The organism is Microbacterium testaceum StLB037 (genome assembly GCF_008763945.1).
GTDB classification, from domain to species: domain Bacteria; phylum Actinomycetota; class Actinomycetes; order Actinomycetales; family Microbacteriaceae; genus Microbacterium; species Microbacterium testaceum_G.
The window spans coordinates 52,254-109,924 of sequence record NZ_VTQH01000001.1; the positions used below are offsets into that span (position 1 = coordinate 52,254).

Sequence of the window (57,671 nt, forward strand, 5' to 3'; positions counted from 1 at the left end):
GGCGACAGGCCGTTCGCGACGGTGAGCCGCGGGGAGTGGTCGGTCAGCGCGAGGTACTCGTGACCGAGGCCGCGTGCCGCATCCACCATCGCCTCGATGGGCGTCAGGCCGTCCGACCACTCGCTGTGGCTGTGCAGGTCGCCCTTGAGCTGCGCGCGCAGCTCCGCGCCGCCCGTGGGCGCCGACTCGGCGCGCAGCTTCGCCAGGCGTTCGGGCACCTCGCCCGCGAGCGCCTGCTGGATGACCGCGAAGGTCGACTCGCCGATCCCCGCGCGGCGACGCAGGGCGGGGTCGCGCAGCTGCGCGTCGCTCAGCCCCTCGATCGCGGCGGCGGCCGTGCGGAACGCCTTCGACTTGTAGCGCGACGACCTCTCCCGCTCGAGCAGGTACGCGATCTCGGTGAGGGCGTCGAGCGGGTCCACGGCTACTCCGCCAACGCTCTCGAGGCCTCGACCCACTCGTCGAGCTTCGCGGCGGCGCGGCCGTCGTCGATCGCGGCCGCGGCATCGGTCATCGCCTCCGACAACCGCTCGAGGATCGGACGCTGCACCTCGGAGGCATCCTGGAACAGTCGGAACGACACCAGGCCCGCCGCCGTGTTCAGCAGCACGATGTCGCGCACCGCACCCCGGTCTCCGGCGAGCACCCGCCGCACGACGCCGGCGTTGTGATCGGGAGCCCCGCCCAGCAGGTCGTCCGTGTCCGCCAGAGGGATGCCGAGATCCCGCGGATCCAGATCGTGCTCGTGGACGTCGCCGCGGCTGATCTCCCACACCCGGCTGTGGCCGGTCGTGGTCAGTTCGTCGAGGCCGTCGTCGCCGCGGAAGACGAGCGCCGTCGCACCGCGCGTGCGGAAGACGCCGGTGATCAGCGGCACGCGATCCAGGTGGGCGACGCCCACCGCGTTGGCCTCGGCGCGCGCGGGGTTGCACAGCGGGCCGAGGAAGTTGAAGACCGTGGGAACGCCGAGCTCGGAGCGGGTGGCCGCCGCGTGGCGGAACCCCGGGTGGAAGGCCGAGGCGAACGCGAAGGTGATGCCCGTGCGATCGAGGATCTCGGCGACCTTCTCGGGCGAGAGCGTCAGCCCGATGCCCAGCGACGACAGCACGTCCGACGAGCCCGACGCCGAGCTGGCGGCGCGGTTGCCGTGCTTGACGACGGGAACTCCGGATGCCGCGGCCACGACGGCCGCCATCGTCGAGATGTTCACGGTGCCGTAGCGGTCACCGCCCGTGCCCACGATGTCGAGGACCTCGGCGCGCACCGGGAGCGGCACGGCGGCTTCGAGGATGGCATCGCGGAAGCCGACGATCTCTTCGACCGTCTCACCCTTGGCCCTCAGCGCCATGAGGAAACCGCCCAGCTGAGAGGGCGTCGCCTCGCCCGCCATGACCTTGCGCATGGCCCAGGTCGACTCCGACACGCTCAGGTCGGTGCCGGCCAGAAGCGCCGAGAGCAGGTCCGGCCAGGTGAAACGTTCCGCCATGCCTCGATCCTTCCACACGCGTGTCGTGGATCCTTCGAACGGGTGCCGCTGGCGGGGCGTGGTCGTCCGCACCGGCGAAACCGACGCCGTACCGGGGATTACTTGCAGATTCTGAGGCTTCCCTAAGTCTCGATGATGGAATATCGCAGGCTTGTGATGGGAATATCGGCCCCTCGGATCGCGCATAATGGAACGGTGACGACCTCAGCGACGTATTCCCAGGCTGTGCGTGCCGTGAAGCGGCCCGACCCGGTCGCCGTGGGCACCATCGTGTGGCTGGGCAGCGAGGTCATGTTCTTCGCCGGCCTGTTCGCGATCTACTTCACCCTCCGCAGCACGTCGGCCTCCCTGTGGGCCGAAGAGACGCAGCTGCTCAACGTCCCCTTCGCGACCGTCAACACGATCATCCTCGTGCTGTCCTCGGTCACCTGCCAGATGGGCGTCTTCGCCGCCGAGCGGTACCAGCCGTACCGCACGGGCAAGGCCACCGGCTTCCTGAAGTGGGGAATGGTGGAGTGGTTCTACCTCACCTTCATCCTCGGCGCGGTCTTCGTGTCGGGTCAGGTGTGGGAGTACGCGACCCTGGTTGCCGAAGGCATGCCCATCAGCGCCAACCCCTACGCCTCGGCCTTCTACATCACCACCGGCTTCCACGCCCTGCACGTGACGGGTGGCCTGATCGCCTTCCTGCTCGTGATCGGTCGCGCGTACGCCGTGAAGAACTTCGGTCGGAAAGAGATGACCACCTCGATCGTCGTGTCGTACTACTGGCACTTCGTCGACGTCGTCTGGATCGCCCTGTTCTTCGTCATCTACTTCCTCAAGTAAGAGAGCAGTACTCCACATGGCACGCGAGAAGAAGACTCGTCGGGCGTCCGGGCGTCGTAGCCCCCTGGCCGCCGCCGCGCTCATCGGCATCGGACTCCTCCTGACCGGAGGCGTCTACGCCGGCGCAACGGCCGCGATGGCCGCCACCTCCAGCACCCCCACGAGCGAGGCGAACTCCGCGTCGGCGGTCGAGGAAGGGCAGAAGCTCTTCCAGGCGAACTGCGCCACGTGCCACGGTCTCGACCTCCAGGGCAGCCAGCAGGGCCCGTCGCTCTTCGGCGTCGGCGAGCTCTCGGTGCACTTCCAGGTCTCCACCGGTCGCATGCCCCTGCAGGCGCAGGGTCCGCAGGCTCCGGTCAAGCCGCCGCAGTTCACGGACGAGCAGGTCAACGCCATCGCGGCGTACGTGCAGTCCGCCGCCCCCGGCCCGAGCTACCCCAGCGAAGAGATCGTCGACGGCCAGGGCGACCTGTCGCACGGTGCGGAGCTCTTCCGCATCAACTGCGCCATGTGCCACAACGTCGCCGGCGCGGGCGGCGCGCTCACCGAGGGCAAGTGGGCCCCCGACCTCCACACGGTCTCGTCGGTCAACATCTACGCGGCCATGGTCACCGGCCCGCAGAACATGCCGGTGTTCAACGACCTGAACCTGACCCCCGAAGACAAGCGCGACGTCATCTCGTACCTGATGTACCTGCAGAAGAACGACTCCCCCGGTGGTTACGCCCTGGGCTCGCTCGGACCGGTGTCCGAGGGTCTGTTCATCTGGATCTTCGGTATCGGAGCGCTCATCGCCCTGACCGTGTGGATCACGGCGAAGTCCAACTGACCGTCGTCTTCGACATTACGTAAACGCACGAGGAGCACCATGGCACACGAGGACGACGCACTCGAGCACGAGAGGGCTTCCTGGAAGCCCACCTCGGGGCTCGCCGTCGCGGTTCCCGACGCCGTACAGAACCCCGGCCTTCCCGGCCACCGTCAGCGCATGACCGACCAGGACCCGCAGGCGATGAAGCGTGCGGTTCGCACGGTCTACACCCTGTTCTACTTCTCGGTCGCGGCGAGCATCTGGGCGAGCATCGCCTACATGATCTTCCCGATCGAGTCGGGCGCGCTGATCGACATCCGCTACAACAATCTGTTCATCGGACTGGGCATCGCCTTCGCGCTGCTCGCGATCGGCATCGGCACCATCCACTGGGGCAAGTCGGTCATGTCCGACAAGGAGTACATCGAGGACCGTCACGCCACCCGTGGTCGCGACGAGGTCCGCGAGGGTGCCGTCAACGTCTTCGCCGAGGCCGACAAGGACTCCGGGTTCGGACGACGCGAGATCATCCGCAACTCGATGTTCGCCGCCCTGGCCGCCTCGGTCATCCCGGGCATCACGCTCTTCCGCGGTCTCGCTCCTCAGGACCAGGACCCGGTCAAGCTCCTCAGCCACACCATGTGGAAAGAGGGCATGCGCCTGACGCACGACCCCTCCGGTCGTCCGATTCGGGCCGCCGACGTCACCCTCGGCTCGGCGTTCCACGTCATTCCCGAGGAGCTCGCGGGCCTCGGTCACGACGAGGGCTACCTCGAAGAGAAGGCCAAGGCGATCGTCCTGCTCATGCGCATGCAGCCCGAGCAGCTGAACCCCGAGACCAACAACCTGGACTGGTCGTACGACGGCATCATCGCGTACTCGAAGGTCTGCACCCACGTCGGTTGCCCCGTCGCGCTCTACGAGCAGCAGACCCACCACCTCCTGTGCCCCTGCCACCAGTCGCAGTTCGACGTCGCCAACGGCGCGGCCGTCATCTTCGGCCCGGCCGCCCGTCCCCTGCCGCAGCTCCCCATCACCGTCGACGCCGAGGGTTACCTCGTCGCGCAGAGTGACTTCCACGAGCCCGTCGGCCCCAGCTTCTGGGAGCGCTCATGAGCATCGGTACCCATCCCACCGAGAACGTCACCACCGAACCCGCGGTTCACGCGGGTCCCCCCGCCACCAGCGGGCGCGACGGCAAGCCGCTCGGCGGACGCTTCGTCGGTTCCGTCGCGAACTACATGGACGAGCGCACGAGCATGTCGGGCATCGTCAAGGAGCTCGGCCGCAAGGTCTTCCCCGACCACTGGTCGTTCATGCTCGGCGAGATCGCGCTGTGGAGCTTCGTCGTCGTGCTGCTCTCCGGCACATTCCTGACGTTCTTCTTCCAGGCCTCCATGGTCGAGACGCACTACAACGGTGCGTACGAGCCGATGCGCGGCATCGCGATGTCGGCCGCCATGGAGTCGGCGCTGCACATCTCCTTCGACCTGCGCGGTGGCCTCCTCGTCCGTCAGATCCACCACTGGGCCGCGCTCGTGTTCGTCGCCGGTATCGGCGTCCACATGTTGCGCGTGTTCTTCACGGGTGCTTTCCGCAAGCCCCGCGAGCTCAACTGGGTGGTCGGCTTCATCCTCTTCATCCTCGCGATGGCCGAGGGCTTCACGGGCTACTCCCTCCCCGACGACCTGCTCTCGGGTAACGGTCTGCGCATCATCGACGGCATGATCAAGGGCCTGCCGATCATCGGCACCTGGACCTCGTTCCTGCTCTTCGGCGGCGAGTTCCCGGGTACCGCGATCGTCGGACGCCTCTACACGCTGCACATCCTGTTGCTGCCGGCGATCCTCGTCGCGCTCCTCGCAGTGCACCTCATGCTGATGATCATCAACAAGCACACGCAGTTCGCCGGGCCCGCCCGCACGAACAGCAACGTCGTGGGCTACCCGATGCTCCCGGTCTACGCCTCCAAGATGGGCGGCTTCTTCTTCATCACGTTCGGTGTGATCGTGCTGATCGCCGCGCTGGTGACGATCAACCCGATCTGGAACTACGGTCCCTACGACCCGTCCCCGGTCTCGGCGGGAACGCAGCCCGACTGGTACATCGGTTTCGCCGACGGCATGCTCCGCCTCATCCCGCCGCACCTCGAGTTCGTGCTCTGGGGCCACACCTGGTCGTGGAACATCATCATCCCCGTGGGCGTCCTGGGTCTGTTCATCGTCCTGGTGCTCGTGTACCCCTTCATCGAGGCGTGGGTGACCGGCGACAAGCGCGAGCACCACATCGCCCAGCGTCCGCGCAACGCCGCCACGCGCACCGCGATCGGTGCAGCCGGCGTGACGTTCTACGCCGTCATGTGGGCCGCAGCGTCGTCCGACATCGTGGCCACGCACTTCCACCTCACGATGGAAGGTGTCATCCACGTCCTGCAGGCCCTGCTGATCCTGGGCCCGATCCTGGCGTACTTCGTCACCAAGCGCATCTGCATCGCGCTGCAGAAGAAGGACCGCGAGATCGCGCTGCACGGCTACGAGTCGGGTCGCATCGTGCGCCTTCCCGGCGGCGAGTACATCGAGGTCCACCAGCCCGTCGATGAGTACGAGCGCTGGAAGCTGGTCGACAACGAGACGTACGAGCCCCTGGTCGTGCGTCCCAACGCCAACGGCGAGATCCCCTGGTACGAGAACGTCCGCGGGGCGGTGTCGCGCTGGTTCTTCGAGGACCGCCTGGCTCCGCTCACGCAGGCCGAGCTCGATGCCGCGGTGGCTCACCAGCACCACGAGCTCGACCACATCGACCACGAGGAGGCCGACGAGATCGCCGGCGCCAACGCCCGTGCCGATGAGGACGGACGCCCCCGCAACGAGGTCGGCGGCCGCGTCGAGGTCGAATTCCCCACCCCGAAGAGCCTGCGCCCCGAGGGCGACAAGAGCGAGTAATCGTTGTGAGACGAGACCCCGGTGCTTCGGCACCGGGGTCTCGTGCATGTGTGGGCACCTTCGCGTCCTGACGCGGAACGTGGTCCGTGCCCGTCCGCGGCGATGCGTCAGCTGACCCTGACGAGGGAGGGCGGGCTGTGGCAGAGATGCGTGGGGGCTTGGCATCCGTCCCCCTCCCCCTGTCCTCCGCTGCCCCCTAGCGTGAGAGCATGACAGACGCCCACGACTACTTCTCCCGCCGCCTCGCATTCGAGACCGATCCGAGCGACGTCTACGCCGACCAGCGCGGCGGCCGAAGCTTCGTGCTCGTCGACGTACGGGGCGATGACGCATGGGCGCAGGGACGCATCACAGGTGCGATCCACATGCCCTACCGGCAGATCCCCGACAGGGCGCCCCGCGAGATCCCGGCCGGCACTCCCGTCGTCGTGTACTGCTGGAGCCCCGGTTGCAACGCCGGGCAGAAGGGCGCCCTCGCCTTCGCCGACCTGGGGTACGAGGTTCGCGAGATGATCGGCGGGTACGAGTACTGGGTGCGCGAGGGACAGCCCCACGAGAACGACGAGGGGCCCTGCGAGCGGGTCTTCGATCCGACCGTCATGGTCGTGCGCCCCTGATTCTGGAGCGCGGCCGGTGATGCCGTTAGGCTTCCGGGATGCAGCACCCGCCTCTCGAACCGTTCGCCTCCGGATTCGTGGACCGACCCGACGGGGCACGTTTGTACTGGGAGACCTCGGGTAACCCCCGAGGGCGGCCGGCGCTCTACCTGCATGGCGGCCCGGGCGGTGGTCTGGGAAAGGGCGGGTACCGGCGTCGCTTCGACCCCGATCTGCATCTCATCGTCGGTATCGATCAGCGCGGCTGCGGTCGGAGCACACCGTGGGCAGCCGATGATCTGCGCACCCTGCGGCATCAGACCATGACGAACCTTCTGGCGGATCTCGAAGCGGTCCGTGAAGAGCTGGGCGTCAGCCGCTGGCTCCTGCACGGGGTGTCCTGGGGGTCCACCCTCGCGCTGGCCTACGCCCTCGAGTATCCCGATCGGGTTCTCGAAATCGTCAACTTCGCCGTCACGACCGGTGCGCGCTGGGAGATCGACTGGATCACCGACGGCATCGCCCCGGTGTTCCCGGAGGCATACGAGCGCCTGCGCTCCCTCCTGCGTCCCGATGAACGCACGATCGAGGGGTATGCACGGCTGCTGACGGACGTGGATCCGGTGGTGCGGCAGAGAGCCGGCGATCACTGGGACGAGTGGGAGGCCACCCACATGTCCCTGGGGCCCCTCGCCACCCCCGGACCCCTGCACGCGGACGCGCACCACAGGCTCAACTTCGCCACCCTGGTCACGCACTACTGGGCGCGGGACTGCTTCCTCCCCGGCGTCGAGGCAGTGCTCCCCCGCGCGCACGAACTCGACGGCATCCCCGGCGTTCTCATTCACGGGCGTCGAGACATCAGCGGGCCGTCGCTCACCGCATGGAGGCTGCACCGCGCCTGGCCGGGGTCACGGCTCGAGATCGTCGAAGAGGATGGCCACGGCGGGCCGCGCAGCGCACAGCTCGCTCAGGATGCCATGGACGACTTCGCGCGCGCCGATCTCCGGTCCCATTACCGCGCTACGGACTGACCAGCCCGCGGTCGCGAGAAGGACCGATCAGGCCGTTTCGACGTCCTCGGCGAACCACCGGGCTGCGGAGCCGAAGAACACCGGGTCGTTGCCCGCGGGCACCTCGTCGTCGACGATATCGCAGACGACGACGGTGACGTTGTCACGTGTCCCCGCCTCGAGCGCGAGGGCCACGGCCGCCGCAGCTGCGGACCGCGGATCGTCCGCTTCAGCGATCAGATGGGCGACGTCAGCCTCGGGCACGTAGTCGGTCAAGCCGTCGCTGCAGAGCACCCAGCGGTCACCCGCCAGCGGCGGGCGCTCGGCGACCGAGACGACGTCGCCCTCCGAGCCCCCGAGGGAGGCCGTGATGATGTTGCGTCGCGGATGGGCCTGCGCGGCCTCCGGCGGAATGATGCCGTGATCGACGAGCGCCTGGACGTACGAGTCGTCGCGCGTTTCACGCGTGAACTCGTCACCGCGCAGAAGATACGCGCGAGAGTCGCCCGTGTGGGCGAGCAGCAGCTCACCGCTGATGCTGAGGAAGATCCCCGTGAAGGTCGTCGCCATGCCCTGCAGCGCGGGATCGCGCTCCACGTGAGCCCGGATGTCCCAGTTCGCTTCGCGGATGCGCACGAGGAGGCCGTCGGCATCCATTCCGCTCCCCCGCGTCGCGACGAGGCGGTGGATGAGGGCGGCGGATGCGAGATCGCCGGAGGGGCCTCCCCCGACGCCATCGGCGACCGCCGCACCCCAGGACGCCGCGAAGGCGGCGTCCTGGTTGGTGGGACGGTGGGAGCCGGCGTCGGAGACGGCGGCTGCGTTCAGCCGGATGGGCACGGGATCAGCGCGCGAAGTACCCGCGGTAGTACTCGTAGACCCAGCCGACGATGGCGACGACGAAGATCGCGAAGCCGACGGGCACGAGCCAGCTGCCGACCGCGAGGCCGATCACCGCGATCGCCGCCGAAGCTGCGAGCACGATGGGCCACCACGACCACGGGCTGAACTCGCCCATCTCGGGGTCGCCGTCGTCGATGTCCGCCGTCAGGGTGTCTTCGGGCAGGTCACCGCGCTGAGCCTTGAGCACGCGAGAGATGTAGAACGCGATCATCGACGACATGAGGCCGAGGAAGACCAGCGCAACGCTGCCGACCCACTCGACGCCCCCGTGCTGGAGCAGGCTCCAGACGGTGTAGACGGCGCCGATCAGGAAGGCGAAGACGGCGAGCAGCCACCAGAGTCCGACATTGGTACGCATGCTTACTTGACCTCTCCGGCCGCGGAGTCGACCACGGGCGCCTCAGGGGCGTCCTTCGCCGGGCCCACACCGACCGGGATGCCGGCCTCGGGGTGGTTCAGGTCGAAGGCGGGACGCTCGCTGCGGATACGCGGGATCGAGGTGAAGTTGTGACGCGGCGGCGGGCACGAGGTGGCCCACTCGAGCGACGCGCCGTAACCCCACGGGTCGTCGACCGTGACACGCGGTGCCTTGCGGGCGGTGATCCAGACGTTCAGCAGGAACGGGATCATCGAGGCGCCGAGGATCATCGAGCCCACCGTGGAGAGCTGGTTCTCCCAGGTCCATCCGTCGGCGGCCGCGTAGTCGGCGTAGCGGCGGACCATGCCGTCGACGCCCAGCCAGTGCTGGATGAGGAACGTCATGTGGAAGCCGATGAACAGCATCCAGAAGTGCACCATGCCGAGACGCTCGTTGAGCATCTTGCCGGTCCACTTGGGCCACCAGAAGTAGAAGCCGGCGAACATCGCGAACACCACGGTTCCGAACACGACGTAGTGGAAGTGCGCCACGACGAAGTACGAGTCGGACAGGTGGAAGTCGAGCGGGGGCGACGCCAGGATCACGCCGGTCAGACCACCGAAGACGAACGACACGAGGAAGCCGAGCGCGAAGACCATGGGCGTCTCGAACGTGACCGACCCTCGCCAGAGGGTTCCGATCCAGTTGAAGATCTTCACACCGGTCGGCACGGCGATCAGCATCGTCATGAGGGCGAAGAACGGAAGCAGCACGCCACCTGTGACGTACATGTGGTGCGCCCACACCGCGACCGAGAGGGCCGCGATCGCGATGGTCGCGTAGACGAGCGTCTTGTAGCCGAAGATCGGCTTGCGGCTGAACACCGGGAAGATCTCGGACACGATGCCGAAGAACGGCAGCGCGATGATGTAGACCTCGGGGTGACCGAAGAACCAGAAGAGGTGCTGCCAGAGGAGCACGCCGCCGTTCTCGGGGCTGTAGATGTGGGCGCCGAGCACGCGGTCGGCGGCGGCGGCGAAGATCGCCGCGGCGAGCACGGGGAACGCGAGCAGGATCAGGATGCTCGTGATGAGGGTGTTCCACGAGAAGATCGGCATGCGCCACATCGTCATACCGGGCGCACGCATGGTGAGCACCGTGGTGATGAAGTTGACCGCACCGAGGATCGTGCCGAAGCCGCTGATGCCGAGGCCCAGCATCCAGAGGTTGCCGCCCACGCCCGGCGAGAAGCTGGCGTTGGCGAGCGGCTGGTACGCGAACCATCCAAAGCCGGCCGCACCCTGCGGGGTGAGGAAGCCGGAGACGGCGATGGTGGAGCCGAAGAGGAAGAGCCAGAACGCGAAGGCGTTCAGACGCGGGAACGCGACGTCGGGCGCACCGATCTGCAGCGGCAGCAGCGCGTTCGCGAAGCCCGCGAACAGCGGCGTCGCGAACATGAGCAGCATGATCGTGCCGTGCATCGTGAACAGCTGGTTGTACTGCTCTTTGGTCGGGATGATCTGCATGCCCGGCTCGAACAGCTCGGCGCGGATGATGAGCGCCATGACGCCGCCGAGCATGAAGAACATGACGGAGGCGATCAGGTACATGTACCCGATGGTCTTGTGGTCGGTGGAGGTGATCCACTTGACGACCAGGTTGCCTTTCTGCTCCACACGCGAGGTGCTCAGCAGTGCGGCTTGACGCGGCGGGAGAGTCGTCGGGCGCGAAGAGCCCGTCCCCTGGAGCGGAAGCGTCGTGGCCATGATCACTCGTTCCCTTCGGCGGTGCCGGTCGTCGTGAGATTCTGCAGACGCGAGAGGTCGCTGATGTCGCCCACGTTGCCGGCCTGACGCAGCGAGCTGAGGTAGTTCTCGTACTCGGCGTCGCTGACGACCTTCACGTTGAAGAGCATGGCGGAGTGGTACTCACCGCACAGCTCGGCGCACTTGCCCTCGTACGTACCCTCACGGGTGGGCGTGAACGACCACTCGTTGTCACGACCGATGTACATGTCTTTCTTGTAGAGGAAGTCGATGATCCAGAACGAGTGGATGACGTCGCGCGAGCGGAGGTCGATCTTCACCGTCTTGTTCACCGGCAGGTACAGCGTCGGGACGTCTTCGAGATCGTAACCGTCGGACGTGGCCTTGGCCTGCACACCCATGGAGTACACGGCGTCGGAGTTGTCCTCCTGCGTGCCGTTGTACTGGAAGTCCCACGCCCACTGCTTGCCGTAGGCCGTGATCGAGACGTCGGGGTTCTCGTACTGCGTCTCGAGCGTGTTCTGGTCGCGCGCGGTGAAGGCGAAGAATCCCACGACGAGGATCAGCGGGACGATCGTGTAGAAGATCTCGACCGGCATGTTGTAGCGCAACTGCACCGGGAGACCGGACTGGCCCTTGCGACGGCGGTAGGCGATGACCGACCAGAGCATGAGGCCCCACGTGACGACACCCACCGCGAGCAGGACGATCCACGAGTTGACCCAGAGCCCCGCGACCATGTCGGTGTGGTTCGTGGCAGCCGGGCCGTCATCGACGAAGCCGGGCAGGAAGCCGTGGAGCTGGGTCGTGGTGCAGCCCGAGAGGAGCGCGACGGAGGCGATCCCGAGAGGGAGCGCTGCCCAGCGAAGGCGACGTTTGGAGGGCACAATGCACCTTTCCGGGTCGTGGATGTTGCTCTGACAGTCTAGAGCAACCTCTCACCGTTCTCAGGCCATTCGTCCAGTGCCGAGACATCGAGAACCCCCGGTTTCCACGGTGTGATCCGGGATTCCGGGGGCTCTGGATTCGGCGCCGGGAAACGGCGTCGGGGGGTCAGTGGAAGCTGTCTCCACACGCGCAGGAACCCTGCGCGTTCGGGTTGTCGATCGTGAAGCCCTGCTCCGAGATCGTGTCCTTGAAGTCGATGTTCGCGCCATCGAGGTACGGCACGCTCATGTCGTCGACGATGACCTCGACGCCGTCGAAGTCGACGACCTTGTCGCCGTCGAGGTAGCGCTCGTCGAAGTAGAGCTGGTAGATGAGGCCGGAGCAGCCGCCGGGCTGGACGGCGACGCGCAGGCGCAGGTCGTCGCGACCCTCCTGCGACAGCAGGCTCTTCACCTTGTCGGAGGCGGCCGCGGTCAGGCCGACGCCGTGCTCGCGGGTCTCGGCGGAGGACGACAGTGTGGTGTCGGTCATGGCGATGCCCTTCGGGTTGTTCGGTCGCGGGGACGAGTCGAGTCTACGCCCGTCCCGCCCCCGCGGCCCCGATCAGTTCGTGCGCGCGTTGAGGCGGGCCAGCAGCAGCGCCTCCGAGACCAGCGCGTTGCGGAAGGTCTCGAGGTGCAGGGACTCGTTCGGGCTGTGCGCGCGGGCGTGCGGGTCTTCGACACCGGTCACGAGGATCTGCGCCGCGGGGAACTCCCGGACGAGGTCGGAGATGAACGGGATCGAGCCGCCGATGCCGACGTCGACCGAGTCGACGCCGTACCCGTCCGCGAACGCGGCCCGCGCCTCCGCCACCGCCCAGCCGCTCGTGTCCACGAGGAACGAGTCGCCGCAGTCGATGTCGGAGAACTCCAGCTGCGCACCGAAGGGGGCGTGCGCGCGCAGGTGCGCCTCGACCGCGGCGAAGGCCTCCTTGGCATCCTGCCCGGGTGCGACCCGCGCGCTGATGACGACGCTCGTCTGCGGGGAGAGGGTGTTGGATGCCGCCTCGACCGGGGTGGCATCCCATCCGGTGATCGTGATGGACGGCTTGTTCCAGATGCGGCTGAGGATCGAGTCGCGCCCGATCGGCGTCACGCCCTCGAGGAGACCGGACTCGGCGCGGAGCGTGGACTCGTCGTACGCGGGGGTCTCGGCGTCGCGAACGGCGAGGCCCTCGACCGCGACGGCGCCGTCGTCGTCCCACAGGGTCGCGAGCAGCTTGACCGTGGCGAGCATGGCATCCGGCACCGCTCCGCCCATCATCCCGGAGTGGGAGGCGTGCTCGAGGGTGCGGACGGTGAGGGTGAAGCGCGCGTTGCCGCGGAGCGAGACGGTGAGCCCCGGGGTGCGCTCGTCCCAGTTTCCGGAGTCCGCGACCACGATGACGTCGGAGCGGAGCACCTCGGCGTTGTCGGCGAGGAACTGACCGAACGAGCGCGAGCCGTATTCCTCCTCCCCCTCGATGAAGACGGCGATGCCGAGGTCGAGGTCGTCGCCGAGCACCTCCGACACCGCACGGATGGCACCGACGTGGGCCATGACGCCGGCCTTGTCGTCGGCGGCCCCTCGTCCGTAGAGACGCCCGTTGCGGACGGTGGGCTCGAACGGCGGCGAATCCCACAGCGCGTCGTCTCCGGGAGGCTGCACGTCGTGGTGCGCGTACAGCAGCACGGTCGGGCGACCGTTACGAGCGGCGCGCGTGGCGAGCACGGCGGGCTGGCCGAACTCGTCGGTTCCGGGGATCGCGGCGCGCTTGACCTCGACCGAGTCGAAGACGCCGGTGCCCTCGAGGAGGGCGGCGACGGCGTCGGCGCTCTTCACGAGGGCCGACTGATCGAAGGCCGGCCACGCGATCGAGGGGATGCGCACGAGGGAGCCGAGATCGGCGAGGGCGGAGGGGATGCCGGCGTCCGCTGCTTTTTGCACAGCGTCCTGCCGGGACAGGTCGAGGGTCATGCGGGTAATCTTAAATCTCCCGATCAGCGAAGCACCGAGGATTCCCGTGGCCAAGTCCCCCGCCCCCGCCCCCAACGACACACCCGTCGAGCCGACGGAGCTCGGTTCGGGCAAGGGTCGCGCGACCCCGTCGCGCGCCGAGCAGGAGGCCGCTCGCAAGCGCCCGCTGGTGCCCGACACCAAAGAGGCCAAGGCCCGGGCCCGCGCCGAGCTCGCCGCGCAGCGCGAGAAGGCGCGCATCGGCATGGCTGCCGGTGAAGAGAAGTACCTCCCCGTGCGCGACCGCGGCCCGCAGCGGCGCTTCGCCCGCGATTTCGTCGACGCCGGTTGGCACCTCGGCGAGGGCGTCATGCCGTTCATGATCCTCGTCATCGTGGCGACGCTGATCCCGGTGTCGTTCTTCCAGTACTGGTCGTTCGTGGCGCTGTGGATCTTCATCCTCTTCGTCGTCGGCGACATGATCATCACCTCGATCCGCATCAAGCGCGCCGCGAAAGAGAAGTTCGGCGAGAGCCGGGTCGAGAAGGGCCTCGGCTGGTACGCCGCCATGCGCACGGTGCAGATGCGCTTCATGCGCCTGCCCAAGGCTCAGGTCAAGCGCGGGCAGTACCCCGTCTGACCCGGACTTTCCTCCGTGAAGCGGCGTGCCCTCGGGCGCGCCGCTTCTGCGTTCCCGCGACGAATCGCGGGACGTCCGCTCAGCGGGCGCGCGCGAGACCGCGGTTGATCTGCCGGGCCCACAGCGGGCCGCGGTAGAGGAAACCGGTGTATCCCTGCACGAGGGTGGCTCCGGCGGCGAGGCGCTCGCGCACGTCGTCGGCGGTCTCCACTCCCCCGGCCGAGATCACGACGAACCCCTCGGGCACGGCCGCGCGCACGAGCCGGAGCACCTCCGCGGCGCGCCCCTTGAGCGGGGCCCCCGACAGCCCACCGGCACCCATGGCCTCGACCTTCGCCTCGTCCGTCGCCAGGTTCGAGCGGGAGATCGTCGTGTTCGTGGCGATGATGCCCGCGAGTCCCGCGTCGACGGCGAGACGAGCAATGTCCCGCACCTCGGAGTCGTCGAGATCGGGGGCGATCTTCACGAGCAGGGGCGTGTCGCCCGCGGCATCCCGAACCTCGGTCAGAAGCGGGCGGAGCGTCTCGACCGCCTGCAGGCCGCGGAGCCCTGGGGTGTTGGGCGAGGAGACGTTGACGACGAGGTAGTCGGCGAGCGGGGCCAGCAGGCGCGCGCTGCGGACGTAATCCGTCGTGGCGTCCTCGACGGCGACCACGCGGCTCTTGCCGATGTTGACCCCGATGACGGGGCGGCGCCGCGAGCGACGCAGACGGCGCAGTTTCGCAGCCGCCGCGGCGGCCCCGTCGTTGTTGAAGCCCATGCGGTTGATGACCGCGCGGTCGGCGACGAGACGGAACAGGCGCGGCTTCGGGTTGCCCGGCTGCGCAAGCGCGGTGACCGTCCCCACCTCGACGTGGCCGAAGCCGAGGGCCCCCAGGCCGCTGACCATCGTGACGTTCTTGTCGAAGCCCGCGGCCACACCGAAGGGCGAGTCGAACGACAGGCCCAGGGCGTGCACGCGCTGAGCGGGCGCGGGCGCCGTGAAACGACGGACGAGGGATGCCACCGGCTCGACGCCCGCGACACGGATCACGAGTGCGCCGAGGTGGTGCGCGAACTCGGGATCGAAGCGGGTGAGGACCGTGCGGAAGAGAAGGGGATACATCCCCGCCAGATTACTGGACCGGGTGGTCCTCGCCGATCGGCCCCGCCCCGCGGGTGGCGTGGTCAGCGCGCAGCTGCGCGATCGCGGCATCGAAGTCGTCGAGCGAGTCGAACGCCTGGTAGACGCTGGCGAAGCGCAGGTAGGCGACCTCGTCGAGCTCGCGGAGCGGACCCAGAATGGACAACCCGATCTCATTCGCCTCGATCTGCGACGACCCCGTCTGGCGGATGTTCTCTTCGACCTGCTGCGCGAGCACCGCGAGGTCGGCATCCGTCACCGGTCGACCCTGGCACGCCTTGCGCACGCCCGACATGACCTTCTCGCGGCTGAACGGCTCGACGACACCGGAACGCTTGATGACGTTCAGGCTCGCGGTCTCGACGGTCGAGAATCGTCCGCCGCACTTCGGGCACTGACGGCGCCGACGGATGCTGAGGCCGTCGTCGCTCGTACGCGAGTCGATGACGCGGGAGTCCGGGTTGCGGCAGAAGGGGCAGTGCATGACGCCGCCAGACTACGCGTCGAAGCGCGCGGTCACGGCCTCGCCGTGCGCGGGCAGCGCCTCGGCGTCGGCGAGGGTCACGATGGCGTCGCGTACCCGGGCGAGTGCCTCGCGGTCGTACTCGACCACCTGCTGGGGACGCAGGAACGTCGCCGCCGACAGACCGGCGCCGTACCGAGCCTGTCCCCCGGTGGGCAGGACGTGGTTGCTGCCCGCGAGGTAGTCGCCGAGGCTGACCGGGGTGTAGGGGCCGACGAAGACGGCACCGGCGTTGACGAAGTCCTCGGGGCGCGGGTCGGAGAGGTGCAGCTCGAGGTGCTCTGGAGCGTAGGCGTTGCTGAACGCCGTCGCCTGGGCCAGGTCGTCAACCAGCACGACGGCCGACTGCGGGCCGTGGAAGGCCGCGGTCACGCGCTCGCTGTGGCGGGTTGCGGCGACGCGTTCGGGCAGGGCCGCGCGCACCGCGTCGGCCAGCGCGGCCGAGGCCGTGACCAGCACGGCGGACGCCTGCTCGTCGTGCTCGGCCTGACTGACCAGGTCGGCGGCGACGAGAGCGGGCACGGCGCTGTCGTCGGCGACGACGAGGATCTCGGTGGCCCCGGCCTCGGAGTCGGTTCCCACGCGCCCCGCGACGGCGCGCTTGGCGGAGGCGACGAAGTTGTTGCCGGGCCCCGTCACGACGTCGACCGGATCGAGGCCGATCTCGGACACCCCGTAGGCGAAGGCGCCGATGGCACCCGCGCCACCCATGGCGTAGACCTCGGTGACGCCCAGCAGCTTCGCGGCCGCGAGGATCACGGGGTGCACCCGACCGCCGAAAGCCGCCTGCGGCGGTGAGGCGAGGGCGACCTCGCGCACGCCCGCGACCTGCGCGGGGACAACATTCATGACCACGCTCGACGGGTAGACGGCCTTGCCACCGGGAACGTACAGCCCCACCCGACGCACCGGCTGCCAGCGCTGGGTGACGCGGGCGCCCTCACCGAGCTCGGTGACGACGGGCGCGGGGACCTGGGCCGCGGACGCCGTGCGCACGCGCACGATCGCCTCGTCGAGGGCGGCACGGATGCCGGGATCCAGATCGCGCAGAGCCTCGTCGAGGTGGTCCGCGGGCACGCGCAGGGCGTGGTCGCTCACCCGGTCGAAACGGGCGGCTTGCTCGCGGAGTGCTTCTTCGCCGCGACGGGCGACGTCGTCGACCAACCGGGCTGCGGTGGCGAGGGCCTCGTCGCGCGCGGCGTCGGCTCGCGGGACGACGGCGAGGAGCTCGGCCAGCGAGAGCACGCGGCCGCGGAGATCGATCGTGCGGAGCATGCTGTCCAGGCTACCGGCGCCTGCGAGCCGCCTCGCGCGGGGCGGACGGCTCGCAGGCTCTGCTCAGCCGCGGGTGACGCCGGAGACGTCGTGCAGGTAGCCGATGCGGCCGTCGTCGTGGCGGACGACGAACGTCTCGCCGCGGTCCTCGATCACGAGCGCCCACGCGGTGGGCCCGATGCGGAAGATCGGGGTGCCGTAGTCGTCGACGATCTCGCGCTCCTCGGGCGCGAGGGCCCAGAACGCCTGCGCGTGCGGGTGCTCGTCGCGCTTGTGCTCGTCGCGCGCATGCTCGTCGTACCCCGTACGGCGCTCGGCAGCCGGCTCGGCGTCGGCCGGAGCCGCCCAGCGCGAGTGATCGTCACGCGCATCGGCCTCGCCGCGCTCGTCGTGGTCGTCGCGCAACGGCGCGAACACGTCGGTGTCGTTGTCGTCGGCGTGCGCGGGCAGGACGCTCGTCGCCGGAGCCGGGTCGTGTGCGAGGTCGGTGGAGCCTGTGTAGCTGCCGGGAACGGGGGCATCCGCGTCCGCGTCGGCGCCGGGGTGGGCCGGCGCCGCGGACACCGGCGCCTTGGTGGTGCGCGGCGTGCGCGGACGCGCCACGACCGGGCGGATGGGACGCGCGTTGCGGTGCGCGGGCACCTCTTCGCGACCGCGGAAATCGGCCGAGAAGGGCGGGATGAAGGGCCCGAACACCGTCAGCACGACCCCCGCCAGAAGCAGGACGGCCTCGACCCAGATGACCCACGAGCGGGTCCAGATCGCGGTCGCGTCGAACACGGCGACGGTGTCCCACACCCACGACACCCACACGAGGGCCGAGACCGTGAACGCCACGGAGGCGAACTGGTCGATCCCCAGGGAGCCCACGCGGCGGATGCCCTGCGGCGAGAGGCGTCGGAGCACGAGCAGACCGACCGCGACGGTCGGCAGCGCGATGGCGGGGATCCACCACAGGCCGGAGAGCCAGACGTTGGCGCCGCCGAGGAGCACGCCGGAGGGCGAGTCGAGGATGTTCGTGCGGAAGAACGAAACGATGAAGGCGACGACCCAGATGCCGAGCAACGCGACCTCGCGGACCGAGAACGGCCCGACCCCGTAGTTCGGGCGGTCGGCGTGTCCGTCGACTTGCGGGCGACTGCCGGTGTGGGCGTTGGCGTGCGCCGCCGCGGGGACGGACGCCCCGCGGGAGCCGGCCTCGAGGGCGCCGGTGTCGTGGCGCCCCGCGTCGTCCGAATCGGCGACGGAGGCGGCCGAACCGTGTCGCCGGGCGCCGGTGGGCTCGTAGGGAGCGCGCTCGGCGGCGCGGGGGCCGTCGAGGCGGTCGGGGTCGGTGGGCGTGAAGCCGTCGTGGGGGGTCGGGTCGGTCACGGTGGTCCTTTCGGAGGGCGGCAAGCGCCCGGTCATCCTAACCAGGGGGTCTCCAGCATCCGCTGGGGTTGCAACGCGCCGCGAAGGCGCGCCGGTCGCGCGCGCTCGCACGCGCACGGCGGTCACGCGTGAGGAACGCGCGCCGGTCAGCCGAGGCAGTTCGGGCCGAGGAGGCCCTTGAGCTCGCCGAACAGGTCGGCGGTGACCCGGACGGGCATCGGCACCTCGAACACCTTGGCGGTTCCGCCTTTGTGCAGCTTGAGGACGACCTCGGTCGACCCGGAATGCCGGCGCAGCATCTGCGCGAGCTCGCCCACGAGGGCCTCGTTGGCGCGCTGCTCCGGAACGACGAGGGTCAGCCCGCCCGCGTCGTCGAGTCCTTCGAGGTCGGGGGCGAAGGCGCTCTGCGCGTGCAGGTTCAGGCCGTCGTCGCGGCGCGACACCCTGCCGCGCACCACGAGGATCGAGTCTCCCTGCAGGATCGGCGCGAACTCCGCGTAGGTCTTGCCCATGAACATCACGGTCACCTCGCCGTTGAAGTCCTCGACGGTGACCATGCCGTAAGGGTTGCCGCTCTGCTTCGCGACACGGTGCTGGACGCTGGTGAGCAGGCCGGCCACCGTGACCTGGTCGCCGTCCTGGACGTCTTCCGAGGCGAGCAGATCGTGGATCGACGTCGACGCGTGCTTCGCGAGAGGCACCTCGAGACCGGCCAGCGGGTGATCGGAGACGTAGAGACCGAGCATCTCGCGCTCGAACGCGAGCTTGTCCTTCTTCGTCCACTCGGGTCGCTCGGGGACCTTCTCGACCTGCTGCGGCTCGTCCCACAGCGAGTCGAAGTCGAACCCCACCTCGCCGTTCGCCTCGCGACGCTTGTCGAGCACGGCGCCTTCACAGGCGTCCTCGTGGATCTCGACGAGGGCGCGGCGCGTGGAGCCGAGGGAGTCGAAGGCCCCGGCCTTGATGAGGGATTCCACGGTGCGCTTGTTGGCCACGTGCATCGGCACCTTCGACAGGAAGTCGTGGAACGAGGTGTACTTGGCATCCTGTCTCGCCGAGACGATCCCGTCGACGACGTTCGTTCCGACGTTGCGGACCGCGCCGAGGCCGAAGCGGATGTCTTCGCCGACGGCGGCGAAGAAGCGGATCGACTCGTTGACGTCGGGCGGGAGCACCTTGATGCCCATGCGACGACATTCGTTGAGGTACACCGCCATCTTGTCTTTCGAGTCGCCGACGCTCGTGAGCAGGGCCGCCATGTACTCGGCGGGGTAATGCGCCTTGAGGTACGCGGTCCAGTACGACACGAGACCGTAAGCGGCGGTGTGCGCCTTGTTGAAGGCATAGTCGGCGAACGACTCGAGCACCTTCCACAGCGTCTGCTGCGCGACCTCGCCGTATCCGCGCTCGGTCATGCCGCCGAAGAAGATCTCTTTCTGCTTGTCGAGCTCGCTCTTCTTCTTCTTACCCATCGCTCGCCGCAGCAGGTCGGCCTGACCGAGGGTGTACCCGGCGACGCGCTGGGCGACCGCCATCACCTGCTCCTGGTAGACGATCAGGCCGTACGTGGTGTCGAGGATGTCGGCAAGCGGTTCTTCGAGCTCGGGGTGGATCGGCTCGATCTCCTGCTGCTTGTTCTTGCGCAGCGCGTAATTGATGTGCGAGTTCACGCCCATGGGGCCCGGGCGGTACAGCGCGAGCACCGCCGAGATGTCCTCGAAGTTGTCGGGACGCATGAGGCGCAGCAGCGACCGCATCGGCCCACCGTCGAGCTGGAACACACCCAGGGTGTCGCCGCGGGCGAGCAGCTCGTACGACGCGGGGTCGTCGAGAGCGAGGTCTTCGAGCACGAGGGGGTGGCCGCGGTTGGCCTCGATGTTGTCGAGGGCGTCGTTGATGATGGTGAGGTTGCGCAGCCCCAGGAAGTCCATCTTGATCAGGCCGAGCGACTCGCACGCGGGGTAGTCGAACTGCGTGACGATCTGGCCGTCCTGCTCGCGCCGCATGATCGGGATGATGTCGATGAGAGGCTCGCTCGACATGATCACCCCGGCCGCGTGCACGCCCCACTGGCGCTTGAGGTTCTCGAGCCCCAGGGCGGTGTCGAACACCGTCTTGGCCTCGGCGTCGGTCTCGATGAGGGTGCGGAACTCGCTCGCCTCTTTGTACCGGGGGTGCTCGGGGTTGAACATGCCGTCGAGCGGCATGTCTTTGCCCATCACGGCCGGGGGCATGGCCTTGGTGAGGCGGTCTCCCATGCTGAAGGGGAAGCCCAGCACGCGTCCGGCGTCTTTCAGGGCCTGCTTGGCCTTGATCGTGCCGTAAGTCACGATCTGGGCGACGCGCTCGTCGCCGTACTTCTCGGTCACGTACTGGATGACCTCGCCGCGACGGCGGTCGTCGAAGTCGACGTCGAAGTCGGGCATGGAGACGCGGTCGGGGTTGAGGAAGCGCTCGAAGATCAGACCGTGCTGCAGCGGGTCGAGGTCGGTGATCTTCATCGCGTACGCGACCATCGACCCGGCACCCGACCCACGACCGGGGCCGACGCGGATGCCGTTCTTCTTGGCCCAGTTGATGAAGTCGGCCACGACGAGGAAGTAGCCGGGGAACCCCATCTGCAGGATCACGTCGGTCTCGTACTCGGCCTGCTTGCGCACGGCATCCGGGATGCCGCCGGGGTAGCGGTCATGCAGGCCGTTCTCGACCTCTTTGATCATCCAGCTGCCCTCGGTCTCGCCGTCGGGCACCGGGAAGCGCGGCATGTAGTTGGCCGAGGTGTCGAACGCGACGTCGCAGCGCTCGGCGATCAGCAGCGTGTTGTCGCACGCCTCGGGGTGGTCGCGGAACACCTGGCGCATCTCGGCGGGTGACTTGACGTAGTAGCCGTCACCGTCGAACTTGAAGCGCTTCGGGTCGTCGAGCGTCGAGCCGGACTGCACGCACAGCAGCGCCGCGTGGCTGGTGGCGTCGTGCTGGTGCGTGTAGTGGAGGTCGTTCGTGCCGACGAGAGGGATGCCGAGGTCTTTCGACAGCTTCAGCAGGTCGCCCATGACGCGTCGTTCGATCGACAGGCCGTGGTCCATGATCTCGGCGAAGTAGTTGTCTTTGCCGAAGATGTCCTGGAACTCGGCGGCCGCCGCCCGGGCGGCCTCGTACTGGCCGAGGCGCAAGCGCGTCTGCACCTCTCCCGAGGGGCACCCCGTCGTGGCGATCAAGCCCTTGCTGTACGTCTGCAGCAGCTCGCGGTCCATGCGGGGCTTGAAGTAGTACCCCTCCATGCTCGCCTTCGACGACAGGCGGAAGAGGTTGTGCATGCCCTGGGTCGTTTCGGACAGCAGGGTCATGTGCGTGTAGGCGCCCGAACCCGAGACGTCGTCGCTCTGCTGTTCGGGCGTGCCCCAGCGCACACGCGTCTTGTCGGCGCGGTGTGTTCCGGGTGTGACGTAGGCCTCGATGCCGATGATCGGCTTGATGCCCGCGTCTTTGGCCGTCTTGTAGAACTCGAACGCGGCGAAAGTGTTGCCGTGGTCGGTGACCGCGATGGCCGGCATGCCCTGTTTCACGGCCTCTTGGACCATCGGACCGATGCGGGCCGCGCCGTCGAGCATCGAGTACTCGCTGTGCACGTGAAGGTGAACGAAGGAGTCTGCTGCCACGCGTCGAGTCTACGTTCGGCCTCCGACATCGACCCCTCGATGTTCGCGGCGGACTCCCGGCTCACCCGCGTTCGCCGGGCGCGTCGGCGTCGACCGTGGCTGCCACCACGGCGTGTCGCCCGAGCCCGGGATCGACTGCGCCGGAGCCGCGCGCGCGACACCGTCTGCGGCGGGGTCAGACGCCGTCGGACAGCAGCTCGAGCGCGTGCGCCAGATCGGCGGGATAGGGCGAGGCGAACTCGACCCACTCCCCCGTGCCGGGATGCGTGAAGGCCAGCCGGTGCGCATGCAGCCACTGACGGGTGAGCCCGAGCCGCGCCGACAGGGTGGGGTCGGCGCCGTACAGGGGGTCACCGGCGCAGGGGTGGCGGTGGGCGGCCATGTGCACGCGGATCTGGTGCGTGCGCCCGGTCTCGAGGTGGATCTCGAGCAGCGACGCGCGGGGGAACGCCTCGAGCGTCTCGTAGTGGGTCACGGAGTCTTTGCCGTCGGGCGTCACGGCGAATTTCCACGAGTGATGCGGATGCCGACCGATCGGCGCGTCGATGGTTCCGGAGAGCGGGTCGGGGTGGCCCTGGACGACCGCGTGGTAGATCTTGTCGACCTCGCGCTCCTTGAAGGCGCTCTTGAGCAGCGTGTACGCCCGCTCGGTCTTGGCCACCACCATGAGCCCGCTCGTGCCGGCATCGAGCCGGTGCACGACGCCGCGCCGTTCGGCGGGGCCGCTCGTGGCGATGCGGAACCCGGCCGCCGCGAGGGCGCCGAGCACGGTCGGGCCCTCCCACCCCACGGAGGGGTGGGCGGCGACGCCCGCGGGCTTGTCAACCACGACGATGTCGTCGTCGTCGTGCACGATGCCGAGGTCCGGCACCTCGACCGGCACGATCTCGGGATCGCGCTTGGGCTCCCACTCGACGCTCAACCAGGTGCCGGCGCGCAGGCGGTCGGAGCGCCCGGCCACCCGGCCGTCGACGCTCACGCCGCCGGCGTCGGCCACCTCGGCCGCGAATGTGCGCGAGAAGCCGAGCATCTTCGCCAGGCCCTGGTCGATGCGTGTTCCGTCGAGCCCGTCGGGGACGGGCAAGCTGCGCGACTCCATGTCAGCGGGCACCCGGGTCGGCGGGCGTCTCGACGTCACCGTCGGCGGCCTCCGCGGCAGCGCGCGAGGCCTTCGTCTCACGCGTTCCGTCGAGCTTGAGGCCGACGAGCACGAGCACCGCCACCGAGATCATCATCGTGACGATGAACATGTCGGCCACGTTGTAGATCGCGGGCATCATCCAGGGCGTCGAGATGAAGTCGACGACGTGGCCCACGGGGAAGCCGGGCTCGCGGATCAGTCGGTCGGTGAGGTTGCCGAGCACACCGCCGAGGAGGAGTCCCAGCACGATGGCCCACGCGCGGGAACGCACGCGACGCACACCGAGATACACGATCACGCACGCGACCACCGCGAGAGCGATGGTGAACACCCACGTGACGCCCTCGCCGAGCGAGAACGCCGCACCGGGGTTGCGGACGAGGTAGAACTGCAGGAAGTCGCCGAGGACCGGGACGACGCGCTCCGAGGGGAGGTTCGCGATCGCGGCGTTCTTCGCCAACTGGTCGGCGGCCAGCACCAGCACCGCGAGGATCGCGATGGTGATGCCGGCCGCCGCCGTACGCAGAGGAGGTCGACTGCGCAAAGAGTCGGCCTACAGACCGATCGCCGACACCGGCGTCGAGCCCGAGGACGTCGCGGTGGTGTCGAGGTCGCGGAGCTGACCCTCGATGTAGGAACGCAGCTGCGAACGGTAGTCGCGCTCGAAGTTGCGCAGCTCGGTGATGCGGCCCTCGAGCGTCGTACGCTCCTTCTCGAGACGGGCGCGCTCTTCGCGGCCCTTCTGCTCGGCCTCGGCGACGATGGATGCCGCCTGAGCCTGCGCCTCGCCGATGAGCTGGTCGCGCTGGGCCTTACCCTCGGCGACGTGCTCGTCGTGCAGGCGCTGGGCCAGCTCGATGATCCCGGCGCTCTGGGCGGCGGGCTCGGCGTCGTTCGACGGGGCGGAGGCGACGGGGGCCGGGGCGGGCGCCTCGGCGACGACCGGCTCCTCGGCCTTGGGGGCCTCGGCGGGCTTCTCGGCGGCGGCCGGAGCGGCCTCTCCGGACTCGTAGGCCGCGAGCTTCGTCTTCAGCTCTTCGTTCTCGGCGATCGTCTTGCGCCACTCGACGACGATCTCGTCGAGGAAGTCGTCGACCTCGTCGGGGTCGAAGCCCTCCTTGAAGCGCACGTGCTGGAACTGCTTGGTGACGACGTCATCGGGGGTCAGTGCCATGGTGTTTCCTCTTTCGAGAGCTCTGAGGTCGGAACTAATGGGGGTGTCGCACCGGGGCGTACCGCTTCGGAACAGCATAGCCGCCGCCCTTCACCGGTGTCGAAGATCACGGGTGTAGAAGCGGCGGCGGGAATCACACGGCCGCGAGGGACCGGGTGACGCTGAGCAGCATGAAGCAGACGAACATTACGATCGCGAAACCGAAGTCGATCGCGATCCCCCCGATGCGAAGGGGCGGGATGAAGCGACGGATCAGCTTGATGGGCGGGTCCGTCACGGTGTACACGATCTCTGCCAGAACCAGGGTGACGCCGCGCGGGCGCCACTCCCGGTTGAACATCGGGATGTACTCGAGCACGAGGCGCGCGAGCAGCAGCACGATGAAGATGAACAGGACCGCGCTGAGGATGGAGCCGACGAGGCTCAGAACGGCCACTGTTACTGGGACGCGAAGGGCGCAGCCTCGGGATCGGCCTGCGCGATCGCACCGTCGCCGGAGACGGCGATGTTCTCGGGCGAGAGCAGGAAGACCTTGCTCGTCACCCGCTCGATGCGGCCGTACAGCCCGAGCGAGAGTCCGCTCGCGAAGTCGATCAGGCGGCGCGCGTCGGCGTCGCTCATCTGCGACAGGTTGATGATGACCGGGATCCCCTCGCGGAAGTTCTCGGCGATCGTCTGCGCGTCGCGGTACTGCTTGGGGTGCACCGTGAGGATCTCGCTCACGGGTCCGGCCGTGGGCTGTCGCACCACGGCGGGACGGTGCAGGGGGGTCACCGGCGCGGCCTTCTCGAGGGGAGCGGCAGCCGCGGGCTGCTTGCGCGCGATGGGCTGCGGCGCGGTCTCCTCATAGGTCTCTTCCTCGTCGGCGAGGCCCAGGTACACCATCGTCTTCTTGAGGGGGTTCGACATCGCATCCTCCGTTCGCTCGTCTGGTTTGAGGCTAGTCGCGCGGGGGCCGCGGGCCCGTGATTGCAGAGCCGATCCGCAGGTGTGTCGCGCCCATTGCGATGGCTTCGGGGAAATCTCCGGTCATCCCCGCCGAGATCCACCGCGCGTCGGCGACGACCGAGCGCACCGCGTCGGCGCTTCGACGCAGTCGCTCGAACGCCCGAGCCGGTTCCTCGTCGAGCGGAGCGACGGCCATGACGCCGCGCAGGCGCAGCGTCGACAGGCCCGCGACGTGCTGAGCCAGCTCCTCCACAGCTGCGGGGGCGACTCCCCCGCGCCCCGGATCATCGGTGAGGTTCACCTGCACGAGCACGTCGAGCAGATCGCCCTCGGCGCCGGCCGCGTGCAGCGCGTCGGCGATGCGCGACCGGTCGACGGAGTGCACGGCATCCGCCCCCGCCCGCACCGCGCGCGCTTTGTTCGTCTGGGCTTGGCCGATGAAGTGCCAGGTGAGATCCGGGATGCCGTCGAGCTCGGCGCGCTTGGCGGTGAGCTCCTGCTGCCGGTTCTCGCCGACGTGCCGCACGCCCAGGGCGTACAGATCGGAGACGAGGGATGCCGGATGGAACTTCGTCACCACGATGCGCGTGATCTCGCCGGGATCGCGGTCGGCGGCGACGGCCGCGTCGCGGATGCGCTCGTCGACGGCGGCGAGGCGGTCGGCCAGGGCGGTGTCCATGCTGCTCCTTCGACGACGAGAGCGGGCCCGGTGGAGACCGGACCCGCTCGTCGTACCGTTCGCTCTTACTTCAGGAAGTCGGGCACGTCGAGGTCGTCGTCGGCGTAGCCGCCGTCGTACGAGGTCTCGGGCACACGCGCGGTGACCGGCGCGGGCTCGGGGCGACGCTCGGGGGCGCGCTCGGTCGCGGCCTTCTGCTCCTCGGCCGCGTCGAGGTCGCGGGCGACGTCATCGGCGGGGATGACGGGGACCACGGGCGCCGAGACCGGGCGCTGGGCGCCGACCGCATCGATGCGCAGCGAGGGCTCGCCCCCGTCGAAGCCCGCGGCGATGACGGTGACGCGCACCTCGTCGCCGAGGGTGTCGTCGATGACCGTACCGAAGATGATGTTGGCCTCGGGGTGCGCCGCCTCTTTCACCAGCTGCGCGGCGTCGTTGATCTCGAAGATGCCGAGGTTCGATCCACCCTGGATCGACAGCAGCACGCCGTGCGCACCCTCGATCGACGCCTCGAGCAGGGGCGATTCGACCGCGAGCTCGGCGGCCTTGATGGCGCGGTCGGCACCCCGAGAGGAGCCGATACCCATGAGGGCCGAGCCTGCACCTTGCATGACCGACTTGACGTCGGCGAAGTCGAGGTTGATGAGGCCGGGGGTCGTGATGAGGTCGGTAATGCCCTGGACACCCGCGAGCAGCACCTGGTCGGCGGTCGCGAAGGCCTCGATCATCGAAATGCCGCGGTCGCTGATCTCGAGCAGGCGGTCGTTGGGGACGACGATGAGGGTGTCGACCTCTTCCTTCAGGCGCTGCACCCCGCCCTCGGCCTGGCTCTGGCGACGGCGGCCTTCGAACGAGAACGGCTTGGTGACGACACCGATGGTCAGAGCACCGATCGACTTGGCGATCTTGGCGACCACCGGGGCACCGCCGGTGCCCGTGCCGCCGCCCTCGCCCGCGGTGACGAAGACCATGTCGGCACCGCGCAGGGCCTCTTCGATCTCTTCCGCGTGGTCCTCGGCGGCGCGTCGACCGACCTCGGGGTCGGCGCCGGCACCGAGACCGCGGGTCAGCTCACGACCGACGTCGAGCTTGACGTCGGCGTCGCTCATCAGCAGCGCCTGCGCGTCGGTGTTGATCGCGATGAACTCCACGCCGCGCAGGCCGAGCTCGATCATGCGGTTGACGGCGTTGACGCCGCCCCCGCCCACACCGACGACCTTGATCACGGCGAGGTAGTTCTGGTTGTGGCTCATGCCGGCCTCCGTTTGTCCCCGAACCCGAAACTCTAAACCTCATGTTGAGGGTTAAAGAATTGCCCGGTATGCAATTCCTTAGCTCGAAGGTATGCGGCCGATCCGACCCCGCCCGCCCGACACGCGGCGTGTTGGATTATCGCCTGGAAGATCAGCGGACGACGCCCGCCTCGGGCGAGGTCACGTCGTACTCCTTAGCCCGATCCGGCGGGCTCTTCTGCATGAGGCGGTCGAGGACGACGGCCTTCTCGGCCGAGCGGTCGGCGCTGCCCCACACGACCTTCGACCCCGACGCGCCCAGGGTGAGGGTCACGTCGTCGGGCGTCGAGGCCGAAACCGCCGTGATCTGCGAGCGGACGGCATCCGGCAGGGAGCGCACCACGCGGCCCGCGGCACGGAACGCGGCCGAGTCGGTGCCGCCCGTGATGTCGAGCACCGGTTGACCGGCCGGCGCGTCGGGCGTCGTCGACAGCGCGACACCCGCGGCATCCACCACCGTGAAACCGGCCGCGGACTGCATCGCCCCGATCGGGGTGCGCTCGACGATGCGCACCACGAGATCGTGGGGCGGACGGGCCTCGAGCGTGTACGACTCCACGAGCGGGAAGCGCACCAGCGCCGCCTTCACGGCGCTGTCGTCGACCATCGCCAGGGGAACGCCCACCTGGTCGCCCAGGGCCGCCGACACCGCGGCCGGATCCAGCTGCGAGGTGCCGACCACGTCGATCTTCTCCACCGCGAAAAGGGGGCTGTACGCCACGCCCGCCGTTCCCAGGGCCATCACGAGGAACGCCGAGATCACCCCGATCCAGATGTTCCGCCGGCGCCGTTGGCGCACGGTGAAGCGTCGCACCTCGGCCGACAGCGCCCGACGCCGGGCCCGCGAAGCGCGCCACACGTCGCGCAGCCCCGCTCCCCCGGCATCCGGGACCTCCGACGTCCACCCGACGTCGGAAGAGCGCGCGAGGGGCGTGACCCCCGCGGTGTCGTCGTCGGACTCCGGATGCCGCGGCGCCGAGGCCCGCGACGAGCCGGCGGGGCGGGCGGACTCCGGCGTCGACGGCAGGGGCGAGGGCCGCTTCACGCTCAGACCGCCGCGGCCTCGGTGCGGGACAGTGCCTCGAGCACCTGCGGGATGATCTGGTAGACGTTGCCGCATCCCAGGGTGATGACGTAGTCGCCGGGGCGGGCGATCCGGGCCGTGTAGTCGGCCGCTGCCTGCCAGTCGGGCACGTAGTGCACGTGCGCGGGGTCGGCGAAGGCGCCGCTGACCAGCTCGCCGGTCACTCCGGGCACGGGGTCTTCGCGCGCGCCGTACACGTCGAGCATGACGGTGTGATCGGCGTGGGTCTCGAGCACCTCGGCGAACTCGCGGTACATCTCCTGCGTGCGCGAATAGGTGTGCGGCTGCTGGATCGCGATGATGCGCCCCTCGCCGACGACCGTGCGCGCGGCGGACAGAGCCGCGGCGACCTCGGTGGGGTGGTGCGCGTAGTCGTCGTAGACGCTGACGCCCTGCTGCACCCCGTGCAGCTCGAAACGGCGAACCGTGCCGCCGAAGCCCTCGACGGCGCGGGCGGCGTCGGCGAGCGAGTGTCCGAGCACGCGGAGCACGGCGACCGCGCCCGCGGCGTTGACCGCGTTGTGGGCACCGGGCACGCGCAGCTGCACCTCGACGCTCTCGCCCGCGGCGGTGAGGGTGAAGGCGACGGGACCATCGGTGCGGATGCCGCTGAGTCGCACGTCGGCGGCCGCGTCTTCGCCGAAGGTCACGACGTTCGCGTGCGTGATGCGCTCGCGCACCGAGCGGGCTCCGGCGTCGTCGGATGAGATGACCACGGCTTCGCTCGCGGCATCCGCGAATCGGGCGAAGGCCGCGTCGAAGGCGTCGCGCGAGCCGTAGTGGTCGAGGTGGTCGGGGTCGACGTTGGTGATCAGGGCGACCGCCGTGTCGTACAGCTCGAAGGTGCCGTCGGACTCGTCGGCCTCGATGACGACGAGGTCGTCGGAGCCGGTGCCGCTCGAGGCGCCGAGGTCGGCGATGACTCCGCCGTTGACGAAAGTGGGGTCGACGTCGAGGGCGCGCAGGGCCGTGACGATCATGCCGGTCGAGGTGGTCTTGCCGTGCGCTCCGGCCACCGACACCAGGCGGCGCCCGCCGATGAGCCAGTGCAGCGCCTGCGAGCGGTGGATGACGTGCAGCCCGCGCTCCTTCGCCGTGACGAACTCGGGGTTCTCGGGCCAGATCGCGCCGGTGTGGACGACTGTGTCGGCGTCTCCGAGATGGGCCGCGTCGTGGCCCACGTGCACGGTCGCGCCGCGTGCGGCGAGGTCGCGCAGGGCGGCACTGTCGGAGCGGTCGGAGCCGGAGACCCGAATACCGCGGTCGAGGAACATGCGGGCGAGCCCGGACATGCCCGATCCCCCCACGCCGATGAAGTGCGCGGAGGAGATGGTCTCGGGGATGGGGAGGCTCAGGTCGGGTCTGATCATGGCGTAGCGAGTTTACGTCGCCGATCCTGCGCGTCCGCCTCGGCGCGCTGGGCGGGGCGGGGTGTGGGGCCACCGCCGGTCACCGGGACAGGGGCATGTCACCGCAACAGGCCGAAATGCCGGCGATCGGCCTGTTCTCGTGGCATCCCCTGTTCTCGGCGCACGCCGGGCGGCAGCGCTCCGGCGCGACGTCGCCTCGGCACACCCGTCACCGGGACAGGGGCATGTCACCGCAACAGGCCGCAATTCCGACGATCGGCCTGTTCTCGTGGCATCCCCTGTTCTCGGCGCACGCCGGGCGGCAGCGGTCCGGCGCGACGTCGCCTCGGCACACCCGTCACCGGGACAGGGGCATGTCACCGCAACAGGCCGAAATTTCGACGATCGGCCTGTTCTCGTGGCATCCCCTGTTCTCGGCGCACGCCGGGAGACGGCGCGAAGCCGCCGCGTCAGCGCGCGAGGGCCGCGTCGACGAGGGCGATCACGTTCTCGGTCCCGGTCCGGATGCCGGTGCGCGCCGCCGCGTCGCGCATCGCGGTCCGCCGCGGCTCGTCGGCGAGCAGGGGCACGATGTCGGTGCGGACGCGCTCGGGCGTGAGGTCGGCGTCGGCGATGAGCAGGGCCGCGCCCGCGCGCACGGCGGCGGCGGCGTTGAGGCTCTGCTCGCCGTTGCCGACCGCGTAGGGGACGTAGACGGCGGGGATGCCGAGGGCGTTGATCTCGCTGACGGTCGCCGCCCCCGAGCGCGAGACGACGAAGTCGGCGAGGGCGAAGGCGAGGTCCATGCGGTCGACGTAGCGGACCACGGCGTACCCCTCGACGCCCGGGTCGGGCAGGTCGGAGTTCTGCCCGGTCACGTGCAGCAGCTGCCACCCGGCGTCGAGCACGTCGCGCCACGCTCCGCCGAACGCGGTGTTCAGGCGCAGGGCGCCGAGCGATCCGCCGAAGACCAGGAGGGTGGGGCGCGCGGCATCGAGACCGAAATGGGCCGCCGCCTCGGCGCGCAGGGCCGGGGCGTCGAGCTCGACGATCTCGCGGCGCAGCGGCATCCCGACCTCTCGGGCTCCGCGCAGCGGCGTCCCCTCGAAGGCCACGCCGACCCCCGCAGCCGCTCGCGCACCGAGGACGTTGGCCAACCCCGGCTTCGCGTTGGCCTCGTGCACGACGAACGGCACGCGTTCGCGCCGCGCCGCGACGTAGGCCGGGGCCGCCGCGTACCCGCCGAACCCGACCACGACGTCGACCCCGCGCGAGCGGATGAGGCGACGCACGTGGGCGACCGCGCGCAGGAAGCGCACGGGGAACGCCGCGGCCGCGCCGTTCGGGCGGCGCGGGAAGGGGACCTTCGCGACCGTCAGCAGCTCGTAGCCGCGCAGCGGCACGAGGCGCGACTCCAGGCCCTCCCGCGTTCCGAGCACGAGGACGTCGGCCGAGGCGTCGCGGGCGCGCAGGCCGTCGGCGACGGCGAGCAGGGGGTTCACGTGCCCGGCGGTGCCACCGCCGGCGAGGAGGTAAGTCGTCACCGTTCGACCCTAACCAGGTCGGGCGGGGCCGCGAGGCAGGCGGAGGTTCTCAGCCGCGCGGACGTCGAGCGGATGCCGCAGCCCGGCGGACCGGGCGCGAGGGCGCCTCGGCGGCGGCACGGCGGTCGGGCAGAGTCCGCGCGCACGACAGCAGCACGCCGCAGCCGATCAGGACGGACAGCAGCGAGGTGCCGCCCTGCGACATGAAGGGCAGCGGCACGCCCAGCACCGGGAACACGCGCAGCACAACGGCGACGTTGACCATCGCCTGTCCGACGATCCAGATCGTGATCCCGCCCGCGACGATCCGCACGAACGGGTCGTCGGTGCGCCGGATGATGTGGAAGGCGCCGACGGCGAAGAGGCCGAAGAGCAGGAGGACGACGACGCAGCCGATGAGGCCGAGCTCCTCGCCCACGATCGCGAAGATGTAATCGTTCGCCGCGGCCGGCAGCCAGTCGTACTTCTCGGCGGAGTTGCCCAGGCCCACCCCGAAGATCCCGCCCGCGGCGAGGCCCCAGATGCCGTGCAGCGGCTGGTAGCAGTCGCCGAGGTAGTTCGCGAGGCAGTCCTGATCGAGGAAGCTCATGATGCGGCGCATGCGATCGGCGCTCGTGATGGCGAACAGCGCGACCGCTCCCAGCGCGCCGATCGCCGGCAGCACGAAGATGCGCAGCTTGACGCCCGAGAAGAACAGCGCTCCCAGCAGCACGAGCACGAGGATCATCGTGGTGCCGAGGTCTTTACCGCCCATGACGGTTCCCATGACCAGCGCCGACACCGGCACGATCGGGATGAACACGTGCCGCCAGTCCCCCAGCAGGGTCTGCTTGCGATAGAGGACGTACCCGAGCCACAGGGCGAGGGCGAGTTTGAGGAACTCCGCGGGCTGCGCCTGGATACCGGCGAGGTTGATCCAGTTGCGGTTGCCGTTCGCCGAGATGCCCAGGGGCGTGAACACCAGCAACTGGAACAGGGTCGCGGCGATCAGCGCCGGCCACGCCATGCGCTTCCAGAAACGCAAGGGCGCTCGGCTCAGGACGAACATGAGAGGGATGCCGACGACGGCGAAGATCCCCTGCTTGAGCACGTGGTCGAAGGGGCTCTGAGCGCCGTCGAGGGCCGAGGTCGCCGAAAGCACCATGACCAGCCCGAAACCGGTCAGCAGGAGCGCGGCCGAAGTGATCAGCAGGAACTCGCTCGGCACGGGGCGGAAGGCCTTCCCGAGCGAGACGCGGGCCGCGAGGCCGGCGCGAGCGGGCTCGTCGGGGCTCTGCCGCGGAGGAGGCGCCGTCGTGGTCACGCGAGTCCCCTCAGTCGTGCGGTCGAGAATCTCCGTCGTGGCCCGCGATCCACGTCCGCACCGCTTCGGCGAACTGGTCGCCGCGGTCGGAGTAGGACGAGAACTGATCGAAGGATGCCGCCGCGGGAGCCAGGAGAACGGTGTCTCCGTCCCGGGCCACACCCGCCGCCAGTTCGACGACCCGGGCCATGACGTCTTCAGTCTCGGCGTGGTCGACCTCGAACAGCGGCACCGCCGGGGCGTGTCGCCCGAACGCCGCCACGATCTCGTCGCGCTCGGTGCCGATCACGATCGCCGCGCGCACCGAGGTGCCGCGCGCGCGGACGAGGTCGCCGAGATCGACGCCCTTGAGCAGCCCCCCGACCACCCACACCGCGCCGGGGTAGGCCGCGAGCGACGAGGCCGCGGCGTGCGGGTTCGTCGCCTTCGAATCGTCGACCCAGGTGACGCCGAGGTGGGCCCCGACGATCTGGATGCGGTGCGGGTCGAGGCGGAAGCGCTCGAGCGTGTCGTGGATGTGGGCCGGTGTCGCTCCGAGCGAGCGCGCGAGAGCGGAGGCGGCGAGGATGTTCGCCACAACGTGGGGAGCCGCGAGTCCCCGTTCGGCGAGGTCGGCCACGGTCGTGAGCTCGAGGGCCGAGGTCGCGCGCTCCTCGAGGAAGGCGCGGTCGACCAGGATGCCGTCGACGACCCCGAGGTCGCTCGGACCGGGAACGCCCAGGTCGAAGCCGATGGCGCGCGCGCCCTCGACGACCTCGGCGTCTTCCACCATCTCGCGGGTGGCGGCGTCGGCCTTGTTGTACACGCACGCCACGCGCGTGCGGGCGTAGACCCCCGCCTTGGCCGCGCGATACGCGTCGGCTCCCCCGTGCCACTCGAGGTGGTCGTCGGCGAGGTTGAGGCACACCGCGGCGTGCGGTGACAGGGCGTCGGGCCCCGACTGCAGGTTGAGGTACCAGAGCTGGTGGCTCGACAGCTCGACGACGAACACGTCGAAGCCGCCCGGGTCGCGCACCGCGTCGAGCACCGGGGTCCCGATGTTGCCGACGGGAACCGCCCGCTGCCCCGCGGTCATGAGCATCTCGGCGGTGAGGCGGGTCGTGGTGGTCTTGCCGTTCGTGCCGGTGATCAGCACCCAGTCGGCGGGGCGCCCGTCGGGCCGCACGACCTTGTCGCGAACGCGCCACGCGAGTTCGACGTCGCCCCACAGCGCGATGCCCTGCTGCTGCGTCCACGCGATCACGGGGTGATGCGGGGGGAAGCCCGGGGATGCCACGACCACCTCGGGCGCGAAGTCGGCCATCGCGGCGGGCACGGTGTCGAGCGGGCCCTCGTGCAGGCTCACGCCCAGCACCGGAAGGAGGCGTGCGTACTCGGCATCCGCCCGCTCGGTCACCACGAGCACTTCGGCGCCGAGCTCGGCGAGGGTGTCCGCGACGGAGAATCCGGTCACCGACAGACCGAGCACGACGACGCGCAGGCCCTTCCAGTCGGCGTGCCAGCTGGTGAGAGTGGAGAGGTCGGTCATACGCGTGCAAGCCATTCGACGTAGAAGAATCCGATGCCCGAGACGGCGAGGAGGCCGGCGATGATCCACATGCGCACGACGATGGTGACCTCGGGCCACCCGCGCATCTCGAGGTGGTGGTGCAGGGGGCTCATGAGGAACAGCCGCTTGCCGCGGGTGACCTTGAAGTAGGCCCGTTGCAGGATCACGGAGCCCGACGCGATGACGTAGACGCCCGCGATGAGCACGAGCAGGATCTCGGTGCGGGTGAGGATGGCCATCGCGGCGATCACTCCGCCGATCGCCATCGAGCCGCAGTCGCCCATGAAGACCTTCGCCTTCGGGGCGTTCCACCACAGGAAGCCGACCAGGGCGCCGACGAACGACGCCGACACGATCGCGAGGTCGAAGGGGTCGCGCACCGCGTAGCAGCCGGCCTGGACCGTGGGGTCGAGCGCGTCGGCGCACATCTGCTTGTTCTGCCAGAACGCCATGAGGCTGTAGGCGCCCACCACGAAGATGCCCGAGCCCGCGGCGAGACCGTCGAGACCGTCGGCGACATTGACGGAGTTGGATGCCGCGGTGCCGATGAACGAGATCCACGCCAGGTACAGCAGCCAGCCGAGAATCGGGCCGAGGGCGAAGAGCGAGAGCACCTGGATGTCGCGGAAGACCGAGATGTACTCCGAGGCCGGGGTCTGCCCGATGCTGTTGGGGAAGTTGAGCGCGACGATCGCGAAGGGCACCGCCACGATGATCTGGCCGGCGATCTTGCGCCAGCCCGACAGGCCCAGGCTGTTCTGGTAGTGCACCTTCATGTAGTCGTCGATGAAGCCGACCACCCCGAAGCCGAGCATGAGCCACAGCACGAGAAGGCCCGAGATCGTCGGCGGGTTGTTCCCGGCGTACGAGCCGATGAAGTAGCCGACCATCGTGCCCAGGATGAAGATCGTGCCGCCCATGGTGGGCGTGCCGCGCTTGGCCCCGTGCGAGGGGTTGTGCACGTTCTCGGGCGTACGGATGACCTGACCCCAGCCCCACTTGCGGAACCATCGCAGGAACACCGGGGTGAGGAACAGGGTGAACGCGAGCGAGATCGCCGCCGCGGTCAGGAGGGATCTCACGCGAACAGCTCCCCGAGTCGGTCGCCGAGGTGCCGGAGCCCCGCCGAGTTGGACGACTTCACCAGGACGCGATCGCCGTCGCGGAGCTCGGTCGAGAGGTAGTCGAACGCCGCGTCGGCGTCGGCGAAGAAGACGGCCTCGCCGTCCCACGAGCCCTGGGCGATGGCCTCGAGGTACATGCGGCGCGCCTCGGGCCCGATGACGACGATGCGCTGGATGCGCAGGCGCACGGCGAGCAGGCCGACCCGGTCGTGCTCCTCGTCGGCGTACTCCCCCAGCTCGCTCATCGCACCGAGGACGGCGACCGTGCGCTCGTCGGGGCCGGTGATCTGGGCGAGGGTGCGAAGCGCCGCCGCCATCGAGTCGGGGCTGGCGTTGTAGGCGTCGTTGATGATGCGTACGCGGTCGGAGCCGAGGGGCTGCATGCGCCACCGCTCGGCGATCTCGACCGTCTCGAGGCGCGCGATCGCGTCGGCCGCGGTCACGCCGAGGGCGGTCGCCGCGGCGAGGGCGGCCAGGGCGTTCATCACGTGGTGCTCGCCGAGCACCCGCAGGGTCAGGGTGAAGGCTTCCCCGTCGACCAGGAGGTCGGCGCGGGTGCCGGATGCCGAGACCTCGACGTCGACGGCACGCACCTCGGCCCGCTCGCCCCGGCCGAACCACCGGACGTCCTGGCCGCGCTCGCGCGCGATGGGCTCCATGGCGGCCACGCGCGGGTCGTCGGCGTTGAGGACGGCGAGTCCGCGCTCGCGGGTGGCCTTCACCAGCTCGCTCTTGGCGTGGAAGGTCGATTCGATCCCGCCGAAGCCGCCGGCGTGGGCCATGCCCACCATCAGCACGACGCCGATGTCGGGGGTGACCAGACCCGCGAGACGCGCGATCGCGCCGGGGGCGCTCGCGCCGAACTCGCTCACGAGGAAGCGGGTGTCGTCCGTGACACGCAGCATCGTCAGCGGCGCGCCGACCTCGTTGTTGAACGAGGCTCGGGGTGCCACCGTCTCGCCCTCGTCCTCGAGGATGCGGGCGAGCAGGTTCTTGGTGGTGGTCTTGCCGTTGGAGCCCGTGATCCCCACGATCTTGAGGTCTCCGTGCGCGCGCACGCGCGCCACGACCTCGCGGGCCAGGTCGGCGAGGGCCGTCACCACGTCGGCGACGACGATCTGACTCACCGCGTCGTCGAGTTCGCGTTCGACGATCGCGAGGGCTGCCCCGCGCTCGACGGCGGTGCCGACGAAGAGGTGGCCGTCGGTGGTCTCGCCGGGCTTGGCGACGAAGATGCCGCCGGGCTCGATGAGGCGCGAGTCGGTGTCGACGAGACCCGAGACGAGGGTGTCGGGGGTGTCGTCACCGCGGACGACGAGCCGCCCGCCGAGCACGTCGGCGAGATGGGAGAGGCTGAGCGAGATCATTGCTGGGGGACGCCCTTTCCGGTCGCATTCGTTACCGAGACGAGACCGACGTGGGCTCTTTCTCAGCCGAACTTGGGCAGTTCGGGGGTCGTGGTTCCGGACGGGATCACCCGGTAGGACTTGAGAACCTGGGTGAGGGCCTTCTGGAACGCGGGGGCGGTGGCCGCGGACGATTTTACCGTCCGCGGTTCGTCCAGGTTGACCGCGACGACGTACTGCGGGTCGTCGGCGGGGGCGAAACCGATCATCGTCGTGTAGTACGCGTCGGGCTTGTAGACGCCCGTGTTCTCGTCCACCTTCTCACCCGTGCCGGTCTTGATCGCGATGCGGTAGCCCGGGATGGCGATCTTCGAGGCGAGCTCGCCCTGCGTCGCGACGTTCTCGAGCATGAGCGAGACTTCTTTCGCCGTGTCGGTCGAGATGACCTGGGTGCCCTCGGTGGAGGGCACGTCGGACACGGTTCCGTCGGCCGCCGTGCAGCCCTCGACGATCGACAGGGGCTTCTTCACTCCGCCGTTGGCGATCGTCTGGTACGCGCCGACGAGCTGCGGCACGGTGACCGAGAGGCCCTGGCCGAAGGCGGTGTTGAAGAAGGTCTGCTTGTCCCAGTCCTGGACGGGGTGCAGGATGCCGTCGGACTCACCGGGGAAGTCGATCGCGCTCTTCGTGCCGACGCCGAACTTCTGCAGGTAGTCGTACCGCGTCTGCGCGGGGATCATGTCGGCGAACTTCGAGATGCCCACGTTCGAGGAGTCGATGAGCACGCCGGTCGGCGTGTAGACGTTGGGCCCGTGCGAGAACGCGTCGGAGACGCGGGCGTCTCCCAGCACTTCGCGGCTCGACGCGGTGACCGTGGTCTCAGGGGTGTACGAGCCGCTGTCGAGGCCGATGGCCGTGGTGAGGGCCTTGAACGTCGAGCCGGGCTCGAAGGGGCTCGAGAACGCGCGGCTGCCGCGGTCTTTCTCGGGGGTCGCGGTCGGGTCGTTGGGGTCGACCGTGGGGTACTCGGCGAGGGCGCGGATCTTGCCCGTCTTCGCCTCGACCACGGTGATCGTGCCGCGCAGCGACCCGGTGTTCTGCACCTGCTCGGCGATGAGCTGCTGCAGGTACCACTGCAGATCGCGGTTGATCGTGAGCTGCAGGGTGCCGCCGTCGACGGCGGGCTCGGTGACGACCTCGGTGCCCGGGAGCACCACGCCGTCGCGGCTCTGCTGGAAGACGACCTTGCCGTTGGTCGAGGCGAGGCAGTCGTTGTCGGCCGACTCGAGGCCCGCGAGGGCCTGACCGTCGCTGCCGACGAAGCCGAGCAGGTTGCCGGCGACCGCGCCGTCGGGGTACATGCGTCCGGCCTGCGGCGGGAAGCTGAGGAACGGCAGCCCGAGCGCCACGAGGGCGCGGTACTGCTCGGTCGAGACGTTCTTGGCGATCATCGCGTATTGCGAGTCGGGGTTCGCGGCCACGGCATCCTGGACGATCTTCTGCACGTCTGCGGCGGCCTGACCGGTGACGCCGGCGATCTGGGCGGCGAGCTCAGGCCAGGCGGTCGTGGTCTCGTTGCCGTCGTCGTCGCGCGTGGTGATGCCCTTGATGGCGAGCATCGGGTCGATCTGCACGTCGTAGCGGTTGACGCTGGTCGCCAGGGCGACGCCGTTCTCGTCGACGATCGAGCCGCGCGTGGCGTACTCGACGCGCGAGCTCTGCAGACCCATCGAGAGCGAGTCGTCCACGTGCTCGCGCGCGTTGACGACCTGGATGTCGACCAGCCGGACGACGAAGGCGACGATCACGATCAGGACGACCGCGAGGGCGACGACCGTGCGACGCCGCGGGGAACGGGAGGTTGTCGTCGTCATGGCTCTCATCGTGTCGCGGGAGTCGGCAGACCGTCGCTGATCGTCGGGGGTGTCGCGGATTCGACGGGCGCGGTCCCACCCTCGGCGGGTGCGGTCGATGCGGGGGTCTCGCCAGCGGCGGTCGCCGCACCGGTCTCGGTCGTGGATGCCGCCGGGTCGGTGACCAGCGGGACACCCGAGATGAGGGCGTTGCTGACCGAACCCCGACCCTTGGCATCCACCGACGAGGCGGTGTCGGCCGGCTTGTCGGAGCCGATCACCGCGCCGTCGCTGAGGCGCAGGTAGGTGGGCGACTCATCGATCACCATGCCGAGGGCGGCGGCGTTCGCCGCGAGGTACTGCGGCGAGCTGAGCCCGGCGCTCTCGTCGGAGAGGATCTGCTTCTGGTACGTCAGGTCGCGCTGCTGCTGCGTGAGCGAGGAGATCTCGAACGAGCTCTGCGTCGTCAGGATGCCGAGACCCATCTGGACCAGCACGATCGCCAGGGCGCCGAGCACGGCGATCACGCCGAACAGGCGACGGGGGGCACGCCGGCGCGCGGTGGCGGGGACGACGGTGAGCCGGCGCTCACGGACCGGCGTCGGGAACTCGGGCAGGAAAGCCGCATCGATGGCCTGGGGTGCACTCATGCGTCCTCCTGGATTCTCTCGGCCGCGCGCAGACGCACGGGGGTGGCGCGGGGGTTGACCTCGCGCTCTTCGTCGGATGCCAGCTCGGCGCCGCGCACGAGCAGTCGGAACTTCGGCGCGTGCTCGGGCAGTTCGACCGGCAGCCCGCGCGGAGCGGTCGAGGTCGACGCCTCGGCGAACACACGCTTGACCAGTCGGTCCTCGAGCGACTGGTACGACAGCACGACGATGCGCCCGCCGATGCCGAGAACCTTCAGGGCCGCCGGGATCGTGCGCTCGAGCACCGAGAGCTCCGCGTTGACCTCGATGCGCAGGGCCTGGAAGACGCGCTTGGCCGGGTGGCGCTCGCGCAGCACCGCGGCGGGGGTCGCCGCCTGCAGCACCTCGACCAGCTGACCCGAGCGCTCGAGCGGTGCCTGGGCACGGGCCGCGATGATCGCGCGGGCGTAGCGCCCCGCGAGCTTCTCTTCGCCGTAGCGCTCGAAGATGCGGCGCAGGTCGCCCTCGCCGTAGGTGGCGAGCACCTCGGCCGCGGTCACGCCGGTGGTCTGGTCCATGCGCATGTCGAGCGGTGCGTCCTGCGCGTAGGCGAAACCGCGGGCGGCTTCGTCGAGCTGGAGCGAGGAGACACCCAGGTCGAACAGGATGCCGTCGACCTTCTCGACGCCGGCGGATGCCACGGCCTCGGCGATCCCGTCGTAGACGGTGTGCACGAGCGTCACGCGGTCGCCGAAGCGGGCCAGGCGCTCCCCCGCGATGCGGAGGGCGTCGGTGTCGCGATCGAGACCGATCAGGCGCGTCTCGGGGAACCGCTCGAGGAAGGCCTCGGAGTGCCCGCCCATGCCCAGCGTGCCGTCGACGAAGACGGATCCGGGCCTGCGCAGGGCGGGACCGAGCAACTCGGCGCACCGCTCGAGCAGGACAGGAGTGTGGATGTCGCGGATGTCCATGATGTACCGGGCGAACCTTCGGACTCTGATCCCCATCCGCATCGACCTGGCGCCGGGGAAGTGCGTCAGGGCGAGCGGCTGGGCATCACAGCCGAAGGGTCAGAACAGTCCCGGGATCACCTCCTGCTCCATCTCGGCGTACGTCTCTTCGTTGCTCTCCGCGTAGGAGTTCCAGGCCTCGGCATCCCAGATCTCGGCGTGCGCGCCCACGCCGGTGACGACGAGTTCGCGTCCGAGACCCGCGTACGTGCGCAGTGCGGGCGGGACGGTGATGCGGTTCTGGCTGTCGGGCTTCTCGGCGCTGGCTCCCGAGAGGAACATGCGCAGGAAGTCACGGGCCTGCTTGTTGCTGAGCGGGGCCTCGCGGATCCGCTCGTGAACGCGCTCGAACTCCTCGGTGCTGAACACGTAGAGACAGCGGTCCTGCCCGCGCGTGATCACCACTCCGGCGCCGAGATCGTCCCGGAACTTCGCCGGCAGGATGACCCGACCTTTGTCGTCGAGCTTGGGTGTGTGCGTTCCGAGCAGCATTCGGGCGTCCACCCCCTTCGTCCGGCCTGCGAAGTTTCCCCCACTTTACTCCACCCCCCTCCACTTTGCTATCGAAAAGCCGGGTCTTCTGCGGAGAACCACAGCCGTGTACTGTGTTCGACCACACCGGCTCGGAGCTCGTGATTCCGCATGATTCCGCGGCGAATCCGCGGTCGCCACCCCGGTCGGGAGCGCGGGTGGAGGAAAAGGGAGCGTTTCGAGCCCGGATGCCGGGACCTCACCCCCTCCACTCCCTCACTCACCCGGTGAGTGAGGGCCTGGGCGCGCTCACCCGGGGGCGCGGCCCCGGGCGCACGAAAAAGCACCGGCTCCGAAGAGCCGGTGCTGAGGGTGGAGGGTGTCGGAGCTTATGGTCCGTCGTGGCGGCGGTCCCAGCGTTCGTTCATGCGGTCCATGAACGACGAGCCGGAGGCGCGGGCCGGTCGGGGCTTGGCTGCCGTGGGCGACGTCGCGACAGCACCGCGCGTGGGGGTGACGGCGAAGACGACACCGCCGACCATGAGGAGGAAGCCGACGACGCCGACGGCGATTCCCAGGAAGCCGGTGTTGAAGCCGATCGACACGCCCGCGACGAGAGCGCCGAGGCCGGCCAGCACGAGGATCGATCCGAGCACGATGTTGCGGTAGCTGAGGGCACGACTGGGGGCCGACACCACATCGGTGTCGTTGCTCATGAGATGGCGCTCCATCTCGTCCAGCAGACGCTGCTCCTGCTCTGACAGTGGCATGCATCCCCCTCTGTTGTTCGTTGCGGACGATTCTACGTGCGGCGTGGATCACTAGGCTAGGCCTGTGCCGACCTCCCCGGAACCGATCGAAGCTGTTTCCCAGCGACTCGACAAGTTCCTCTCCGAACAGCTATCGTACGCCTCCGCACTGGGCCCCGAGGCCGTCTCTTTCAGCCGATCCGGAGCGTCCGCCGTGCAGGGGGGCAAGCGCCTGCGGGCCCGCTTCTGCCTCGCCGGCTGGAGCGCCGTGCGCGCGCTCGACGCGTCGGCACCGGCATTCTTCGACGAGCCGGCGCTGGCCGTGGCCACCTCCCTCGAGATCTTCCACGCGGCAGCCCTCGTGCACGACGACCTGGTCGACAACAGCGACACCCGCCGCGGTCAGCCCGCCGCCCACCGCGCCCTGCAGAAGGGGCATCAGGATGCCGACTGGGCCGGCGATGCGGATTCCTTCGGGCGTTCGGGGGCGATCCTGCTCGGTGACCTCCTCGTGGCGTGGAGCGACGACCTCCTCGAAGAGGGTCTGGAGGGGCACCCGCACGCCGCGGCCGCTCGCCGCGCCTACGCTCGCATGCGCCGTGACGTGACGATCGGTCAGTTCCTCGACGTCGCCGAGGAATCGGCCTACACGGTGTACCCCGACGACACCCACGCCGAGCGGGCACTGCGCATCGCGTCGTACAAGTCCGCGCGCTACAGCATCCAGCAGCCGCTGCAGATCGGCGCCGCGCTCGCCGGGGCGGACGACGAGCAGCTCGACGCCCTCGGCCGCTTCGGCCACGACGTGGGCATGGCCTTTCAGCTGCGCGACGACGTGCTCGGGGTCTTCGGCGACAGCGCGACGACCGGCAAGCCCGTCGGCGACGACCTGCGCGAGGGCAAGCGCACGGTGCTCGTCGCCTATACCCGTGAGGGTCTTCCGCTCGAGGAGCGCGAGCGTTTCGACGCCCTTCTGGGCGACCCAGATCTCGAGCCGTCGCAGATCGCGGCGTTGCAGCGCACCATCGTCGACACCGGCGCGCTCGAGCGGACCGAGCAGCTCATCGCCGGGTACGCCCGGCAGGCCGACGAGTCCCTCGCCGACGCCCGAGTCGACACCGAGGCGCTCGACGCCCTCCGCGCGCTGGCGCGCGCCGCGACCGAACGGTCGGCCTGACGGCGCGACGGCTCAGGCGAGCGTCGCGGCGACCCGCCGTACCTCGCTCTTGCGCCCGGCGAGAAGAGCCTCGATCGGTGCGACCCCGATGGTCTCTTCGGGGCTGAGGAGCCAGTCGATGGTCTCGTCGGGGTCGAAGCCCGCGTCGTGCAGCACGATGATCGTTCCTCGCAGCGACGGCAGCGGTCGTCCGTCGACGACGAAGACCGCGGGCACCTTGAAGACGCCGTCGCGACGCGTGCCCACGAGGTAGTGCTCGTCGAAGAGGCGGCGTACGCGGCCGAGCGACTCGTCCATGATCTCGACCAGGTCGGGGATGGTCAGCCACTCGGTCTCGTAACGGGAAGTCTCGCTCACCCCCTCATCTTCTCACTGCAGCCGCGGGCAGCCGCACTCGACGCCGTGCGTCCCACCCGTCACATACGTCACAGCAGTCCCTTTCGTTGACATCCGTCCCGAGCCGTGCCACCGTGTCGGGCAGTCGGAAGAACGGAAATCCCCCACCATGCGACGACTCACGATGTCCCCCCTGCCCGCGCGACACCGCGCGGCCGCCATCTGGCCCGCGGCCGTGGCCGGCACCATCGCGCTTACGCTCACCGCCGAGCATTCCGCGCACGCCGCTCCCCCCGAACCGGCGCTGACCTCGCTCCCGCCCGCCCCGCTCCCGTCCGCGGCGCGCAGCCTCGGCACACCGGTCCTCGCCGCGGTCACCGCCCCCACCACGTACACGGTGAAGCCCGGCGACACGGTGTGGGGCATCGCCCGCGCGCACGGCCTCGACACCGCGGCGGTGCTGGCCTCGAATGGGCTCGCCCCCGACAGCGTCATCCGCCCCGGACAGGTGCTCGCCCTCACGCCCGCGGCCGCTTCCGCTCCCCCGGCGTCCGCCGCCCCCGAGCCCGAGCCCCGCTCCCACGAGGTGCACCCCGGCGACACCGTTTCGGCGATCGCGAGCGCGAACGGCGTCACGGTCGACGCCGTTCTGAGCGCGAACGGCCTCACGCGCGCCTCGATCATCTATCCGGGCGATGTGCTGCGCATTCCCTCGGGCGCGCCCGCCCCCGCGGCCGCCGCCCCCACCACCGCACCGGGGCTGGACGCCGAGCAGTCCGAGAACGCGCGTCTGATCATCCGCATCGGGCGCGAACTCGGCGTCTCCGACCGCGGCATCCTGATCGCCCTCGGCACGGCGATGCAGGAGTCGTGGTTGCGCAACCTCGATTGGGGCGACCGCGATTCGCTCGGCCTGTTCCAGCAGCGCCCGAGCACCGGCTGGGGCAGCGCCGAGCAGATCCTCGACCGCGACCGCTCGACCCGCGTGTTCTACGGCGGGGCGGCCGACCCCAATGGCACCGCCACGCGCGGCCTGCTCGACATCCCCGGGTGGGAGCAGCTGCCGTACACCGACGCCGCGCAGGCCGTGCAGATCTCGGCCTACCCCGATCGGTATGCGCAGTGGGAGCAGCCCGCCACCACCTGGCTCGCCGTCCTCGGGTGAGCGGGGCGGGCGAGCGGCGCGGCCGGGATCCTCGACTCCGGTTCTCCGTCCAGGTGAGGGTGAGCCGCTCCCCGGGCTCACAGGAGCCGCTCCGTAGACTCGACGTGTGAGCACGAGTCAGCAGGCAGACCCGCTGATCGGCCGTCTCGTCGACGGCCGGTACCGGGTGCGCGCGCGCATCGCGCGCGGCGGCATGGCGACCGTGTACGTGGCGACCGACCTGCGCCTCGAGCGCCGCGTCGCGCTCAAGGTCATGCACGGCCACCTCAGCGACGACACCGTGTTCCAGAGCCGCTTCATCCAAGAGGCCCGCTCGGCCGCACGCCTGAGCGACCCGCACGTCGTCAACGTGTTCGACCAGGGCCAGGACGGCGAGATGGCCTACCTGGTCATGGAATACCTTCCGGGCATCACCCTGCGCGAGCTGCTCCGCGAGCACCGGCGCCTCACGGTCGATCAGACGCTCACGATCATGGATGCCATCCTCTCGGGGCTCGCGGCCGCGCACCGCGCCGGCATCGTCCACCGCGACGTGAAGCCCGAGAACGTCCTGCTCGCCGAAGACGGCCGCATCAAGATCGGCGACTTCGGCCTGGCCAGGGCGACCACCGCGAACACGGCGAGCGGCGCACAGCTCATGGGCACCATCGCCTACCTCGCCCCCGAGCTCGTCACGCGCGGCACCGCCGACGCCCGCAGCGACATCTACTCGCTCGGCATCATGCTCTACGAGATGCTCGTCGGCGAGCAGCCGTACAAGGGCGAGCAGCCCATGCAGATCGCCTACCAGCACGCCACCGACTCGGTGCCGCGTCCGAGCGCGAAGAACCCCGGGGTTCCCGAGCAGCTCGATGAGCTCGTGCTGTGGGCGACCGAGCGCGAGCCGGGCGATCGACCGATCGACGCCGGCGCGATGCTGGACCGTCTGCGCGCGATCGAGAAGGACCTGGGTCTGGCCCCCCAGGTCGCCCGCGCCGTCGCCGTCGGCACCGCGGGCCCCGCGACCCCGACCGAGTCCCGCGAGCTGACGAAGGTCCTGCCCCAGACGGCATCCCTCCCCTCCGCCACCATCGACGAGCCCGACAATGCCGCTCGCCTGCGCACGCGAACCCGCCGACGCGCGACGCGGGGAGCCTGGCTCCTGGTGCTCGTGCTGCTGATGGCCGGCGGCGCGGGCTTCACCGGGTGGTATTTCGGGTCGGGGCCGGGATCGCTGGTCGCCGTCCCCGACGTCTCGGGTCGCAGTTTCGCCGATGCCGAAGCCCTGCTCACCCAGCAGCAGCTGCAGGCTCAGCAGCAGGACGTGACCGACCGCGAGATCCCCTCGGGCACGACGGTCGGCTCCGACCCCGCGCCCGGCGAACGTCTCGACAAAGAGACGGTGGTGACCGTCTTCGTCTCGATCGGACCGGCGACCCACCAGATCCCCGAGCTCGGCGGCAAAAGTGCCGACGAGGTGCGCGCGATCCTCGAGCAGGCGTTCGTGGGCGTCGCGGGCGATCCCGAACGCCAGTTCGCCGACCCCGCCGACGGCACGGTGCTGGGCGCCTCGGTGATCCCCCGCTCCGGCGGCAACGCCATCGACTGCACCCAGGGCTGCACGGTCTACGAGGGAGACGCGGCGTCGCTGGTCGTCTCGCTCGGACCCGTCCCCGATGTCACGGGAGACTCTCGGTCGCAGGCCGAGCGCGCCCTCGACGCCGTCGGGCTCAAGACCGCGGTGACCGAGGAGTACAGCAACTCCGTGGCATCCGGGAACGTCATCTCCATGGGCCAGCGCGACGGCGGCGGCAACTGGCGCCCCGGCGACACGGTTCCCCTGCGCGTGTCCATCGGCCCGAAGCCCGTCGAGATCCCCGGCAACGTGGTGGGGATGTCGATCCGGGATGCCGTGAAGACCCTCGAAGCGCTCGGCTTCGAGGTGAATGCGGGCATCGACGACGGCACCCTGCCCCTCGGCTTCAAGTACTGGGACATCTACAAGGTGCGCGCCACGAACCCCAAGGCCGGCACGACGGCTCCTCAGGGCTCGACGATCACGCTGACGCCGACGCTCTAGCTCTCACCGGCGTATCCTTCGAGCCCGTCCCCATTGCCCGTGGGGCCGGCACCACCGTCGAGGCGCCCCGGCCCAGACGGTAGGAACTCCTCGTCCCGCGTGATTCGCAGAGCCATGCCCCGGCAGGAGCGGCCGGGGCAAGCATCCTGAATTGACGACGCCCCCGACCACTAGTGTCGGGGGCGTCGATCTGTCGAGACGGGTCAGCGCTTCTCGAGCTCCTCGGCCACGAGGAACGCGAGCTCCAGGCTCTGACGGTGGTTCAGGCGCGGGTCGCACAGGCTCTCGTAGCGGGTCGCGAGCGTGGCCTCGTCGATCTGCTCCGAGCCGCCCAGGCACTCGGTGACGTCATCTCCGGTGAGCTCGACGTGGATGCCGCCGGGGTGCGTCCCCACCGAGCGGTGCGCCTCGAAGAAGCCGCGCACCTCGTCGACCACGTCGTCGAAACGACGCGTCTTGTAGCCGGTCGGGGTGGTGATGCCGTTGCCGTGCATCGGGTCGGTGACCCACAGGGGCGTCGCGCCGGAGTCGCGGACGGCCTCGAGCAGCGGCGGCAGCGCGTCGCGGATCTTGCCGGCGCCCATGCGCGTGATGAAGGTCAGGCGCCCGGGCTCGCGCTCGGGGTCGAGCTTGTCGATGAGCGCCAGTGCGGTCTCGGTCGTCGTGGTGGGGCCGAGCTTGACGCCGATGGGGTTGCGGATCTTCGAGAAGTAGTCGACGTGCGCGCCGTCGAGCTCGCGCGTGCGCTCGCCGATCCACTGGAAGTGCGACGAGGTGTTGTACGCCAGGCCCGTGCGCGAGTCGATGCGCGTCATGGGGCGCTCGTAGTCCATGAGCAGGCCCTCGTGACCGGTGTAGAACTCGACGCGCGTGAGCTCGTCGAAGTCGGCACCGGCGGCCTCCATGAACTTGATGGCGCGGTCGATCTCGATCGCCATCGACTCGTACGCCTGGTTGGCCGGCGTGCTCGCGAAGCCCTTGTTCCAGCTGTGCACCTCGCGCAGGTCGGCGAACCCGCCCTGCGTGAACGCGCGGATGAGGTTCAGTGTCGACGCGGCCGTGTGGTAGCCCTTGAGCAGGCGCGCGGGGTCGGCCTTGCGCGACTCTTCGGTGAAGTCGTAGCCGTTGACGATGTCGCCGCGGTAGGCGGGGAGGGTCACATCGCCCCGGGTCTCGACGTCGCTCGAGCGGGGCTTGGCGAACTGGCCCGCCATGCGGCCCATCTTCACCACCGGCATCGAGGCGCCGTACGTCAGCACGACGGCCATCTGGAGGACCGTCTTGATGCGGTTGCGGATCTGCTCGGCGGTCGCGCCGGCGAACGTTTCGGCGCAGTCACCGCCCTGCAGGAGGAACGCTTGGCCGGCAGCGGCGCGCGCGAGGCGCTCCCGCAGGATGTCGACCTCGCCGGCGAACACCAGCGGGGGAAGGGTCGCGAGTTCTGCGGATGCCGCGGCCACAGCGGCCTCGTCATACCACTGCGGCTGCTGCTTGATGGGCAGGGTTCGCCAGTGGTCGAGGTCGTGGAGCTGCTGATTCACCCCGCAAGTCTAGTGGCGCGAGGTCGGCGCCTTTGCCGCCTGCGCGGTGGCCAGACGGTCCTTCACGGTCGAGGCGTAGACGTCCTCGTAACGTTGCTCGCCGAGACGCTGCAGCGCGACCATGATCTCGTCGGTGACCGAGCGGAGCACGTAGCGGTCGCCCTCCATGCCCTCGAAGCGCGAGAAGTCGAGGGGCTCGCCGATGACGATCCCCACACGGCCCACGCGCGGCAGACGCTGGCCGATCGGCATGACGGCTCCCGTGTCGACCATGACCACCGGCACGACCGGGACGCGTGCTTCGAGCGCCATGCGCGCGATACCCGTGCGCCCGCGGTACAGGGTGCCGTCGGGGCTGCGCGTGCCCTCGGGGTAGATGCCGAGCAGCTCGCCGCGTCCGAGGACGCCGAGTCCGGTGTTGAGCGAGGCCTCCGACGCCTTGCCGCCCGAGCGGTCGATCGGCAGCTGACCGGTCGCGGTGAAGAACATGCGGGTGGCCCAGCCCTTGAGGCCCTTGCCCGTGAAGTAGTCGCTCTTGGCGAGGAACGCCATACGACGGTCGATCATGAGCGGGAGGAAGATCGAGTCCGAGAACGACAGGTGGTTGCTGGCGAGGATCGCCGCACCCTCGGTGGGGATGTTGCGCCGGCCCACCATCCACGGGCGGAACACGGCCTTGATGACCGGTCCGATGACCACGTACTTCATGAGCCAGTAGAACATCGTCAGCGCTCCTTGCCAGCGAGGTCGGCGACCCCGATGAGACCGGCGTCGTTGCCCAGGCGCGCGATCGCGAATTCCGCGACCGGACGTTCACCGTACCCCGGGAGCGAGGTCTCGTACGCGAGCTTCACGGGCTCGAGCAGGTCGGCGCCGAGCTGCGCCACTCCCCCGCCGATCACGAAGACCTCGGGGTCGAGTACCGCCTGGAAGCCGCCGCACGCCTCGCCGAGCGCCGTGGCGACGCGGCGCAGGGCTTCGACCGCGCCGGGGTCGCCGGCGAGGACGAGCCGCGACACCGCGGGTCCGGGGATCGCGCCGCGCTCCTCGCGGACGGCCGCGAGGGCCGCACCGATGCCGCCCTCGTCGGCGATGGCGTTGGCTTCGCGCTGCAGGGCACGGCCCGAGGCGTACTGCTCGAGGCATCCGTTCTGCCCGCATCCGCAGGGGTGCCCGCCGCGCACGAAGCGCATGTGGCCGAGCTCGGCGCCGATGCCGTGTCCGCCGCGGAAGAGCTCTCCGTCGGTGACGACGGCCCCGCCGACACCGGTGCCCATGGTGAGCATGACCATGTCGCGCACGCCCTGGCCCGCACCGAACCGGTACTCGCCCCAGCCGGCGGCGTTCGCGTCGTTCTCGATCGTGACGGGGGCGTTCAGACGCTGCTCGAGTCGTGCGCGCAGCGGCTCGTCGCGCCAGTCGATGTTGGGCGCGTAGATGACGGTGCTGCGGTCGCGGCTGATGAAGCCGGCCGCAGCCACGCCGATCGCGTGGATCTCGTGCGCGCGGCGGAGGTGATCGGCCATGTCGACCACGGCGTCCACGAGGGCCGAGGGGTCGATGGGCGTGTCGACGCGGAGCTTCTCGATGATGGTGCCGTCGTCGTCGACGACGCCTCCCGCGATCTTCGTTCCCCCGATATCGATGCCGACGTTGCGCACCGCGCTCCCTTCCGGGCCCGCCGTGCGGCTCGGCCCGGAGAAGTCTAGCCATCCTGCGCTCCGGAGGATGATGCGCTGCGCTCCCCGGGTAGCGAGCGGCCGTGCGGATAGACTCGTCCAACCGCTCGACGTTCTTCCGGTGCCAAAGGAGTTGCCGTGATCCAGTTCGATCAACCCGCCCTCGTCCCCGCCGATCCCGACGCCAACGCGTCGGACCTGCTCGCCGACCGCGTCCGCGCCACCCCCGACCGGCCGCTGTTCGCCGTCCCCGACCGCGACGGGTGGCGCGATGTCACCGCCGCCGAGTTCGAGAAGCAGGTGATCGCCCTCGCGAAGGGCTTCGTCGCCGCCGGCGTCCAGCCGGGCGAGAAGGTCGGGTTCATCGCCCGCACCACGTACGACTGGACCCTGGTCGATTTCGCCCTCTTCTACGCCGGGGCCGTCATGGTCCCGGTCTACGAGACGAGCTCTCCCTCGCAGATCTCGTGGATCCTGTCGGATTCCGGCGCGATCGCCGTCGTGCTGGAGTCGCCCGAGCACGCCGAGCGCCTCGACGAGGTGCGCAGCGACCTACCCCTCGTCCGCGAGGTGTGGTCGATGCACTCCGGCGCCCTCGACGCCCTCGTGGCGGGCGGCACGCACATCACCGACGAGGAGATCGAGCGACGTCGCCACCTGGCGAAAGCCTCCGACGTCGCGACCCTCATCTACACCTCGGGCTCGACCGGCCGCCCCAAGGGCTGCGTCCTGGTGCACAGCAACTTCGTCGAGCTGGCGCGAAACTCCGCCAAGTCCCTGCACGAGGTCGTCGAGACCCCGGGCGCCTCGACGCTGCTGTTCATCACCACGGCGCACGTGTTCGCGCGCTTCATCTCGCTGCTGAACGTGCACGCGGGTGTGAAGACGGGCCACCAGCCCGACACCAAGCAGCTGCTCCCGGCGCTCGGCAGCTTCAAGCCGACGTTCCTGCTCGCCGTGCCGCGCGTGTTCGAGAAGGTCTACAACTCCGCGGAGCAGAAGGCCGAGGCCGGCGGCAAGGGCAAGATCTTCCGCGCCGCCGCCGACGCCGCGATCGAGCACTCGCAGCGCCTGCAGGAGGGCAAGAAGATCCCCCTCGCCCTCAAGATCAAGTTCGCGCTCTTCGACAAGTTGGTCTATTCCAAGCTCCGGGATGCCATGGGTGGCCGCGTCGTCTACGCGGTGTCGGGGTCGGCCCCTCTCGGCCCCCGCCTCGGCCACTTCTTCCGCAGCCTCGGCGTCGTGATCCTCGAGGGCTACGGCCTCACCGAGACCACGGCCCCGGCCACGGTCAACCTCGCCACGAAGTCGAAGATCGGCACCGTCGGTCCCGTGCTGCCGGGTGTCGGCATCCGTCTCGCCGACGATGGCGAGATCCAGGTGCGCGGGATCAACGTGTTCCGCGAGTACTGGCAGAACCCGGATGCCACGGCCGAGGCGTTCGACGGCGAATGGTTCAAGACCGGCGACATCGGCGCCTTCGACAGCGACGGGTTCCTCGCGATCACCGGCCGCAAGAAGGAGATCATCGTCACCGCCGGCGGCAAGAACGTCGCCCCCGCGGCCCTCGAAGACCCCATCCGCGCGAACCCGATCGTGGGGCAGGTCGTCGTGGTCGGCGACCACAAGCCGTTCATCGCGGCCCTGGTCACCCTCGACCCCGAGATGCTGCCGACCTGGCTGGCCAACAACGGCCTGCCCGCCGACATGACGCTCGAGCAGGCGGCGCAGAACGAGAAGGTGCGCGCCGAGGTGCAGGGCGCGATCGACCGCGCCAACACCCGCGTCTCGCGCGCGGAGTCGATCCGCAAGTTCACCATCCTCCCCACCGAGTGGACCGAGGCCAGCGGGCACCTCACTCCCAAGATGAGCATCAAGCGCAACGTCATCGTGTCGGACTTCGCCGACGACATCGAAGACATCTACGCCGTGCCGGTCAACACGACGAACGTCTCGCTGCCCTGACGCGTGGTCCGACGACGGCCCGGTCCCCTCGCGGGGCCGGGCCGTTTCGCGTCGCGGGAACAGGAGACGTCACGAAGACAGGACGATCCGCCTCTGATCGGCCTGTCCTCGTCGCCCCGTCCTGTTCTCGTGACCAGCGCGGGCAGACGAAGGGCCCGGATGCCGGCATCCGGGCCCTTCTGCTCAGCTCAGGTCAGAACCAGTCGCTCTCGCGCACCTGGCGCATGGCCTCGCGGCGCGTCTCGGCGGGAAGCCGCGAGAGGTACAGCATGCCGTCGAGGTGATCGGTCTCGTGCTGCAGAGCCTGGGCGAGCAGTCCCTCGCCCTCGAGCACGACCTCGTTGCCGTCGAGGTCCATCCCGACGACCTTCGCCCAGGGGTAGCGGATCGCCTCGTGCCACAGACCGGGCACCGAGAGGCAGCCCTCCCCCACCGGCTGCGGCTCTCCGCGGGTCTCCACCAGCACGGGGTTCAACACGTAGCCGATGTCGCCGTCGATGTTGTAGCTGAAGGCGCGAAGTCCCACCCCGATCTGCGGGGCGGCGACTCCCGCGCGACCGGGAAGCTCGACCGTGTCGATGAGGTCGTGGACGAGGGCACGGATGCCGTCGTCGATCTGCTCGATGGGCGCACTGGTCGCACGCAGGACGGGGTCGCCGAACAGGCGGATCGGACGAACGGTCATGCCGCGGCCGCCGGGGTGCGCAGGCCTTCGACGACGGCGGCGGCGAGTTCGCGCGCGGCCTGTCGGGTCGAGGGCTGTAGGTCGCGGAAGGTGATGGCGCTGCCGGCGGCGATCCGCGCGTCGTACGGCATGCGGATGACGGTGCGCACGCGCGAACGGAAGTGCGCCTCGAGTTCGCTCTCGCGCACGAGCGGGGCGCCGGGGCGCGAGTTGTTCAGCACCACCACGGCGTCGCGGACCCGCGCGGCATAGCCGTTGGTCTCGAGCCAGGTGAGCGTCTCGGACGCGAGACGCGCCTCGTCGACCGATAGCCCCGCCACGATCACCAGGGTGTCGGCGAGCTCGAGCGTCGCCCCCATGACCGAGTGCACGATGCCCGTGCCCGTGTCGGTGAGGACGATCGAGTAGTAGTGCGCGGCCACGTCGGCGACCTGGCGGTAGTCGTCGTCGCTGAAGGCCTCCGACACACGGGGATCGGAGTCGGATGCCAGGACGTCGAGGCGCGTGGCATCCCGGGCGACGATCGAGGAGACGTCGTTGTACCCGGCCATCTCGTCGTGCGAACGGACCAGGTCGCGCACCGTACGGCCGTTCGGCCGGCCGACGCGGTCTGCGAGCGTGCCGCGGTCGGGGTTGGCGTCGACCGCGATGATCCGGTCGTCGCGGGCGTCAGCCAACGCCATGCCCAGCAGCGAGGTCACGGTGGTCTTGCCCACACCGCCCTTGCGCGAGAGCACCGGCACGAAGCGGGCGCCGCCCGACAGCGGCGCGGCGATACGGCGGTCGAGGTCCTTGCGCTGACGCGCACGGCGGCCGTCGCCGAGGTTGATGCGGTGCCGCGAGACCGAGTAGACCAGTTGCTGCCACAGGCCCTCCGGCTCGGGGCGGGCGATCTGGCGCGGGTCGAGCAGACGGTCGGCGGTGAGCAGGTCGGAGCTCTCCCGGGCGTCGTCGATCTCGCCGATGCGCTTGGAGGTGAGCGCGATCTCGGGCGCGGGCGTGCGCACGCGCTCCAGGGCGTGAGCGCGGTCGACACGGGCGGCCTCGTCGGCGGCGCGCGCGGCCTCGTCGGCTTGCTGAGCGCTACGACGCGTGAGCGGAATCGTGCCGATGACTCCGGTGGCGGCCCGCTCGGCGCGGGTGGACGGAACGGCGGGGGCGACGGGTTCGGGAGCGGGGGCGGGTGCGGTCGTCTCCGGCGCGGTCGCCTCGGGGGCTCTCGAGGTCGTCGTTTCGGCGGTGTCGGTGGTCGCCGCCTCGGCGGTGTCGCCCTCGTCCTCGCTCGCCGCGTCGATGCTCGACTCGTGGCTCCTCGCCTCGTCGGCGATCGGCTGGCCGCTGCTCGGCTGGCCCTCGCTCGCCGGGTCGCCGATCGGCTCGTCCCTCGGGGACGAGGTCGCGAGCGCCGCGGCATGCTCGAAGCGGTCGTCGTCCGCGGCGGGAACCCACGGCGCGTGCGTGAGCGGTTCCGCAGCGTCTTCGGCGGCGTGGTTACCGTCGTGCGCCTCGGCCGCGCCCGCGGGGGCGTGGTCGAGCTCTGCGGCCTCCGTGCCGAGCGAGGCGGAGTCGAACGCATCGACCGGCTCCGCGGCATCGGCTTCGAGCAGCTCGACGTCGTCGACGATCTCGGCGTCGGCGAGATCGTCCGCCCACGCGTCGCTCTCGGCCGGTCCCTGCTCGACAGCGTCCGACTCCTCCGAATCCGCATCGACGGGGTCGGAGTCTGCACGCGCGTCGTCATCGGACAGCTCGTCATCGTCCGACGGCTCGTCCTCCTCGTCGTGGGTCGGCGTGGCCCCCTTGGGATCTCCGGGGAGCCCCTCGGCGGGGGCCTCCGCGGCGTCCGCCCACTGGTCGGCCTCGACGTCGCGATCGTCGTCGTGGGCGCCCGCGTCGTCCGTGTCCGCGTCGACGTCACCGTCCGCGTCGGTGCTCACGGCGGGGGCGGCGTCGGGGTCGGCGTCGAGGTCAGTCGCATCGGCCTCGACACCGTCTGCGGAGGGCTCGGCGTCGAGCACGTCGTCGCCCGAGTGTTCCTCGGCGGCCGGGTGCTCGGCATCCGGAATCTCATCCGTCGACCCGCGGGTCGCGTCGTCGACGATCTCGGCGTCGTGCACGTCGGCGTCGGCGATCGACTCCGCGACCTCGGCGCCGTCGTGCGGCTCGAGGATGATGTCGCCGGTCGGCAGCTGCTCCACGTGCGGGTCGTGCACGATGTCGTCACGGTCGTGGTCGTGAGGGTGGTCGTCGGCGGCGGTGGGCATGCGCGGGGCGTCGAGGGCGGCCAGATCGGCCTCGTCGAGGGGGATCTCGTCCTCGATCACGTCGTCATCGAGATCGTCGTCGTCGTTCGTCGCCGGCAGGTCGACATTGACCTGGGCGATGTGTCCTCCGAGGATCGTGATGCTGGCCGTGTCGAGGTTCCCGATCTCGTCGAGCACGCCGTGGTCGGCGTTCTCGTCGGGGTTCGCGTCGGTGCGGTCGGGGGTCACTGCAGTCTCCAAACGGGAAGAGGGCGCGAAAGCGCCCCCTCCCAGGCTACTGCGCTTGGCGGATTACCAGCAAAAGATCCCCCGCTTCGACCTGCTGTGTGGTACCGATCGCGACACGTTCGACCACGCCGTCGATGGTGGCCGTGATGGCCGCCTCCATCTTCATGGCCTCGATCGAGGCCACCGCCTGACCGGTGGCGACGACGTCGCCGGGCGCGACCTTCATCGTCACGACACCCGAGAACGGCGCCGCCATGCGTCCCGCCTTCGAGGTGTCGGCCTTCTCGGCCTGACGCGCCTCCACGTCGATCGAGCGGTCCCGCGCGAACACCGGGCGCAGCTGCCCGTTCAGCGTCGTCATCACCGTGCGCATGCCCTTGTCGTCGGCCTCGCCCACGGCCTCGAGGCCCACGAAGAGCTGCACGCCCCGCTCGATCTCGACGGTGTGCTCGCCACCGGGCTGGAGCCCGTACAGGTAGTCGGCGGTGTCGAGCACGCTGAGGTCGCCGTAGGTCTCGCGCGTCTGCTCGAAGGTGCGCGTCGGACCGGGGAAGAGCAGCCGGTTCAGGCGGGAGCGCCGCTCGGCGGACTCCCCCGCCAGCGCCCTCGTGTCGTCGTCGGTGAGCGGGGTCGTGCCCGTCTTGGCATCCCGACCGGCCAGCACCTTCGAACGGAACGGCTCGGGCCACCCTCCGGGCAGATCGCCCAGCTCGCCCGCCATGAACGACACCACCGAGTCGGGGACGTCGTACTTCTCGGGGTGCTGTTCGAAGTCGTCGGGGTCGGCCTTGACCGCCGCGAGGTGCAGGGCGAGGTCTCCCACGACCTTCGACGAGGGGGTGACCTTGGGAACGCGACCGAGGATGCGGTTCGCGGCGGCGTACATGTCCTCGATGAGCTCGAAGTCGTCGGCCAAGCCCAGGGCGATCGCCTGCTGGCGCAGGTTCGACAGCTGACCGCCGGGGATCTCGTGCCGGTACACGCGCCCCGTGGGGCCCGCGAGCCCCGACTCGAACGGACGGTACAGGTGGCGCACCGCCTCCCAGTACGGCTCGAGGTCGCTGACCGCCGCGAGGTCGAGACCGGTGTCGCGATCGGTGTGCGCGAGGGCGGCGACCAGCGCCGACAGCGACGGCTGGCTCGTGGTTCCGGCCATTGGTGCCGACGCCGCGTCCACGGCATCCGCCCCCGCCGCCGAGGCGGCCAGCAGGGTCGCGAGCTGCCCGCCCGCCGTGTCGTGCGTGTGCACGTGCACCGGCAGGTCGAAGCGCTCGCGCAGCGCCGAGACGAGCTTCGCCGCAGCGGCCGGGCGGAGAAGGCCCGCCATGTCCTTGATCGCGAGGATGTGGGCCCCCGCCTCGACGATCTGGTCGGCCAGACGCAGGTAGTAGTCGAGGGTGTAGAGGTTCTCGGCGGGATCCAGCAGATCGCCGGTGTAGCAGACGGCGACCTCGGCCACCGAGGTGCCCGTCTGCAGCACGGCCTCGATCGCCGGGCGCATCTGCGAGACGTCGTTGAGCGCGTCGAAGATGCGGAAGATGTCGATACCGGATGCCGCGGCCTCGCTCACGAAGGCATCGGTGACCTCGGTGGGGTACGGGGTGTAGCCGACCGTGTTGCGGCCCCGCAGCAGCATCTGGATCGCCACGTTCGGCAGCGCCGTGCGGAGCGCGTCGAGGCGCTCCCACGGATCTTCGCCGAGGAAGCGCAGGGCGACGTCGTAGGTCGCCCCGCCCCAGGCCTCGACGGACAGCAGACCGGGGGTCAGACGCGCGACGTACGGAGCGGCGCGCACCAGGTCGCGGGTGCGCACGCGCGTGGCCAGCAGAGACTGGTGCGCGTCGCGGAAGGTCGTCTCGGTCACGGCGAGGGCGGTCTGCTCGCGCAGGGCCTTCGCGAAGCCGGCCGGGCCGAGCTCCCGCAGGCGCTGACGCGAGCCCGCCGGAGCCGGGGCCGAGACGTCGACCGCGGGGAGCTTGGCTCCCGGGTCGATCGAGAGGGGGTTCTCGCCGTTCGGGCGGTTGACGGTGGTGTCGACCAGCCACGACAGGATCTTCGTTCCGCGGTCCTTCGACTCGCGCCCCTGCAGGAGCTCGGGACGCTCGTCGATGAACGACGTGCTGAGGTCGCCCGCGACGAAGGCGTCGTCGTCGAGAACGGCCTGGAGGAACGAGATGTTCGTCGAGACGCCGCGAATGCGGAACTCGGCGAGGGCGCGACGAGCGCGCGAGACGGCGGCTTCGAAGTCGCGGCCGCGGCACGTGAGCTTTGACAGCATCGAGTCGAAGTGCGGGTTCACCTGCGAGCCCGCGGCGGTCGTGCCGCCGTCGAGCCGGATGCCGGCACCACCGGGCGAGCGGTAGGTGGTGATCTTCCCGGTGTCGGGGCGGAACCCCTGCGTGGGGTCCTCGGTCGTGATGCGGCACTGCAGCGCGGCGCCGCGCAGGCGGATGTCGTCCTGCTGCAGGTGCAGGTCGGCGAGGGTCGCGCCCGCGGCGATGCGCATCTGCGACTGCACGAGGTCGACGTCGGTGACCTCTTCGGTGACGGTGTGCTCGACCTGGATGCGCGGGTTCATCTCGATGAAGACGACCTCGCCCGCGCGCGGACCCGCGGTCTCGAGCAGGAACTCCACGGTTCCGGCGTTCTGGTAGCCGATCGAGCGGGCGAAGGCGGCGGCGTAGCGGTGCAGGTCGTCGCGCACCGAGGGGTCGAGGTTCGGCGCGGGCGCGATCTCGATGACCTTCTGGTGCCGGCGCTGCACCGAGCAGTCGCGCTCGAACAGGTGCACGGTCTCGCCCGTGGCATCCGCGAGGATCTGCACCTCGACGTGACGCGGACGCTGCACCGCCTGCTCGAGGAACATGCGCGGGTCGCCGAAGGCGCTCTGCGCTTCGCGCATGGCCTCGGCCAGAGCCGGGGCGAGCTCGCCCTTCGTCTCGACGCGCCGCATTCCGCGACCGCCGCCACCGGCGACGGCCTTTGCGAACACGGGGAACCCGATCTCGTCGGCCTGGGCGAGCAACTCGTCGATGTCGCCGGAGGCCGGCGTCGAGCGCAGCACCGGGACACCGGCGGAGATCGCGTGCTCCTTCGCCGTGACCTTGTTGCCCGCCATCGCGAGCACCTCGGCGGGCGGGCCGATGAAGGTGATTCCGTGCGCCGCGG

Annotated in this window: 50 protein-coding genes (2 of these 50 cut by a window edge); 11 read left to right on the forward strand and 39 right to left on the reverse strand. The window is 69.9% G+C overall.

The genetic code is table 11. From position 1 onward, the window contains the following. Nucleotides 1-422 carry the start of a PHP domain-containing protein gene (locus tag F9B98_RS00315; RefSeq protein WP_150951425.1) on the reverse strand. It extends 571 nt beyond the left edge of the window, so only the first 422 of its 993 coding nucleotides appear in the window; the start codon lies at nt 420-422; its stop codon lies beyond the left edge, outside the window. A gap of 2 nt (nt 423-424) precedes the next feature. Further along, nucleotides 425-1,486, reverse strand: a complete 1,062-nt coding sequence (gene trpD, locus F9B98_RS00320) for an anthranilate phosphoribosyltransferase (protein ID WP_150951426.1) — start codon at nt 1,484-1,486, stop codon at nt 425-427. 156 nt (nt 1,487-1,642) lie between these two features. Between trpD and F9B98_RS00325 the strand changes: the two genes are divergently transcribed. From F9B98_RS00325 to F9B98_RS00350, 6 genes are all read left to right on the forward strand, one after another. After that, nucleotides 1,643-2,314, forward strand: a complete 672-nt coding sequence (locus F9B98_RS00325) for a heme-copper oxidase subunit III (RefSeq protein ID WP_150951428.1) — start codon at nt 1,643-1,645, stop codon at nt 2,312-2,314. Between the two features lie 16 nt (nt 2,315-2,330). Continuing rightward, complete coding sequence (locus F9B98_RS00330; protein ID WP_150951430.1) at nt 2,331-3,143, forward strand: c-type cytochrome; 813 nt, start codon at nt 2,331-2,333, stop codon at nt 3,141-3,143. Nucleotides 3,144-3,182: 39 nt separating this feature from the next. Then, nucleotides 3,183-4,241, forward strand: a complete 1,059-nt coding sequence (locus F9B98_RS00335) for a ubiquinol-cytochrome c reductase iron-sulfur subunit (RefSeq protein ID WP_150951431.1) — start codon at nt 3,183-3,185, stop codon at nt 4,239-4,241. Further along, nucleotides 4,238-6,067, forward strand: a complete 1,830-nt coding sequence (locus tag F9B98_RS00340) for a cytochrome b (RefSeq protein WP_150951433.1) — start codon at nt 4,238-4,240, stop codon at nt 6,065-6,067. The genes F9B98_RS00335 and F9B98_RS00340 overlap by 4 nt, the downstream gene beginning before the upstream one ends. Nucleotides 6,068-6,276: 209 nt before the next feature. After that, on the forward strand, nt 6,277-6,684 hold the full coding sequence (locus F9B98_RS00345) for a rhodanese-like domain-containing protein (protein ID WP_150951435.1): 408 nt from the start codon (nt 6,277-6,279) through the stop codon (nt 6,682-6,684). 38 nt (nt 6,685-6,722) lie between these two features. Further along, complete coding sequence (locus tag F9B98_RS00350; RefSeq protein WP_150951438.1) at nt 6,723-7,697, forward strand: alpha/beta fold hydrolase; 975 nt, start codon at nt 6,723-6,725, stop codon at nt 7,695-7,697. Nucleotides 7,698-7,724: 27 nt separating this feature from the next. Here F9B98_RS00350 and F9B98_RS00355 read toward each other — a convergent pair whose 3' ends face one another. The 6 genes from F9B98_RS00355 to F9B98_RS00380 all read right to left on the reverse strand — a co-directional run bounded on the left by F9B98_RS00355 (nt 7,725) and on the right by F9B98_RS00380 (nt 13,589). Beyond that, on the reverse strand, nt 7,725-8,516 hold the full coding sequence (locus F9B98_RS00355; RefSeq protein WP_150951440.1) for a PP2C family protein-serine/threonine phosphatase: 792 nt from the start codon (nt 8,514-8,516) through the stop codon (nt 7,725-7,727). Nucleotides 8,517-8,520: 4 nt separating this feature from the next. Further along, nucleotides 8,521-8,937: a cytochrome c oxidase subunit 4 gene (locus tag F9B98_RS00360; protein WP_150951442.1), complete on the reverse strand. Its 417-nt coding sequence runs from the start codon at nt 8,935-8,937 to the stop codon at nt 8,521-8,523. Nucleotides 8,938-8,939: 2 nt separating this feature from the next. After that, nucleotides 8,940-10,703, reverse strand: coding sequence for a cytochrome c oxidase subunit I (ctaD, locus tag F9B98_RS00365; protein ID WP_150951444.1), 1,764 nt, complete (start codon nt 10,701-10,703; stop codon nt 8,940-8,942). Nucleotides 10,704-10,705: 2 nt separating this feature from the next. Further along, the gene (gene coxB / locus F9B98_RS00370) at nt 10,706-11,590 is read right to left on the reverse strand and encodes a cytochrome c oxidase subunit II (protein WP_150951446.1); all 885 of its coding nucleotides are present in this window, start codon (nt 11,588-11,590) and stop codon (nt 10,706-10,708) included. Nucleotides 11,591-11,756: 166 nt separating this feature from the next. Next, nucleotides 11,757-12,122, reverse strand: coding sequence for an iron-sulfur cluster insertion protein ErpA (erpA, locus tag F9B98_RS00375; protein ID WP_056227791.1), 366 nt, complete (start codon nt 12,120-12,122; stop codon nt 11,757-11,759). Between the two features lie 72 nt (nt 12,123-12,194). Further along, nucleotides 12,195-13,589: a dipeptidase gene (locus F9B98_RS00380; protein ID WP_150951448.1), complete on the reverse strand. Its 1,395-nt coding sequence runs from the start codon at nt 13,587-13,589 to the stop codon at nt 12,195-12,197. Nucleotides 13,590-13,635: 46 nt separating this feature from the next. Here F9B98_RS00380 and F9B98_RS00385 point away from each other — a divergent pair, with 46 nt between their 5' ends. Further along, nucleotides 13,636-14,208 (forward strand): DUF3043 domain-containing protein, encoded by a 573-nt coding sequence (locus tag F9B98_RS00385; RefSeq protein WP_150951450.1) that lies wholly within the window; start codon nt 13,636-13,638, stop codon nt 14,206-14,208. A 79-nt stretch (nt 14,209-14,287) separates the two neighbouring features. On the opposite strand, the gene F9B98_RS00390 is transcribed toward F9B98_RS00385, so the two are convergent. From F9B98_RS00390 to F9B98_RS00505, 24 genes are all read right to left on the reverse strand, one after another. Next, on the reverse strand, nt 14,288-15,313 hold the full coding sequence (locus F9B98_RS00390) for a quinone-dependent dihydroorotate dehydrogenase (protein WP_150951452.1): 1,026 nt from the start codon (nt 15,311-15,313) through the stop codon (nt 14,288-14,290). A 10-nt stretch (nt 15,314-15,323) separates the two neighbouring features. Further along, nucleotides 15,324-15,815 (reverse strand): transcriptional regulator NrdR, encoded by a 492-nt coding sequence (gene nrdR / locus F9B98_RS00395; RefSeq protein WP_150951454.1) that lies wholly within the window; start codon nt 15,813-15,815, stop codon nt 15,324-15,326. A 12-nt stretch (nt 15,816-15,827) separates the two neighbouring features. Further along, nucleotides 15,828-17,129, reverse strand: a complete 1,302-nt coding sequence (gene hisD / locus F9B98_RS00400) for a histidinol dehydrogenase (protein ID WP_150951456.1) — start codon at nt 17,127-17,129, stop codon at nt 15,828-15,830. Nucleotides 17,130-17,192: 63 nt separating this feature from the next. Continuing rightward, nucleotides 17,193-18,500 (reverse strand): hypothetical protein, encoded by a 1,308-nt coding sequence (locus tag F9B98_RS16040; protein ID WP_225310165.1) that lies wholly within the window; start codon nt 18,498-18,500, stop codon nt 17,193-17,195. Between the two features lie 146 nt (nt 18,501-18,646). Then, nucleotides 18,647-22,111, reverse strand: a complete 3,465-nt coding sequence (gene dnaE, locus F9B98_RS00410) for a DNA polymerase III subunit alpha (RefSeq protein WP_412177031.1) — start codon at nt 22,109-22,111, stop codon at nt 18,647-18,649. A 223-nt stretch (nt 22,112-22,334) separates the two neighbouring features. Further along, nucleotides 22,335-23,258 carry an RluA family pseudouridine synthase gene (locus tag F9B98_RS00415; protein ID WP_150951460.1) on the reverse strand — a complete coding sequence of 308 codons (924 nt, stop codon included), beginning with the start codon at nt 23,256-23,258 and terminating at the stop codon, nt 22,335-22,337. Between the two features lies 1 nt (nt 23,259). After that, nucleotides 23,260-23,844 (reverse strand): signal peptidase II, encoded by a 585-nt coding sequence (gene lspA, locus F9B98_RS00420; RefSeq protein WP_150951462.1) that lies wholly within the window; start codon nt 23,842-23,844, stop codon nt 23,260-23,262. A 9-nt stretch (nt 23,845-23,853) separates the two neighbouring features. After that, nucleotides 23,854-24,474, reverse strand: coding sequence for a DivIVA domain-containing protein (locus tag F9B98_RS00425; protein ID WP_150951464.1), 621 nt, complete (start codon nt 24,472-24,474; stop codon nt 23,854-23,856). Between the two features lie 133 nt (nt 24,475-24,607). Beyond that, nucleotides 24,608-24,910: a YggT family protein gene (locus tag F9B98_RS00430; RefSeq protein WP_056227755.1), complete on the reverse strand. Its 303-nt coding sequence runs from the start codon at nt 24,908-24,910 to the stop codon at nt 24,608-24,610. Nucleotides 24,911-24,912: 2 nt separating this feature from the next. Then, nucleotides 24,913-25,383 (reverse strand): cell division protein SepF, encoded by a 471-nt coding sequence (locus F9B98_RS00435; protein ID WP_150951466.1) that lies wholly within the window; start codon nt 25,381-25,383, stop codon nt 24,913-24,915. A gap of 31 nt (nt 25,384-25,414) precedes the next feature. Then, nucleotides 25,415-26,101: a YggS family pyridoxal phosphate-dependent enzyme gene (locus F9B98_RS00440; RefSeq protein ID WP_150951468.1), complete on the reverse strand. Its 687-nt coding sequence runs from the start codon at nt 26,099-26,101 to the stop codon at nt 25,415-25,417. A 65-nt stretch (nt 26,102-26,166) separates the two neighbouring features. Continuing rightward, nucleotides 26,167-27,354: a cell division protein FtsZ gene (ftsZ, locus tag F9B98_RS00445; protein WP_074694330.1), complete on the reverse strand. Its 1,188-nt coding sequence runs from the start codon at nt 27,352-27,354 to the stop codon at nt 26,167-26,169. Nucleotides 27,355-27,505: 151 nt separating this feature from the next. Then, nucleotides 27,506-28,438 carry an FtsQ-type POTRA domain-containing protein gene (locus F9B98_RS00450; protein WP_225310166.1) on the reverse strand — a complete coding sequence of 311 codons (933 nt, stop codon included), beginning with the start codon at nt 28,436-28,438 and terminating at the stop codon, nt 27,506-27,508. A 2-nt stretch (nt 28,439-28,440) separates the two neighbouring features. After that, nucleotides 28,441-29,847: a UDP-N-acetylmuramate--L-alanine ligase gene (gene murC, locus F9B98_RS00455; RefSeq protein ID WP_150951472.1), complete on the reverse strand. Its 1,407-nt coding sequence runs from the start codon at nt 29,845-29,847 to the stop codon at nt 28,441-28,443. A 449-nt stretch (nt 29,848-30,296) separates the two neighbouring features. Then, nucleotides 30,297-31,370 (reverse strand): UDP-N-acetylglucosamine--N-acetylmuramyl-(pentapeptide) pyrophosphoryl-undecaprenol N-acetylglucosamine transferase, encoded by a 1,074-nt coding sequence (locus tag F9B98_RS00460; protein WP_150951474.1) that lies wholly within the window; start codon nt 31,368-31,370, stop codon nt 30,297-30,299. Nucleotides 31,371-31,419: 49 nt separating this feature from the next. Continuing rightward, nucleotides 31,420-32,673, reverse strand: coding sequence for a putative lipid II flippase FtsW (gene ftsW, locus F9B98_RS00465; protein WP_150951476.1), 1,254 nt, complete (start codon nt 32,671-32,673; stop codon nt 31,420-31,422). A 10-nt stretch (nt 32,674-32,683) separates the two neighbouring features. After that, nucleotides 32,684-34,201: a UDP-N-acetylmuramoyl-L-alanine--D-glutamate ligase gene (gene murD / locus F9B98_RS00470; protein ID WP_150951478.1), complete on the reverse strand. Its 1,518-nt coding sequence runs from the start codon at nt 34,199-34,201 to the stop codon at nt 32,684-32,686. Further along, entirely contained in the window at nt 34,198-35,304 is a 1,107-nt protein-coding gene (mraY, locus tag F9B98_RS00475; RefSeq protein WP_150951480.1) for a phospho-N-acetylmuramoyl-pentapeptide-transferase, read from the reverse strand. Before mraY ends, murD begins: the two co-directional genes overlap by 4 nt. Continuing rightward, on the reverse strand, nt 35,301-36,713 hold the full coding sequence (locus F9B98_RS00480; protein WP_150951482.1) for a UDP-N-acetylmuramoyl-tripeptide--D-alanyl-D-alanine ligase: 1,413 nt from the start codon (nt 36,711-36,713) through the stop codon (nt 35,301-35,303). The genes mraY and F9B98_RS00480 overlap by 4 nt, the downstream gene beginning before the upstream one ends. 62 nt (nt 36,714-36,775) lie before the next feature. After that, the gene (locus F9B98_RS00485; protein ID WP_150951484.1) at nt 36,776-38,566 is read right to left on the reverse strand and encodes a peptidoglycan D,D-transpeptidase FtsI family protein; all 1,791 of its coding nucleotides are present in this window, start codon (nt 38,564-38,566) and stop codon (nt 36,776-36,778) included. Between the two features lie 5 nt (nt 38,567-38,571). Further along, nucleotides 38,572-39,195: a hypothetical protein gene (locus F9B98_RS00490; protein WP_150951485.1), complete on the reverse strand. Its 624-nt coding sequence runs from the start codon at nt 39,193-39,195 to the stop codon at nt 38,572-38,574. After that, nucleotides 39,192-40,145 carry a 16S rRNA (cytosine(1402)-N(4))-methyltransferase RsmH gene (gene rsmH, locus F9B98_RS00495; protein ID WP_191966598.1) on the reverse strand — a complete coding sequence of 318 codons (954 nt, stop codon included), beginning with the start codon at nt 40,143-40,145 and terminating at the stop codon, nt 39,192-39,194. The genes F9B98_RS00490 and rsmH overlap by 4 nt, the downstream gene beginning before the upstream one ends. 99 nt (nt 40,146-40,244) lie before the next feature. Further along, nucleotides 40,245-40,676 carry a division/cell wall cluster transcriptional repressor MraZ gene (mraZ, locus tag F9B98_RS00500; RefSeq protein WP_056227713.1) on the reverse strand — a complete coding sequence of 144 codons (432 nt, stop codon included), beginning with the start codon at nt 40,674-40,676 and terminating at the stop codon, nt 40,245-40,247. A gap of 368 nt (nt 40,677-41,044) precedes the next feature. After that, complete coding sequence (locus F9B98_RS00505) at nt 41,045-41,425, reverse strand: DUF3040 domain-containing protein (RefSeq protein WP_150951490.1); 381 nt, start codon at nt 41,423-41,425, stop codon at nt 41,045-41,047. Between the two features lie 64 nt (nt 41,426-41,489). On the opposite strand from F9B98_RS00505, the gene F9B98_RS00510 reads away from it, so the two are divergent. Then, complete coding sequence (locus F9B98_RS00510) at nt 41,490-42,581, forward strand: polyprenyl synthetase family protein (protein ID WP_150951492.1); 1,092 nt, start codon at nt 41,490-41,492, stop codon at nt 42,579-42,581. Nucleotides 42,582-42,593: 12 nt separating this feature from the next. Here the strand turns inward: F9B98_RS00510 and F9B98_RS00515 are convergent, their stop codons facing one another. Beyond that, a complete protein-coding gene (locus F9B98_RS00515; RefSeq protein WP_412177019.1) occupies nt 42,594-42,938 on the reverse strand; it encodes an Rv2175c family DNA-binding protein in 345 nt (114 codons plus the stop codon). Nucleotides 42,939-43,101: 163 nt separating this feature from the next. On the opposite strand from F9B98_RS00515, the gene F9B98_RS00520 reads away from it, so the two are divergent. Both F9B98_RS00520 and pknB read left to right on the forward strand, forming a co-directional pair. After that, entirely contained in the window at nt 43,102-44,082 is a 981-nt protein-coding gene (locus F9B98_RS00520) for a LysM peptidoglycan-binding domain-containing protein (RefSeq protein ID WP_225310167.1), read from the forward strand. 106 nt (nt 44,083-44,188) lie between these two features. Next, a complete protein-coding gene (pknB, locus tag F9B98_RS00525) occupies nt 44,189-46,141 on the forward strand; it encodes a Stk1 family PASTA domain-containing Ser/Thr kinase (protein WP_150951496.1) in 1,953 nt (650 codons plus the stop codon). 203 nt (nt 46,142-46,344) lie between these two features. Here pknB and F9B98_RS00530 read toward each other — a convergent pair whose 3' ends face one another. The 3 genes from F9B98_RS00530 to F9B98_RS00540 are packed head-to-tail and all read right to left on the reverse strand — an operon-like array spanning nt 46,345 to nt 49,343. Beyond that, nucleotides 46,345-47,682, reverse strand: coding sequence for a class II 3-deoxy-7-phosphoheptulonate synthase (locus tag F9B98_RS00530; RefSeq protein ID WP_150951498.1), 1,338 nt, complete (start codon nt 47,680-47,682; stop codon nt 46,345-46,347). Between the two features lie 9 nt (nt 47,683-47,691). Beyond that, on the reverse strand, nt 47,692-48,405 hold the full coding sequence (locus F9B98_RS00535; RefSeq protein WP_144828007.1) for a lysophospholipid acyltransferase family protein: 714 nt from the start codon (nt 48,403-48,405) through the stop codon (nt 47,692-47,694). Nucleotides 48,406-48,407: 2 nt separating this feature from the next. Continuing rightward, nucleotides 48,408-49,343, reverse strand: coding sequence for an ROK family glucokinase (locus tag F9B98_RS00540; protein ID WP_150951500.1), 936 nt, complete (start codon nt 49,341-49,343; stop codon nt 48,408-48,410). A 156-nt stretch (nt 49,344-49,499) separates the two neighbouring features. Here F9B98_RS00540 and F9B98_RS00545 point away from each other — a divergent pair, with 156 nt between their 5' ends. After that, nucleotides 49,500-51,326 carry an AMP-dependent synthetase/ligase gene (locus F9B98_RS00545; RefSeq protein ID WP_150951502.1) on the forward strand — a complete coding sequence of 609 codons (1,827 nt, stop codon included), beginning with the start codon at nt 49,500-49,502 and terminating at the stop codon, nt 51,324-51,326. A 193-nt stretch (nt 51,327-51,519) separates the two neighbouring features. Here F9B98_RS00545 and def read toward each other — a convergent pair whose 3' ends face one another. The 3 genes in view from def to F9B98_RS00560 are tightly spaced (at most 46 nt apart) and all read right to left on the reverse strand, a layout consistent with a single transcriptional unit that may run on beyond the window. Beyond that, the gene (gene def, locus F9B98_RS00550) at nt 51,520-52,011 is read right to left on the reverse strand and encodes a peptide deformylase (RefSeq protein ID WP_150951504.1); all 492 of its coding nucleotides are present in this window, start codon (nt 52,009-52,011) and stop codon (nt 51,520-51,522) included. Further along, the gene (locus tag F9B98_RS16045; protein WP_225310168.1) at nt 52,008-54,503 is read right to left on the reverse strand and encodes a MinD/ParA family protein; all 2,496 of its coding nucleotides are present in this window, start codon (nt 54,501-54,503) and stop codon (nt 52,008-52,010) included. Before F9B98_RS16045 ends, def begins: the two co-directional genes overlap by 4 nt. Before the next feature lie 46 nt (nt 54,504-54,549). After that, nucleotides 54,550-57,671, reverse strand: the 3' portion of a protein-coding gene (locus F9B98_RS00560) for a pyruvate carboxylase (protein WP_150951506.1). It continues 286 nt past the right edge of the window; 3,122 of the gene's 3,408 nt are visible here — the last part of the coding sequence; the start codon falls outside the window, past its right edge; it ends in the stop codon at nt 54,550-54,552.

Bases quoted from the DNA above. Each gene is read 5' to 3' on its own strand.
- F9B98_RS00535 (WP_144828007.1), bottom strand. From the start codon at position 48,405: ATGTTCTACTGGCTCATGAAGTACGTGGTCATCGGACCGGTCATCAAG.
- nrdR (WP_150951454.1), bottom strand. From the start codon at position 15,815: ATGCACTGCCCCTTCTGCCGCAACCCGGACTCCCGCGTCATCGACTCG.
- def (WP_150951504.1), bottom strand. From the start codon at position 52,011: ATGACCGTTCGTCCGATCCGCCTGTTCGGCGACCCCGTCCTGCGTGCG.
- F9B98_RS00505 (WP_150951490.1), bottom strand. From the start codon at position 41,425: ATGCCACTGTCAGAGCAGGAGCAGCGTCTGCTGGACGAGATGGAGCGC.
- F9B98_RS00485 (WP_150951484.1), bottom strand. From the start codon at position 38,566: ATGACGACGACAACCTCCCGTTCCCCGCGGCGTCGCACGGTCGTCGCC.
- F9B98_RS00345 (WP_150951435.1), top strand. From the start codon at position 6,277: ATGACAGACGCCCACGACTACTTCTCCCGCCGCCTCGCATTCGAGACC.
- F9B98_RS00425 (WP_150951464.1), bottom strand. From the start codon at position 24,474: ATGGCACTGACCCCCGATGACGTCGTCACCAAGCAGTTCCAGCACGTG.
- F9B98_RS00480 (WP_150951482.1), bottom strand. From the start codon at position 36,713: ATGATCTCGCTCAGCCTCTCCCATCTCGCCGACGTGCTCGGCGGGCGG.
- murD (WP_150951478.1), bottom strand. From the start codon at position 34,201: ATGACCGACCTCTCCACTCTCACCAGCTGGCACGCCGACTGGAAGGGC.
- F9B98_RS00360 (WP_150951442.1), bottom strand. From the start codon at position 8,937: ATGCGTACCAATGTCGGACTCTGGTGGCTGCTCGCCGTCTTCGCCTTC.
- F9B98_RS00340 (WP_150951433.1), top strand. From the start codon at position 4,238: ATGAGCATCGGTACCCATCCCACCGAGAACGTCACCACCGAACCCGCG.
- F9B98_RS00435 (WP_150951466.1), bottom strand. From the start codon at position 25,383: ATGTCGAACCCCCTCAAGAAGACGATGGTGTACCTGGGCCTCGCCGAC.
- F9B98_RS00335 (WP_150951431.1), top strand. From the start codon at position 3,183: ATGGCACACGAGGACGACGCACTCGAGCACGAGAGGGCTTCCTGGAAG.
- F9B98_RS00390 (WP_150951452.1), bottom strand. From the start codon at position 15,313: ATGTATCCCCTTCTCTTCCGCACGGTCCTCACCCGCTTCGATCCCGAG.
- F9B98_RS00380 (WP_150951448.1), bottom strand. From the start codon at position 13,589: ATGACCCTCGACCTGTCCCGGCAGGACGCTGTGCAAAAAGCAGCGGAC.
- trpD (WP_150951426.1), bottom strand. From the start codon at position 1,486: ATGGCGGAACGTTTCACCTGGCCGGACCTGCTCTCGGCGCTTCTGGCC.
- F9B98_RS00490 (WP_150951485.1), bottom strand. From the start codon at position 39,195: ATGAGTGCACCCCAGGCCATCGATGCGGCTTTCCTGCCCGAGTTCCCG.
- rsmH (WP_191966598.1), bottom strand. From the start codon at position 40,145: ATGGACATCCGCGACATCCACACTCCTGTCCTGCTCGAGCGGTGCGCC.
- F9B98_RS00350 (WP_150951438.1), top strand. From the start codon at position 6,723: ATGCAGCACCCGCCTCTCGAACCGTTCGCCTCCGGATTCGTGGACCGA.
- erpA (WP_056227791.1), bottom strand. From the start codon at position 12,122: ATGACCGACACCACACTGTCGTCCTCCGCCGAGACCCGCGAGCACGGC.
- hisD (WP_150951456.1), bottom strand. From the start codon at position 17,129: ATGCTCCGCACGATCGATCTCCGCGGCCGCGTGCTCTCGCTGGCCGAG.
- F9B98_RS00330 (WP_150951430.1), top strand. From the start codon at position 2,331: ATGGCACGCGAGAAGAAGACTCGTCGGGCGTCCGGGCGTCGTAGCCCC.
- ctaD (WP_150951444.1), bottom strand. From the start codon at position 10,703: ATGGCCACGACGCTTCCGCTCCAGGGGACGGGCTCTTCGCGCCCGACG.
- dnaE (WP_412177031.1), bottom strand. From the start codon at position 22,111: ATGCTCGACGGCGCGGCCCGCATCGGTCCGATGGTCCAAGAGGCCGTG.
- murC (WP_150951472.1), bottom strand. From the start codon at position 29,847: ATGATCAGACCCGACCTGAGCCTCCCCATCCCCGAGACCATCTCCTCC.
- F9B98_RS00325 (WP_150951428.1), top strand. From the start codon at position 1,643: ATGGGAATATCGGCCCCTCGGATCGCGCATAATGGAACGGTGACGACC.
- F9B98_RS00520 (WP_225310167.1), top strand. From the start codon at position 43,102: ATGTCCCCCCTGCCCGCGCGACACCGCGCGGCCGCCATCTGGCCCGCG.
- mraZ (WP_056227713.1), bottom strand. From the start codon at position 40,676: ATGCTGCTCGGAACGCACACACCCAAGCTCGACGACAAAGGTCGGGTC.
- F9B98_RS00415 (WP_150951460.1), bottom strand. From the start codon at position 23,258: ATGGAGTCGCGCAGCTTGCCCGTCCCCGACGGGCTCGACGGAACACGC.
- ftsZ (WP_074694330.1), bottom strand. From the start codon at position 27,354: ATGAGCCACAACCAGAACTACCTCGCCGTGATCAAGGTCGTCGGTGTG.
- F9B98_RS00440 (WP_150951468.1), bottom strand. From the start codon at position 26,101: ATGGACACCGCCCTGGCCGACCGCCTCGCCGCCGTCGACGAGCGCATC.